Source organism: Actinomyces sp. 594 (genome assembly GCF_019325145.1).
Lineage (GTDB): Bacteria > Actinomycetota > Actinomycetes > Actinomycetales > Actinomycetaceae > Actinomyces.
In genome coordinates this window covers 37296-94966 of the sequence record NZ_PIZC01000009.1, presented here as the reverse complement: position 1 = coordinate 94966, position 57671 = coordinate 37296, and the positions used below count along the sequence as shown (strand labels likewise).

At 68.8% G+C, this 57671-nt stretch carries 44 protein-coding genes (1 of these 44 only partly in view); 31 read left to right on the top strand and 13 right to left on the bottom strand.

Going from position 1 to position 57671, the window contains the following annotated elements:
• From GZ998_RS00945 to GZ998_RS00935, 3 genes are all read right to left on the bottom strand, one after another.
• Nucleotides 1-191, bottom strand: partial view of a DUF4921 family protein gene (locus GZ998_RS00945; protein ID WP_161924946.1) — the beginning only. It extends 1150 nt beyond the left edge of the window; only the first 191 of its 1341 coding nucleotides appear in the window; it begins with the start codon at nucleotides 189-191; the stop codon falls past the left edge of the window.
• Nucleotides 192-306: 115 nt separating this feature from the next.
• A complete protein-coding gene (locus tag GZ998_RS00940; RefSeq protein ID WP_202616209.1) occupies nucleotides 307-867 on the bottom strand; it encodes a cyclophilin-like fold protein in 561 nt (186 codons plus the stop codon).
• Between the two features lie 9 nt (nucleotides 868-876).
• A complete protein-coding gene (locus GZ998_RS00935) occupies nucleotides 877-1014 on the bottom strand; it encodes an excalibur calcium-binding domain-containing protein (protein WP_161924945.1) in 138 nt (45 codons plus the stop codon).
• A 167-nt stretch (nucleotides 1015-1181) separates the two neighbouring features.
• Here GZ998_RS00935 and GZ998_RS00930 point away from each other — a divergent pair, with 167 nt between their 5' ends.
• The 4 genes from GZ998_RS00930 (at nucleotide 1182) to GZ998_RS00915 (ending at nucleotide 3394) form a co-directional block, all read left to right on the top strand.
• Nucleotides 1182-1424: a DUF4244 domain-containing protein gene (locus GZ998_RS00930; RefSeq protein ID WP_161924944.1), complete on the top strand. Its 243-nt coding sequence runs from the start codon at nucleotides 1182-1184 to the stop codon at nucleotides 1422-1424.
• A gap of 184 nt (nucleotides 1425-1608) precedes the next feature.
• Nucleotides 1609-1938 carry a TadE family type IV pilus minor pilin gene (locus GZ998_RS00925; RefSeq protein WP_219108417.1) on the top strand — a complete coding sequence of 110 codons (330 nt, stop codon included), beginning with the start codon at nucleotides 1609-1611 and terminating at the stop codon, nucleotides 1936-1938.
• An 8-nt stretch (nucleotides 1939-1946) separates the two neighbouring features.
• Nucleotides 1947-2366 carry an Rv3654c family TadE-like protein gene (locus GZ998_RS00920; protein WP_219108415.1) on the top strand — a complete coding sequence of 140 codons (420 nt, stop codon included), beginning with the start codon at nucleotides 1947-1949 and terminating at the stop codon, nucleotides 2364-2366.
• Between the two features lie 266 nt (nucleotides 2367-2632).
• On the top strand, nucleotides 2633-3394 hold the full coding sequence (locus GZ998_RS00915) for an A24 family peptidase (RefSeq protein WP_219108412.1): 762 nt from the start codon (nucleotides 2633-2635) through the stop codon (nucleotides 3392-3394).
• 170 nt (nucleotides 3395-3564) lie between these two features.
• On the opposite strand, the gene GZ998_RS00910 is transcribed toward GZ998_RS00915, so the two are convergent.
• On the bottom strand, nucleotides 3565-6213 hold the full coding sequence (locus GZ998_RS00910) for a DEAD/DEAH box helicase (RefSeq protein WP_219108411.1): 2649 nt from the start codon (nucleotides 6211-6213) through the stop codon (nucleotides 3565-3567).
• Between the two features lie 638 nt (nucleotides 6214-6851).
• On the opposite strand from GZ998_RS00910, the gene GZ998_RS00905 reads away from it, so the two are divergent.
• The 5 genes from GZ998_RS00905 (at nucleotide 6852) to GZ998_RS00885 (ending at nucleotide 9955) form a co-directional block, all read left to right on the top strand.
• Nucleotides 6852-7091 carry an Arc family DNA-binding protein gene (locus GZ998_RS00905; RefSeq protein WP_162678997.1) on the top strand — a complete coding sequence of 80 codons (240 nt, stop codon included), beginning with the start codon at nucleotides 6852-6854 and terminating at the stop codon, nucleotides 7089-7091.
• Nucleotides 7088-7507, top strand: coding sequence for a type II toxin-antitoxin system VapC family toxin (locus GZ998_RS00900; RefSeq protein ID WP_162678996.1), 420 nt, complete (start codon nucleotides 7088-7090; stop codon nucleotides 7505-7507). The genes GZ998_RS00905 and GZ998_RS00900 overlap by 4 nt, the downstream gene beginning before the upstream one ends.
• Nucleotides 7504-7905: a hypothetical protein gene (locus GZ998_RS00895; protein ID WP_162678995.1), complete on the top strand. Its 402-nt coding sequence runs from the start codon at nucleotides 7504-7506 to the stop codon at nucleotides 7903-7905. Before GZ998_RS00900 ends, GZ998_RS00895 begins: the two co-directional genes overlap by 4 nt.
• Nucleotides 7906-8062: 157 nt before the next feature.
• Entirely contained in the window at nucleotides 8063-8254 is a 192-nt protein-coding gene (locus tag GZ998_RS00890) for a hypothetical protein (protein ID WP_161924938.1), read from the top strand.
• An 855-nt stretch (nucleotides 8255-9109) separates the two neighbouring features.
• A complete protein-coding gene (locus GZ998_RS00885; protein ID WP_219108409.1) occupies nucleotides 9110-9955 on the top strand; it encodes an alpha/beta fold hydrolase in 846 nt (281 codons plus the stop codon).
• Between the two features lie 109 nt (nucleotides 9956-10064).
• Here the strand turns inward: GZ998_RS00885 and GZ998_RS00880 are convergent, their stop codons facing one another.
• From GZ998_RS00880 to GZ998_RS00870, 3 genes are all read right to left on the bottom strand, one after another.
• On the bottom strand, nucleotides 10065-10346 hold the full coding sequence (locus GZ998_RS00880; RefSeq protein WP_219108407.1) for an addiction module antidote protein: 282 nt from the start codon (nucleotides 10344-10346) through the stop codon (nucleotides 10065-10067).
• Between the two features lie 310 nt (nucleotides 10347-10656).
• Nucleotides 10657-13158: a UvrD-helicase domain-containing protein gene (locus GZ998_RS00875; protein ID WP_219108405.1), complete on the bottom strand. Its 2502-nt coding sequence runs from the start codon at nucleotides 13156-13158 to the stop codon at nucleotides 10657-10659.
• A 1-nt stretch (nucleotide 13159) separates the two neighbouring features.
• On the bottom strand, nucleotides 13160-19693 hold the full coding sequence (locus GZ998_RS00870) for a DEAD/DEAH box helicase (RefSeq protein ID WP_219108403.1): 6534 nt from the start codon (nucleotides 19691-19693) through the stop codon (nucleotides 13160-13162).
• A 233-nt stretch (nucleotides 19694-19926) separates the two neighbouring features.
• Between GZ998_RS00870 and GZ998_RS00865 the strand changes: the two genes are divergently transcribed.
• The 7 genes from GZ998_RS00865 (at nucleotide 19927) to GZ998_RS00835 (ending at nucleotide 25660) form a co-directional block, all read left to right on the top strand.
• Entirely contained in the window at nucleotides 19927-20160 is a 234-nt protein-coding gene (locus GZ998_RS00865) for a hypothetical protein (protein WP_219108401.1), read from the top strand.
• 3 nt (nucleotides 20161-20163) lie between these two features.
• Nucleotides 20164-20415: a hypothetical protein gene (locus tag GZ998_RS00860; protein WP_219108399.1), complete on the top strand. Its 252-nt coding sequence runs from the start codon at nucleotides 20164-20166 to the stop codon at nucleotides 20413-20415.
• Nucleotides 20416-20484: 69 nt separating this feature from the next.
• Entirely contained in the window at nucleotides 20485-20616 is a 132-nt protein-coding gene (locus tag GZ998_RS00855) for a type II toxin-antitoxin system RelE/ParE family toxin (protein ID WP_219108445.1), read from the top strand.
• Between the two features lie 462 nt (nucleotides 20617-21078).
• On the top strand, nucleotides 21079-22941 hold the full coding sequence (locus GZ998_RS00850; RefSeq protein WP_219108396.1) for an ATP-dependent endonuclease: 1863 nt from the start codon (nucleotides 21079-21081) through the stop codon (nucleotides 22939-22941).
• Nucleotides 22941-24644, top strand: coding sequence for a UvrD-helicase domain-containing protein (locus GZ998_RS00845; RefSeq protein ID WP_219108394.1), 1704 nt, complete (start codon nucleotides 22941-22943; stop codon nucleotides 24642-24644). The genes GZ998_RS00850 and GZ998_RS00845 overlap by 1 nt, the downstream gene beginning before the upstream one ends.
• Before the next feature lie 68 nt (nucleotides 24645-24712).
• Nucleotides 24713-25186 carry a hypothetical protein gene (locus tag GZ998_RS00840; RefSeq protein WP_219108393.1) on the top strand — a complete coding sequence of 158 codons (474 nt, stop codon included), beginning with the start codon at nucleotides 24713-24715 and terminating at the stop codon, nucleotides 25184-25186.
• Between the two features lie 21 nt (nucleotides 25187-25207).
• Nucleotides 25208-25660 carry a transposase gene (locus GZ998_RS00835; RefSeq protein WP_219108440.1) on the top strand — a complete coding sequence of 151 codons (453 nt, stop codon included), beginning with the start codon at nucleotides 25208-25210 and terminating at the stop codon, nucleotides 25658-25660.
• A 165-nt stretch (nucleotides 25661-25825) separates the two neighbouring features.
• Here the strand turns inward: GZ998_RS00835 and GZ998_RS00830 are convergent, their stop codons facing one another.
• Together GZ998_RS00830 and GZ998_RS00825 are read right to left on the bottom strand one after the other, a co-directional pair.
• A complete protein-coding gene (locus GZ998_RS00830; protein ID WP_219108391.1) occupies nucleotides 25826-30631 on the bottom strand; it encodes a class I SAM-dependent DNA methyltransferase in 4806 nt (1601 codons plus the stop codon).
• Nucleotides 30631-33873: a helicase-related protein gene (locus tag GZ998_RS00825; RefSeq protein ID WP_219108389.1), complete on the bottom strand. Its 3243-nt coding sequence runs from the start codon at nucleotides 33871-33873 to the stop codon at nucleotides 30631-30633. Before GZ998_RS00825 ends, GZ998_RS00830 begins: the two co-directional genes overlap by 1 nt.
• A 1277-nt stretch (nucleotides 33874-35150) precedes the next feature.
• On the opposite strand from GZ998_RS00825, the gene GZ998_RS00820 reads away from it, so the two are divergent.
• Complete coding sequence (locus tag GZ998_RS00820) at nucleotides 35151-37310, top strand: DUF262 domain-containing protein (RefSeq protein ID WP_219108387.1); 2160 nt, start codon at nucleotides 35151-35153, stop codon at nucleotides 37308-37310.
• 86 nt (nucleotides 37311-37396) lie between these two features.
• On the opposite strand, the gene GZ998_RS00815 is transcribed toward GZ998_RS00820, so the two are convergent.
• Entirely contained in the window at nucleotides 37397-37957 is a 561-nt protein-coding gene (locus tag GZ998_RS00815; protein WP_219108383.1) for a serine acetyltransferase, read from the bottom strand.
• A gap of 625 nt (nucleotides 37958-38582) precedes the next feature.
• Between GZ998_RS00815 and GZ998_RS00810 the strand changes: the two genes are divergently transcribed.
• The 7 genes from GZ998_RS00810 (at nucleotide 38583) to GZ998_RS00780 (ending at nucleotide 47187) form a co-directional block, all read left to right on the top strand.
• The gene (locus GZ998_RS00810) at nucleotides 38583-40532 is read left to right on the top strand and encodes a ribonucleoside triphosphate reductase (RefSeq protein ID WP_374939133.1); all 1950 of its coding nucleotides are present in this window, start codon (nucleotides 38583-38585) and stop codon (nucleotides 40530-40532) included.
• Nucleotides 40533-40564: 32 nt separating this feature from the next.
• Nucleotides 40565-40831 (top strand): type II toxin-antitoxin system RelE/ParE family toxin, encoded by a 267-nt coding sequence (locus GZ998_RS00805; protein WP_161924929.1) that lies wholly within the window; start codon nucleotides 40565-40567, stop codon nucleotides 40829-40831.
• 205 nt (nucleotides 40832-41036) lie between these two features.
• Nucleotides 41037-41273: a peptidylprolyl isomerase gene (locus GZ998_RS00800; RefSeq protein ID WP_162678980.1), complete on the top strand. Its 237-nt coding sequence runs from the start codon at nucleotides 41037-41039 to the stop codon at nucleotides 41271-41273.
• Nucleotides 41266-42027, top strand: coding sequence for an anaerobic ribonucleoside-triphosphate reductase activating protein (locus GZ998_RS00795; RefSeq protein ID WP_162678979.1), 762 nt, complete (start codon nucleotides 41266-41268; stop codon nucleotides 42025-42027). The genes GZ998_RS00800 and GZ998_RS00795 overlap by 8 nt, the downstream gene beginning before the upstream one ends.
• Before the next feature lie 806 nt (nucleotides 42028-42833).
• Nucleotides 42834-43535: a PadR family transcriptional regulator gene (locus GZ998_RS00790; RefSeq protein WP_219108381.1), complete on the top strand. Its 702-nt coding sequence runs from the start codon at nucleotides 42834-42836 to the stop codon at nucleotides 43533-43535.
• Entirely contained in the window at nucleotides 43535-44275 is a 741-nt protein-coding gene (locus GZ998_RS00785; RefSeq protein WP_219108379.1) for an ABC transporter ATP-binding protein, read from the top strand. The genes GZ998_RS00790 and GZ998_RS00785 overlap by 1 nt, the downstream gene beginning before the upstream one ends.
• Complete coding sequence (locus GZ998_RS00780) at nucleotides 44272-47187, top strand: FtsX-like permease family protein (protein WP_219108377.1); 2916 nt, start codon at nucleotides 44272-44274, stop codon at nucleotides 47185-47187. The genes GZ998_RS00785 and GZ998_RS00780 overlap by 4 nt, the downstream gene beginning before the upstream one ends.
• 197 nt (nucleotides 47188-47384) lie before the next feature.
• Here the strand turns inward: GZ998_RS00780 and GZ998_RS00775 are convergent, their stop codons facing one another.
• Complete coding sequence (locus GZ998_RS00775; RefSeq protein ID WP_219108375.1) at nucleotides 47385-48593, bottom strand: bifunctional glycosyltransferase family 2/GtrA family protein; 1209 nt, start codon at nucleotides 48591-48593, stop codon at nucleotides 47385-47387.
• 1 nt (nucleotide 48594) lies between these two features.
• On the bottom strand, nucleotides 48595-49710 hold the full coding sequence (locus GZ998_RS00770; RefSeq protein ID WP_219108373.1) for a phosphodiester glycosidase family protein: 1116 nt from the start codon (nucleotides 49708-49710) through the stop codon (nucleotides 48595-48597).
• A 242-nt stretch (nucleotides 49711-49952) separates the two neighbouring features.
• On the opposite strand from GZ998_RS00770, the gene GZ998_RS00765 reads away from it, so the two are divergent.
• Nucleotides 49953-51383 carry a multidrug effflux MFS transporter gene (locus tag GZ998_RS00765; RefSeq protein WP_219108371.1) on the top strand — a complete coding sequence of 477 codons (1431 nt, stop codon included), beginning with the start codon at nucleotides 49953-49955 and terminating at the stop codon, nucleotides 51381-51383.
• 36 nt (nucleotides 51384-51419) lie between these two features.
• Here GZ998_RS00765 and GZ998_RS00760 read toward each other — a convergent pair whose 3' ends face one another.
• Complete coding sequence (locus GZ998_RS00760) at nucleotides 51420-52088, bottom strand: response regulator transcription factor (RefSeq protein WP_219108370.1); 669 nt, start codon at nucleotides 52086-52088, stop codon at nucleotides 51420-51422.
• A gap of 131 nt (nucleotides 52089-52219) precedes the next feature.
• Between GZ998_RS00760 and GZ998_RS00755 the strand changes: the two genes are divergently transcribed.
• The 6 genes from GZ998_RS00755 to GZ998_RS00735 all read left to right on the top strand — a co-directional run.
• The gene (locus tag GZ998_RS00755; RefSeq protein ID WP_308807127.1) at nucleotides 52220-53092 is read left to right on the top strand and encodes a tellurium resistance protein TerC; all 873 of its coding nucleotides are present in this window, start codon (nucleotides 52220-52222) and stop codon (nucleotides 53090-53092) included.
• 46 nt (nucleotides 53093-53138) lie between these two features.
• On the top strand, nucleotides 53139-53963 hold the full coding sequence (locus GZ998_RS00750) for an FABP family protein (RefSeq protein WP_219108366.1): 825 nt from the start codon (nucleotides 53139-53141) through the stop codon (nucleotides 53961-53963).
• Nucleotides 53963-55363, top strand: a complete 1401-nt coding sequence (locus GZ998_RS00745; RefSeq protein WP_219108360.1) for a folate-binding protein YgfZ — start codon at nucleotides 53963-53965, stop codon at nucleotides 55361-55363. The genes GZ998_RS00750 and GZ998_RS00745 overlap by 1 nt, the downstream gene beginning before the upstream one ends.
• 875 nt (nucleotides 55364-56238) lie before the next feature.
• Entirely contained in the window at nucleotides 56239-56361 is a 123-nt protein-coding gene (locus GZ998_RS12915) for a hypothetical protein (protein ID WP_257504883.1), read from the top strand.
• A 299-nt stretch (nucleotides 56362-56660) separates the two neighbouring features.
• Complete coding sequence (locus GZ998_RS00740) at nucleotides 56661-57272, top strand: hypothetical protein (protein WP_219108358.1); 612 nt, start codon at nucleotides 56661-56663, stop codon at nucleotides 57270-57272.
• A 161-nt stretch (nucleotides 57273-57433) separates the two neighbouring features.
• On the top strand, nucleotides 57434-57671 hold a 238-nt coding region (locus GZ998_RS00735), incomplete at its 3' end, for a putative quinol monooxygenase (protein ID WP_219108356.1).

The window sequence follows — 57671 nt, the reverse complement described above, 5'->3', positions numbered from 1 at the left end:
CAGAAGGTGCAGGCGCGCGTGCGCTCGGCCTGCGTGAGCTCGTGCACCTCAGCCGCAGGGTGGGAGATGGGGCGGTTGCCACGCCCGGGCACGGTCCACACCTCGGTGCCGGTGAAGGGACTGATCTGCTTGACGGTCCCGTCCGCCATACGCGTCAGCGGCTCGGCGGAGGGGGAGTACGGCTGGAGCATGCCCCCAAGTATCGCGCCGCCGTCGCCCTACCGGGCCGATATCGGCCGCTCACTCCCGGCGGCCCACCCCGCAGTTTCGGTGCTCAGCCCAAGGCGGAGGCTGCTGCCCAGTGCGTTACTGCGCCCGGGTGATCGAAGCCGGCATGTCGGCCTGCCTGGCGAGGAGGACGACGTCGTAGTCGGTGTGCCCAATGACGTACAGGCCCGGCCAGGAGCCGACGGCCGCGTAGTACAGGACGAGCACCTTGCCGGGCTCGTACCAGCCGATATCACCTGGCTGTGGGGCGCCGGCGCTCATGCCCGTGGTGTCCAGGTCCTGCGGCAGGGAGGCGGTCAGCTCCTGGCCGCCGTAGTCGGAGAAGCTGACCTCCAGGGGCAGCTGGGCGAGCAGGGAGCGGGTGGCGGCATTGTCATCGAGAGTCGCCTCCATGACGGTGCCTTCGAAGGCATTGCCGAGGCTGATATGGATGGGGATGGGGGACATGGTGGCCTCCGAGGCGGCGGACGGGTTGCTGATGGAGGCGTCCGCGGGGGCCGACACCTCACGGCCGGTTGCCGACGACGCCGCCGCACCGCCGGTCCGTGGGGCGCAGGCCGCCAGTGCCGGGGCACTCAGGACAACGGGCAGGCCCTGCAGCAGACGACGGCGGGTCGGCATGTAAGCGAAGCGTGACACTACTCCAGTCTACTCGCAGGCAATTCCGTCATTGTCGCGGTCTAGCGCGCTGCGGTAGCCCGGTTCGCCGGAATGGATCGGAGCGGCACCCGCCTCCCTGGCCTCGCTGCAATTCTTGTAGTACACCGAGGTGTCCTGCTGTGGCATCAGAGGCACCGGCGTCCACAGGGGCGGTTCGCGCACCCCCAATCCACAGGGCTCGAAGGGCACAGATGCGCGGGCGGGGCGGTTACCCGACGCTGGATACGCGGGCAAGCCACCCGCGGGATACGGCCAACGCCGGCCACATCCCCCGACTCTTCAAGGAGGAGACCATGAAGCACACCCTGCTGACGCTGCACAACGCCTGGGCCCTCGCCCACGGTAACCCGCCCTTCCTGCGCGGGCCGGACGGAGCGCCCGACCCGGACGGCGAGGCCGGCATGGCCACCGCCGAGTACGCGATCGGCACCCTCGCGGCTGCGGCATTCGCCGGCCTGCTGCTGGCCATCATGCGGTCCGGGAGCCTGTCCGGCATCCTGCGGGGCGTCATCGAGTCCGCGCTCTCGGTGGGCTGAGGCGGACATGTGGACACCACCGAACCCGTGGTCGAACGCGCCCGCGAGCCGCCTAGTTCACAGCGCCGTCCCATCCTCCCCGGGCCGACCACCCAGCAGCCAGGGCGGCCGTTCTGACCCGGAGGCTGCGCATGGCCGTGGCGGGCGGCAGTCCCGCAGCCCGCACGGGCGGCACGAGGCGGGCATGGTGACGGCCGAACTCGCCGTCACCATGCCCGCGGTCGCACTGGTCCTGCTGCTGGTTCTGGCCACCATCAGTGCCGGCCTCACCCAGCTGCGGGTCACCGACGCCGCCCGCGTGGCCGCCCGTCAGGCCGCGATCGGTTCAGGCGACGTCGTCGGCGCCGCCCAGCGGGCGGGCGGCCCGGTAACGGTCAGCGTTGAAACCGGTGAACTCACCTGTGTGACAGCAAGCCGCCGGGTCCCAGGGCCACTGGGCGGACTGGGGCTCACCGCCCGCTCGCGCGCCTGCGCCTACACCGAGCCCGCCTCCGCGCAGGCAGGTGTGCCATGAGGCGGGCCATGCGTCCGTTCCTCACCCCGGGCAATGGCACACGGGCGTGCGGCACGGGCCGTGCCGGGGCGCCGGCGGGCCGCGAGCGGGGTTCCGGCACAGTCATGGTGCTGGGCATCATCGCCGTCGCCCTGTGCCTGGCCCTGGGCGCCGCCGGACTGATTCAGGCCCAGGCCGCCGCCGGGCGGGCCCGCTTGGCGGCCGACCTGGCGGCACTTGCCGGGGCGACGGCGCTGAGCTCGGTGCTCGCCCCCGCCGACCCCTGCGCCACCGCCCAACGGGTGGCCCAGGCCAACGGCGCAGAACTGGGCACATGCGAGATTGACGGCGAGGACGTCACGGTCATGGTCACTGTGCCCACCCGAGTACTCGGGAATCCGCGCCGTGCCGGTGCTGCCGCCCGGGCTGGACCGGTCAACCCGCTGTGAGTGACGCGGCGGAGACGCCGTCGGCGGGAACCCCGCCCGGCTGCCCCGGTCCGCCGTACCGGTGCAGCCGCGGCCCGATCAGCTGTACCGGGGCAGCCGCGGCCCGATCAGGAAGCCGCAGGGCACTACGTCGGTGTCGGCGTGACGCTGCTACCAACGCCACCCGGCCCCGTAAATTCCCTGCGACGTCGAGCACCGGGGTGGAACGGGCCGGCACCGGGTGCCGCGGTAGGAGGGATGGGCGGGAGAAGTGATGAGAGGATGACATGGTGAATGCTGCTGCCGTACTGCCAGTGGTTGCGGCCTGCCTGACCGCCGTGGCCTCCGTCGGTGTAGCCGCCTGTCCCGCCTCCGGTTTTGCGCGGGCCTACGTGGACGGCCTGGAGCGAGCCGTGGAGAACCAGGACCAGGAGGACTCCGCGGACGCCGCCACCGACACTGTGCGCATACGCTTCCAGCGACTGCTTGACCCACTTTCACAGGGGGCGCTCGCAACGCTCCTGTGCGCGGTGACCCTGGTTTGGGGACTTGGCCACGGGGCGGTGGTCGATACGGCTCTCGCCCTGCCGGTGGTGGCCCTGCTCGGCGTGGCCGGCAGTGTCGATGCCGTCTGCCACCGGCTGCCCAATCGCCTGCTCGTTACCGCCGCGCTCTGGCTACTGGCGGTCATGGCTATACGCGCCCTGGGAAACATGGTCTTGATCGCGCCGTCAGCTGCGGAGCCGTGGACGGTGGGGCGGGCGGTGCTGTGCGCACTGGGCGCCGGGGCGGCGATCCTGGCGATGTGGCTCATACCCGCCTCCGGCATGGGGCTCGGGGACGTGAAGCTGTGCGCCCTGCTGGGATTGTGGCTCGGTTACATCGCGGTGGAGTGGGTGGTCACGGGCCTGATACTGGGCTTCATACTCGCCGGGCTGATGGCCATCGGACTTCTGCTCACCCGCCGGGCGGGGCGCAAGGACAAGCTCGCCTTCGGCCCCTACCTGGCTGCGGGCGGCTGGCTCGCCTGGCTGCTGGCTGTGGCGTGACCATGGCCTAACGCCGCACCGGGCACGGGGCGCCGGTCGCGGCCGGGGCGCCGGTCGCGGTGGGCGGGCCAATGTCACCGGCGCTCTACGCCGCCGTCATGGCGGTGGTGTTTGCGGGCACACAACCCGGGGGCGGCATGACCGCCACCGTGCGAACAGCCCCGACGGAATTACGCGGCCGCGACGTCGTCGGGGATGGCATCCAGGAGCAGGCGCAGCAGCGCGATTGCGCCGGCCTTGTCCAGCGGCTCGTTGTTGTTGCCGCACTTGGGCGACTGCACACAGCTGGGGCAGCCGGCGGTGCACGCGCACTCGGAAACCACCGCAAGCGTCGCCTCCAGCCAGGCGCGCCCCGCCCTGAAACCCCGTTCGGCGAAGCCGGCGCCACCGGCCTGTGCATCGTGCACGAACACCGTGGGCGCGAGCGTCTGCGGGTGCAGCGCCGTCGACAGTCCGCCAATGTCCCAGCGGTCGCAGGTGGCCAGCAGTGGCAGCATGCCGATCATGGCGTGCTCGGCGGCGTGCAGGGCGCCCGGCAGCTCATCCGCCTTCAGGCCCGCGCGGGCGGTGAGCTCCACCGGCACCGTCCACCACGCCGACGCCGTCGGCAGCACATGCTCGGGCATGGACAGCGGATGCTGAGAGACCACCTCCATACCCGGCAGCGCGAGCTTGTTGTAACCGACCACCTGGCTGGTGACCTCCACCGAGCCGAAGGCCCACACCACGCCGTCGGCCCACTCCTGCCGCTCCCGCTCGGCGACGATGCGCACCGAGCTCTGCTCGCGCGCCCGGGTGCGGTAGCCGACCGCCGTCCGGCGGGTGACGACGGCCGCCTCCTCGGTCAGCTCCTCCACCAGGTAGGTGCGGCCCTGGTGGATGTAGACCGCCCCGGGGTGGACGGTGGAGTCCGCGGACGCCCCGGACACGGTGCCGACGACGGCGCCGGTCGCCTCCTCCACCACGGGCACGTCCGCCGGACCGTCCCCGCGCAAGGAGGTCAGGTCCTGTGCCCGGCCCGGCAGGCTCGTGTTCCAGAACCAGCCGGTTGGGCGGCGTCGCAGCGCCCCGCGGGCGGCGAGCTCCGTCAGTAGGGACTCGTCGGGCAGGCCGAACAGGGGCAGGTCGTCGGTGCGCAGCGGCGACTCCGAGGCCGCCGCGCATAGGTGTGGGGCCAGCACGTAGGGGTTGGCGGGGTCGAAGACAGTGGCCTCCGGGGCGGCGAACACGTCCTCCGGGTGGTGGACCAGGTAGGCGTCCAGCGGATTGTCGGAGGCGATCAGCACCGCCACCCCGCGGCTGCCGGCCCGCCCGGCCCGTCCCGCCTGCTGCCACAGGCTCACCCGGGTTCCCGGCCAGCCGGCGATGATCACGGCGTCCAGGCCGGTGACGTCGATGCCCAGCTCGAGGGCATTGGTGGTGGCCAGGGCCCGCAGGCGGCCGTGGCGCAGGTCCTGCTCCAGGGCGCGCCGCTCCTCGGGCAGGTAGCCGCCCCGGTAGGCGGCGACCGTGCCCGCCAGCTCCGGCTGGGACAGGCCGAGCGTGTGCCGAGCGCGCTCGGCCACGATCTCCGCGCTGCGGCGCGAGCGGACGAACACCAGCGCCCGGGCGCCCACGCTGAGCAGGTCCACCAGCAGCTCGGCCGCCTCTACGACGGCGCTGCGGCGGGCGGCCGGGTCCTCCGTCGGGTCGGCCGTGTCCGGGCCGACGGGCGTGGCGGGCCGGGAGGCGGGGGATGGCGCCGGTGGGTGCGGCGAGTCTGCCTGGCTGGTCGGCGTCTGCGCCGAGGAGGGGTCGTCTTCCACCGAAGATGCGGTCACATCGCCCGGGTGGTTCAGGCGAGGGTCGGCGGCGGGGAAGTCACTCGCCTGCGCCAGGGCCGCCACCGAGTTCTCCCAGGCCGCCCAGGGATCCAACAGGGCCGGCTGCCACAGGGCGAGGGTGTGCTCACCGGTGGGGGCGGCGTCGTCGGTGATGGCGGTGATGGCCTCGGGCTCCGCCCCGATCAGGCGGGCCGCCGTGACTGCCGGCTCGGCCGCCGTCGCCGACGCACACAGCACCACGGGCTCGGGGCCGTGCGGGCGCAGGCGGCGCACCAGCCGCAGCAGCCGACGCAGCACCAGGGCCACGTGGGCGCCGAGAATGCCGCGGTAGGCGTGGCACTCGTCGACCACCACGTAGCGCAGCGAGCGCAGCAGGCGGTTCCAGCGCTCGTGGCCGGGCAGGAGCGAGAAGTGCAGGAAGTCGGGGTTGGTGAGGACGACGTCGGCGTGGGCGCGGGCCCAGTCGCGTTCGGGCAGCGGAGTGTCGCCGTCGCAGGTGGCGGCGTGCACCGTGCGCAGTGAGCCGCCCGGCACGCCCGCCTCGCGCTGAACCGACTCCAACTCGGTGATCAGGCGGCCCAGGGCGGCGGCCTGGTCGGCAGCGAGTGCTTTGGTGGGGGACAGGTACAGGGCGGTGGGGCGGCGCCCGTAGGCGGAAATGTGGCTATCGGTGTCTGCGCGCTGGGCGGCCAGGACCTCCGAGAGTGCGGGCAGCCAGGCGGCCAGGGACTTGCCCGAACCGGTGCCGGTGGCGAGCACGGTGTGGTGGCCGCAGTGAATGGAGTCGGCGGCGGCAACCTGATGCGTCCAGGGGCGGTCCACGCCCAGGCGGGCGTAGGCGGCGATCAGGTCGGGGTCCGCCCAGGCGGGCCACTCGCCGTGGCGGCCGGGGCGGGCCGGGGTGCGCTGCAGGTGGATCAGCCGGCTGTCGCGCGCGCCGATGCCTTCGAGCAGGTCGGTGAGGTTGCGCGCGGGCGAGTGCGGCTGGGTGGTCATGGGGCAAGTGTGCCGCAGGGGCCTGACGGGAACCGATAGCCGGGTGGTCGGGCGGGGGTGAGGTGGAGAGAGCGGGGCGGTTCCGAGTGGAGCCGTTGGGGTTGTGTAGGTTCCGGGCGGGGCCGGCGCCGGGTGGGGCCCGTCCCGAGCGACGCAGGTTTCGTGCGGGGAAGGGCCGGCCCGGGTCGAGCCGGTGCGGCTGCACACTGGAACTGTCAGGACAAAGTCGGCCGATCGTGTCTTTTCGTTGAAATCACGCGGAAATGGCGATTGGGCTGGAGATTGGTGATGACGCTCCAGTGTGCAACGAGGGCCTCGTTGCACACTGGAGGTGTTCTGCCGCCGAGGCTGTTTCAGTGAAACCGCGGAATCGCACGGAATTGGGAGTCGGCGTCGGAACGGTTGCGTGCAAGTCGGAGCCTTATGGGCATATACGTGATCGGCGACCGCGAGGCATGGACGCGATGCCGCTGCTTCCGCGATCTCGGTGGTGCTCTTCCGAGTCGCAGCTGGGTGCCAAGCCTTACTCATGAGCAGATTGCGTCCCGCGCCATCCCGGGAGGACCTCGTAATCATGGGGTTGTCGCGAGTAGGAGCATCTTGCTAGCATTTTACGAAAGTGTTAGCAGGAGGCTGTCATGGCAGATGTTCTGGTTCGGAACCTGCCCGATGGGACCCACCGGGCATTGAAGGCGCTGGCGAAGTCGCATGGTCGCAGCATGGAGGCCGAGATACGGCAGATCCTGGGACGGGCTGTTGCCGCGAATGACCGGCCCGGCCTTGGTTCGCTGCTGACTTCGATACGCGACGAGGTCGGGCCTGTGGAACTCGACATGGATCGTGACGACGCTCCCTATGTCCCGGTGGACCTGTCGTGATCATTCTCGATACGAATGTCATCTCCGAGCCGTTGCGTAGTGCACCGGAGCCGGCGGTTGTTGAATGGCTCGATCGGCAGCCTCAGGAGTCGCTGTTCGTGACCGCCCTGACGCTTGCCGAGTTGCGGCGGGGTGTCTTGGCCCTGCCGGAAGGGCGACGACGAGACACGCTCCAGTACCGATTGGAGGAGACGCTGCTGCCGTTCTTCAGTGACAGGGTCCTTCCGTTCGATGATGCTGCCGCAAGCGCGTGGGCGCAGTTGCAGGCGCGGGCAGCCGCCAAAGGGCGCCCCCTGCCGGTGATGGACTCCCTTATCGGGGCAATCGCGTATGCCCACTCGATGACACTGGCCACGCGGAATGGGCGCGACTTCAAGCCAATGGGATTGAAACTCATCGATCCGTGGACGGCATGAGTACCGGTTCGGTTGGCGCCTCAGACGGCATCTGCCACGATTACCGTATGCGCATCGAATCGCTCGGCTCGCTTACCGAGGCGGCGCTTGCCACAGCCGCTGACGGGGCCGTCTACGGGCGCGGCCCAGGCCTGGTGGACGCGGTCGGCGAACTTCGAATCGCTGACGGCGCCCGGGCGGCGGCGCCCGCACGACTTCACAACACCACCCGCCTGCGCAAGCAGCTGGAGAGGAACATTGACGACTCCAGCGGCGTGGCAGTCGATGTCTGCCAGCGCGCCGTGAGGCTCTACGCCCGCGCCTGCTGCGCGAGCCCGCCCGCGCCTGCTGCGCGAGCCCGCCCGCGCCTGCTGCGCGAGCCCGCCCGCGCCGGGCAAGCTTGGGCGCTAGCTGGCTAAGTTCCGCCTGGAATCCTCCGGGTGGCCCTCGCTCACCCTGGCGGAGTTCCTGCCGGCGCTGGGGAACGAGGGCCTGAACGTCTGCCGGCGTGCGGCGGCCAAGGCGGAGGCGGCAGCCGAGACCGAGGGGAGGAGCCCGGACTTTGAGCTGAAGCAGATGCTGCTGGAGCTAGCCGATCACGACGGCGACGTCGACCGCGCCGTCCAGCTGCTGAGCCTGGGCGAGCACGCCGAGTACGGGGCGATCGTCGAGCGGCTGCTTGCTGCGGGTCGCCGTCGGGAGGCAATGGCCTACCTGGACCGGGCGGTCGACGAGGGGTGCGTGTCCATGAGCAACCTGGACTACTGACGCAGGCGAGGTGGCGGGTACTGGATTGATCTGCTGCGTGCGGCCGAGCTGTACCGCGAGGGCGGGCGCGACGAGGACGAGCTGGACATGGTTCGCGCCCTGTTCCGTCGTGCGCCCGCGCCGGAGATGCTCGACGTACTCACCACGGTCGGTGGCTGGACGGGCCGGGAGGATGCGGAGCGGGATGAGGTGCTGGCCGCGGCTGCCGACGGCGTGGCAGGCGGCGGGGCGACGGAGTCTAATGATGCGCTTCGGAGGGAAGCCGCGTGGCGGGGGCTGGTGTGCGGCCGGTGCCGGGGCGCCCGGCGCGGGCCGTTGGGTTGTGAGGCGGGGGTGACGGTCCTTGGTGCCCGGGGCCGTCTACTACGCCGGTTAGGGCTTTAGTACGCCGGTTAGGTGTCTGTTGAAGGGCTCCGGAGCCTTCAGCACAGGTCTAACAGGCGTAGTAAACGCCGAAGGGGCGTACCCAACACACTCTGCTGCCCCGCAGCCTCAGCACCGGCAGACCGTGGCGTCGCGGAGACCCGCACCGTCAATCGCCACACCCCCAAGCCGGAAGAACCTGGTTGGCCAGAGGGTCCGGTCAACACCGTCGTGCACCTGTTCTACGGCGTCGGTGGGGATCCCGGGCGGGTTGAGTCTTTCCGAACCGGATCGAGATCACCAGCCCGGGAAGGTTTCAGGGGCCGGTGAATCCCGCTGATCCGGCCTCGATCAGCCGGGATCCCCGGGCCACCCGGAGGGCGGTCAATAGCGGGGCGGGCCGCATATCAGGCAGCATGAGGCCTTCCGACGCCCTCCGGGCGCGCCTGCCCTGCTGGCGTCGGTGAGAGCCCAAACCCTGAGAGGAAGAACGTGCCACACATCGTCACGCAAGACGGAACCCGGCTCTACTACGAGGACTTGCCCGCCAAGGAATCGGGCGCGGCGGAGGAGACGCTCCTGGTGATCCACGGCCTGGGCTCCTCCCACTATGACCTGGCGGAGTTCATCAACGACCTGAATCAGGACTACCGGGTGGTCTTCTACGACCAGCGCGGGCACGCCGATTCCGACCGCGCCCGCATGCACCTGAACGTGCGCACCCTCGGGCAGGACCTGAACGACGTCGTCGAGCAGCTCGGGCTGGACGGCGTCACGGCCGTCGGCCACTCCATGGGGGCTGCCGCCATCTTCAGCTATGTGGGCCAGTATGGAACCGGGCGCCTGCGGCGCATCGTCGCGGCGGACATGTCGCCGTACCTGCGCAACGACGGCTGGAAGGGCGGCATCGGCAGAGGCGAGTGGACCGATGAGGACTTCCACCGCGATCTGGACCGCCTGTTCGACGACGGCGGCTACGGTTCTTGGTACATCGCCAAGACCCTCATGAACCCGAAGCTGCAGAACCTGCCGGCCGACCAGGAGGAAGAGGCCATTGAGGCGATGCGTGAGTCGGTCGACCCGCTGTCCTTCGCTGCTCTGTGGTACTCGCTGTTCCGCACCGACCAGCGCCCGGTGATGGACCGGATCGACGTGCCCTTCCTGTATCTGATGCCCGAGATCCCGCTGTACTCGACGGTGAACACCGATTACATACGCGCGCATGTCACCGGCGGCTTCACCCTGGCCGACGACTTCCCCGACACCACGCACCTGATGCTGTCGGAGGCGCCTCACGAGGCTGCCGCCCGCGTGCGGGCCTTCGTGGTGGGCGACTAGCAGGCGCTGCAGGGAAGGCTTCAGTCAGGCGTCTTGGAATGTCGCGCGCAGGTGGCCGCGCCGACGTCGCTTGGCCGAGGCGGACCGGTAGACGTTCGCCTTGCCGGGACTATTCCGCGGTGGTGATGGTGATGCGACCGCCCAGGGCGCGGACCACCCGGGCGACCGTTTGGAAGGACGGATTGCCAGTGTCGGATAGGGATTTGTACAGGGACTCGCGTCCGACGCCGACCTGCTCCGCTATCCCGCTCATGCCCTTGGCGCGGGCGATATCGCCGAGGGCTGCTTGAAGCAGCTTGGGATCGTCCTGCGCGGCGGCCTCGTTCAGGTAGGCGATGATCGCGTCGTCATCGTCCAGGTAGTCGGCCGCGTCCCAGCGTATGAGGCTCATGTCCAGTCTCCTGTTCTCCTGAGGTCCTCGAGTATCGTGCGTGCCTTGCTGATGTCGGCGCGTTGGCTTCCTTTGCTGTCCCCGAGGAGCAGATCGTATCCTCTGAGATACGGTCTGTCATGTCGTCGCCTCCCTTCGATTCGCATCGCGGCCACAGTAGGTCTCGTCTCTGACGTGAATTAGACCGGGATCGCTGTTGCACTCGTGCTGAGTCGCCCGAAGGGAGATCCGTCGGCGTGGCTCCGAGGAGCTGGAGATCTGGCTGGGGAACTATCGGCGAGCACGGTAGCGCCGCCCCGGTGCCTGGTACTCATTCGGCCCCGCGTACCCCTTCCAGCAGGGGACTGGCCTGGCCGGACCAGGAAATGGCCAGTTGGTCGCGGGCGCGCGTGGCGGCCACGTACAGCAGCGAGCACTCGCGCAGCAGCGCATCGTCGTGATCGGCCTCGGAGTACTCCTGCTCCCGCAGGGACCGGGGAATGGCCTCCACGGACACGTCGAAGAGCAGCACTTTGCGGAATTCCAGCCCCTTGGCGCGGTGCATGGTCATGACCACCGGCCGGCCTCGGCCGACGGCCTCGCGGTCCACGGGGCGCACCTCCACGCCTCGGTGCGCCAGGCCGGTGACGACGTTGTCCCGCTGGTAGCGGTCGCGCACCAGGATGGCGATGGACTCCGGGGCGCCCGCCCCCGAGTCGCGGTCCTCCTCGAGCCACAGGTTCAGCAGTGCCGCAGCATCATCGAGTTCGGCGGCATGGTCCTTGGCGTGTAGCAGCAGCGGGTCGGGCCCGGAGCGCGGGGACACATAGTGGTGCTGCTCCGCCTGGCCCTCCAGGTCTTCGAACGTGCCGCGTTCCAGGATCTCGAAGGCCAGATCCAGGTTCTGCCGGGTGGTGCGGTAGTTGCGCGTCAGCCGCCGCGACCTGCCCCGCACCTGAATGCCGTAGTGACTGAGCGTGATCTTCTTGCCGTAGATCCGCTGGTGTGAGTCCTCCGCCAGGAACAGGTCATCGGGCCCGGGCTCGACCAGCGCGCGCAGCAGCTGCAGGTGGGCCGGCGTGAGGTCCTGCGCCTCATCCACCAGTACGTGCCGGTACGGCCGGGGCACTCCGCGCTCCGCCTGCGCATCCAGCCAGGCGGCGGCAAGCGCCAACAGCTCGGCGAAGGAGGCGACGCCGAGCTCGGCACTGCGGTCCCGATACTTCTCGATCACGTTCCACACGGCTGCGCGCTTGTGCCGGTCCAACGCCACGCCTCGGCCCGGCCGCCGGATGCGCAGGTACTGCTGGAGCGTGGTCACTCGCTGCGGCAGCACTACCAGTTCGTACTCCGACTCCAAGAAGTCCTTGGAGCGCAGGTTCTCCGGCAGGTCATCGCCGGTCAGGGTCAGGGCGTCATCCCACAGGTTCTTCCGGGTCACGGCCAGCACGTTCGTGCGCCGCCTGCCGAGCACCTGCGAGGCGGTGTCGGCGATGGCGTCCCCGGCCCGCTGGAAGATCGCCCGGGCCACCTTGTCCAGTCCGCTGACCATTAGGCCGGGCTGTCCCACCTGCTCGGTGAAGTTGAGCGACGGCTCGAGCTCCGCCACCTGCCGACGCAGGTCGTCGGCCAGGTTGCGCGTGTAGGTGGTCAGCAGGATGTGCGGCTCCTGCCCGGCTGCGGCGTCACGCCTGGCCAACTCGACGGTACGGTGCACGGCGACGACGGTCTTACCCGTCCCGGCACCGCCGGAGATACGCATCGGTCCGTTCGGGCGACTTTCCACCAGTGCTCGCTGCTGGGGGTGGAGGAAAACCTGCCACTGGGCGAAGGTGAGTCCGTCGATGGCGCGGCGCAGGTCCTCATCGTTCTCGATCCAAGTGAAGGAGGAGCGGGCGGCGCGCGTGCGCAGTCCCTCGATCAGCTCCGAGTCGGAGGAGTCGGCGGCCACCTGCTCCGGGCGGCGCAACTGGAAGTCATCGCGGACGTCATCGATTGTGGAGCCCGTGGCCAGGGCAAGCAGCGCCTCCCCCTGCCAGGGCACCTCCGCGGTGGTGGCCAGGTCCAGCAGCTGGGATTCGCGGGTGGCTGCCAGCGCAGCGGCGGCGAGCGTGACGTCGATGCCGAGCTCGTCGCGCAGCACCTCGATGCTGAGGCCCTGCGGCCAGGTGGGGGCGGCATCGCGACTGGCGACGACGACGGCGTCCTCCAGGACCGTCGCCGCGGCATCCGGGGCAGACGCAGCGGCGGCCCCTGTTCCTGCGGCGGCCCCGGCTCCCGTTGCCTGACCGTCCTGCACCGCCCCCGAGGTCGGGTGCGCAGGCGATCCCGACGCCGCGGCGGAAGCAGCGTCCTGACGCGCCTGGGCGTTGGCGGCCTGGAGGCGGGCGGCCTCGCGCGCGATCTCCGCGGCCTCACGCTGGGCGGCATCCAGCTTGGCCTGCGCCTCTCGCCGGGCCTGCTCGACGGCGTCGGCCCCCTGTGCGATGGCGTCCTGAATCCGGGTCACCTCGGTGATGCCGTTGGCGGGGTTGATGCGTACGGTGACGGATTCGGCGATCTTGATCGCATCGTCGTGTGGCCAGATGCCGTGGAAGACATAGACGGGCTCGGCATCCGCGTTCAGCTCGAACAGCACCGCCCGGTAGAAGTCGGTCACCCGGGCCGTACGCACGCGCCGGTCCCGAGCATTCCGGATCGGCTCCACATGCAGACCGGCGCTGGTGGCGTCGCCGGCGAGCTTGTTCAGGAACGGGCCGATCTTGGCTTGCAGTGACGGATCCTTGGCGGTCGCGTCCTTGACCTTGCTGCTCGGCCAGACGATTGCGGGCATATCAGTGTTCCTTCAGGAGTGCGGAGACTTCTGCGGCGGTGGCTGCGGGGTCATCCCCGGCGACGACGGCCCGCCAACCGGCCGCCTGCAATACTGCCACGTCGCCTTCGAGCGGCTGGTAGACGACGGCGACCCGCTGCTCCTTCCACGACAGCTCGGTCATGACGCCGTCGGCGGCCTCCTGCCCCTCGCCGTCGCGGGCAATGCCGGCCCGGGCCAGGTGGGGCAACAGGGCCCGGACTTCCTCAGCCATGAGCGTGGTGTCAACGGCGTCCCAGCCGAGCTCATGCATGGTTTCGACGGGGACCCCGCTGCCGCTGACGGCGGCCTCGGCGGCGGCCCGTTCCTGCAACTCGGTCAGGGCAAGGGAGGTGGTGGTGATGGTGACGGGCGCCTGCGCCAGGGCGAGCACGTTGCTGAGTCGCAGCCAGGTGCGCCAGGACTCGGCGTGAACCGGAGAGGCCAGGGCCTCCTCGGAGTCGTCGAGCACGAGCGCCATGCCGGTGGTGGCGGTGCCGGTGAGCTGTATTGCCAGAGACAGGTGATCGGCCACGAACACCGAGCAGGAGGTCTGGGCGGAGGTCGTGGTCGGTTCGGGGAGACGGCTGCCGGGGCGCAGCGCCCGCAGCGCTTCCCACAGGGGGTCATTGTTAGGACTGGTGGCGGGCGCATACCGCATGGCGGCGCCCCCGGCCAGGGGCAGGTGACGGGTGGCGCCGAGGATGAGCGGGCTCCAGACGGAGTCGGCCAGGGCGCTGAGGGCCGTGCCGGTAGGGCCCTGACCGTCGGCGTCGTCCAGCAGCATGGTCACCAGCAGCTCCATGGGGCCGCCGCGCCAGGCGGTCAGGGCCTGCTCGGTGACGGCGCCCGCACGGGTGGGGCGCGGCATCCCGGTACGCAACTGGGTGACGGCGGGATCGTCGAGCCAGATGGGTTCCCATGCGTCCGTCAGGTCCTCAAAGCCCAGGGAGATGACCCGGTATCCGTGTGCGCGCAGACGGGCCCGCTTGGCGGCGTCGTCGGCGAGCCGGTTATGGGACAGGCTGGCGTGGTAGCCGCGGCCGTCGGTGTAGACCGCGATGGGAGAGCGCCCCAGTGGCCGCTGGCAGGTGAAGTCGGGGCGGGTGCCGTGAGCGTCGAGCTGCGGCCGGATGCGCCAGCGGCCACCGTCCAGGTCGAGCGCGGGCGCGCCGGAGGGGCTGGCCACGGTGGTCACGTTCATGGTCTTGCTCAGTCGCCGCGCCAGCACGGTGCGGAAGCTGGCCTCCAGGGGACTCTCGCCAACGCCGGCGTGTACCGGCTCATCGGTCACCGCCCAGGTGGGCACGTGCGGGTCGAGGTCGGTGAACAGTTCCTCCTCATCCATGCCCAGCAGTTGCCGCAATGCATGCAGCGCGGCAGCGCGGGTCACTCCGGCGGATACCGCATGGGGCTGCAGGCAGCGGTGGCACATGGCGGCGTCCTCACCGCGGCACGGACATTCCTCCAGGTGCCGGCCGGTGGTGACGATCAGCTCCCACAGTCGTTCGGGGCCGTCGAAGTCCGTCAGGTAGCCGGTGCCGCCGGGGACCGCGTCGTGCAGGAGCAGGGCGGGGCGGGTCTCCCCGGCCTCGCCGTCCGCCACCGGGTAGGGGACGGAAGTGATCGCCAGGTGGTCGGGGGCGCCGCCGGTCAGCAGCTCCAGGCCGAGCAGGATTGCGGAGGCCAGGGAGGTCAGGCCCTCCCGGTAGCCGACCAGCCCCACCGGGAGCACCAGGGCGATGGCCTCGGTGGTCAGCTCCCGCATCAGGTCCACCTGGATCACGTGCTCCTTGGGGTCGGTGCGGTGCTCGCACCAGGGCCGGTGTTCGGAGGGGCTGGAGACGCCGGTGTCCGTGTCGAGCTTGCCGCAGGCCTCGCACAGTCGGAAGTCGCGGGAGGAGACCGGCAGGGAGGCGACCTGGTCCACGGCCTGCCCCGCCAGGGCCCGCCCGGTGTTGAGCCAGCGCAGGGTCAGGCCCCGGTAGCGGACCAGTCCGAAGCCGGAGGCGCTAACGCTCCACTTGCGCTTGACCCGCTCCGGGTTGAAGTCGGCCAGGGGAAGCACCTCGAAACCGGTGCGGATGCGTTCCTCGCTGCCGTCCCCGATGCGGGCGTCATCCTTGGAGACGTCGGCGAAGACCCGGTTCAGGCGCAGCACCCTGCGGGCGCGCCCCACATCGGCGATGGCGGTGTCATGGCAGCGGGGGCACTGCGCGGGGGCGGCGGGCACCTCCTCCTGCGGGGGCCGGACGTCCACGTAACCGCAGGCCTGGCAGCACAGCCACCACTGCGCCTGCCCACTCAGCCCGGAGCCGTCAACGCCCTGGATACCCATCTCCATGCCGTGGGTGTAGAAGGTGGCGCCGGGCGCGAACTCGCTCAGGGCGTGGGCGGAGGGACGGTCGACGTCGTAGGGCTCGGAGTGGAACTCGTCGTTCTCCGGGTTGCGCCAGGACACCCGGGCGGACAGGCGCACCGTGTCATCGATCAGGGCGTAGTTGGGCAGCACCCCGTGCCGTTCCAGGGCGGAGATCCAGTGCTCCTGCTCCAGGTCCACCAGGCGGGCCTTGATGGCGGTTAGAGTGCCTTCGGCGGCGCGCAGGGCCCGCTGGTCCTCCTCGGTGGGATTAGGCCGCTGCGTGGCGGCCCGCAACTCGGACAGGGCGTCATCGACCTGCTTGCGCTGGCGGCGCAGCTGCTCGGCCTCGGCCCGGTGCTCGGCCACGGCCCGCTGCAGCATATCCCGGGGTCCAGCGCCGTCGTCGTGCCGGATCCAGGCCTCCAGGCGGGTCAGTGCCGGGGGGCGGTTGGTGAAGGTGGCGGCAAAGCTGCGCGCCAGGATCGCCCCGTCACGGGAGATCCGCTCGCATACGGCGCCTATGAAGGAGTCGTCGCCCCCGCTCAGGGCGGTGCGGGCGTCGCCGCTGCGCCCGCCGGAGGGCACAGCGGGGTGATTCTCCCGGGCGAGCACGTCGATCACGTAGGCGATGAACTGGGGGCGAAGGATCTCCTCCGCCCCCAGGTAAGTGGACGGCGGCCTGACCGATCCGTCCAGCAGGCTGGCGGGGTCCTTGAGCCGAGGCAGCTGCTCACGCCTGCCGGGCACATACGCCAGCGCCAGGGCGGAGCCGTTGCGCCTGCCCGCACGTCCGACCCGCTGCACGTAGGAGGCGACCGTGTCCGGCAGGGAGCCGAGCATGACGGTGGACAGGTCCCCGATGTCGATACCCATTTCCAGGGTGGGGGTGGCCACCAGCACGTTGGGGTCGCCGGGCCTCTGTACGGGGCGTTTGAAGCCGGCCTCCGCGGCGGCGCGCTCCTCGGAGTCCAGCAGTGAGGTGTGCTCGTGGGCGTCCACGCGCCGCACATGCGCCCCGGCGTACATGTCCCGGTAGAAGCTCTCCGCCTGGTGCGCTCGGGCCTCAAGGGTGCCGGGACAGTCGGCGGTCAGGCAGTGGGCGCCGTCGAGCTGGTCCACGGTGGCTGCGGCCGCCGGCAGCTGGCTGCGGCAGGTGTCGCACACCAGGAGCAGTTCCTCCCCGGTGGCGTCGTGAAGCGGGGAGACGATGACGCGTTCGGCGGGGATGCCGTAGACGGTGCCGCCGGTGTTGGTTGTGGTGGCGGAAACGATCTCCGCCTTGGCCAGGCCGGCCAGCAGGGCGCGGGCGAAGCGGGCGGCGTGCGTGGGGGTGACATGCAGGCATTTGCGGGTCCAGGTGGCGTACCAGGACTGCGGGGAGCCGACGGGCACGAAGGCGGAGCGGCGCGTGTCCAGACTGCCGCCGACCTGGGGGAAGGCAGGCGCGGTGCGGCCTGCGGGGAAGGCGGGCTGCCCCTGGCGCCGGTTGCGCTTGTACCAGATCCACAATCGCTTGCCGTCGTCGCGCTTGTAGCGGGTCAGCCATTCGTGGTCGATGGCGCCGTCGCGGCGCATGTGCTCCAGCGTGCCGCGCACCCAGGCGAGCAGGTCCCTGTCACCGACGCCGTCGAATCCGGGCAAGGTCTGCTGCTCGCCGCCGTCCTCACCGATGGCCGCGCGGGCCAGGCGGTTCAGGGCGCCGGCGCGTCCGGCGGACACGTGCACGGTGACGGAGCCGGTGGCCTCCAGGGTGCGCCCGTAGGTGGACTGGAGGCCGACTTCCAGGGAGATGTCGAACAGGAGCCGACGCCGCACGTAATCCCGGGCGGTGCGCCGCCTGCGGGCGGTGGCCTGCGGATCCCAGTAGGGCTTGAAGCGCTCATGCTCGGCCAGGGCGGAGGGCACCAGCCGGTAGCGGTCGAAGGCGCTGGCATCGGCGGCGTCGAGGGCGGCATCCGCCCAGGCATCGATCGGCATGTCCGCGGTGAGTGCGCCGCGCAGGGCGGAACGCAGGCTCATGGTGTGGGAGCGCTGGTCCACGAATCCGGCCCGGTGGGCGGCGTCCTGCACGGAGTCGGTGAAGATCAGGGCACGCTTCTCGGCGTCGTCGAGGGCGTCATCGCCGAACAGCGTGGTCAGGGAGACCGACAGGAGCGTGGCTACGGCGGAGCCGAGGAAGCGGATGGAGTCGGTGGCGCCGCAGGAGGGGCACTCGTCGTGGGTGGAGCCGTCGGCGACGGCACGCTCGTCCCCGGTGAGGGTGAGCACGGGCAGGAAGCGGCCCTCCCGGGTTTCCAGGTCGGCGTCCTGCGGCGGGCGGGTGAGTAGTTCGCGGCCGTCCACGGAGTACCAGCGCAGGCCGGGGTGGCGGGTTTCGGGGCTGAGGTCGCCGGCGTCGAGGCGGGCGCGGTAGTCGGCCTCCTCGCCGGGGGCGTGCAGTAGGGCGCGGAAGCGCGTGTCCCCCAGCAGGTGGTCGCGGCGGATGGTGGACTGGTCGTGCTTCTCGCCCTGCCCGGTGGGGGCCAGGACAATGCCCCAGCCGGAGCGGCCACAGGAGCGGCAGTATACGGCGGGGCGGGCCGGCACGTCATCCTCGGTGGGGGCGGGGGCGTCGTCGGACCAGCTGAAGGCGGCGCGGGTGTCCAGGGCCCGATCGACGCGGGTGACCTCCCTAATCCACATGGTGACCTCCACGCCGACGGCGCTACGGTCCGGGGTGCCGTTCAGGCCGGCGCGAATGGCGGATAGTGCCGCGAGGATGGTGGCCAGGGCCAGGCGGGCGGTCTCCGGATCGGGGGCGGGGCCGAACAGGCGGTAGGCGAGATCGCTCAGGGCGGTGGCGTGCTCGGCGGCGCGGATCAGTTCCACCACGTCCGGGTGGGAGTGCAGGGCGGCTGCGAGTACCGGGGCGTCGGGGAGCGCCTCGAACGGATCGGCCGGATCGGTCGGGTCAGCCAGGGGCGAGGCGAGGGCGGCGCCCGGGCTGTCGGAGTCTGGGGCGCTGGCGGCGTCGGGACGCCGGTACAGGGCGGTGACGGTGTCGGCGAGGAGCGCGGCGGGGTCGGTGGCGCCCGCACGAGCGAGGTCGGCGAGCGCCTGGAGGGCCGGCCCGGTGAGGTTGCGTAGGCGGACGGGCTCGCCGAGTGCGCCGGCGGGGATGGCGGCGCGGCGGGAGACGGACCACTGCTCCAGGTTGGCGCGGGACTCCAGGACGACGGCGTCGGCGGGCATGTCCACCCCGAACACGTCGCGGGCGAAGGCGAGCATGCGGGTGGGGTCGCCGCCGTCACCGAGGGTGGCGGAGGTGGCCACGGGGCAGACGGGCCCGAGCGGGGAGGCGTCGAAGGCCTGCCGGCGCGGGTCGTCGCCGGGCAGCAGGTCGCGCAGGGCCAGGCCGAGGCGGCGCAGCAGCATGGCCACGTCGGTGCCCTGGGCGCCGTCGTAGGTGTGGAACTCGTCCAGCACCAGGTAGGTGAGGGAGGCGGCGGAAGCCCGCCACAGTTCGCGATCCTCGGGGCGCAGCAGGAGCTGATCGAGCATCTTGTAGTTGGTCAGCAGGATATCCGGCGGGGACTGGCGCAACTGGCGCCGCTTGGTGATGAGGGAGTCGGCGGTGACGCGGCTGTGGTCCTGGGCGGTGTCGCCGGTGTAGAGGCCGGCGGTGACGCCGGCCAGGGCCGGGTCGGAGGCGAGCAGGCGGGCGAGGCGGGCGGCCTGGTCGGCGGCCAAGGCGTTCATCGGGTAGAGGATGAGCGCCTTGATACCGGTGATGCCCTGGGAGCGGGCGCGCAGCACGTGGTCGAGGACGGGGTGGAGGAAGGCCTCGGTCTTGCCGGAGCCGGTGCCGGTGGTGACGATGGTCGGCTCGGGGCGGTGACCGTCCTTGGTGGTCAGGCGCCGGTAGGCGTCTTCCTGGTGCCGGTAGGGGGCGAGCCCGGGGTCCCAGTCGAGGGCGTCGGAGCGGGCGCTCGCGGGCAGGTAGGGCAGGCGCAGCCGCACGTAGGGGCCGACGAAGATGCCCTGCTCGGGGTCCTGGAGGAAGTCGGCGAGGGCCCGCCGCGGCTCCGCGTCCGTGAGTGCGAAGTTGGTGGAGAGGTAGTCGACGATGGAGCGGCGTATGCGTTCGGCCTGGAGGCTGGGCAGCAGGAGGGACATGGGTCAGCCTCGCGGGCCGGAGGGGCGGGGGAGGGGGCTGAGCCCGGCTTTGGGGGTGAGGCGGCGCGCCCGGCACGGGGCGGTAGGACGCGGACGGCGGGCCCGGCGGGAGATGCGGCTCACAGGGGCGAGGGTACCGCAGGGGTTGGGGTGGTTCGAGGGAGTTGGCCTGCGATTACCGTGTTGGGCGTTTGCATCGTTATCATGGTAACTGTTGTTGACGCGTGCATCGCATGGAAACTACGCTTACCGCCGTGGGGTACTTGGAGAGCGCGTGGAGGCATGGCATCTCTCGTGAGGACATCAACCATGCGCTGAGTAACCCCGTGATCGTTCACTACTTAGACGGGTATGTGATCGTCGTCGGTCCGTCGAGGTCCGGCCAGCTTCTGGAAATCGGTGTAAATGACGACGATCTCGTCTTTCATGCGATGCATGCACGCGAGAAGTTCTTGAGGAGGAAGTGAGTCATGAGGACTGTTGAAGAGATGGTCGATGAGGTCGAGAACGCCAACGGGGGAGAGGGGCCTGATCCTGTAGTGACGGTCGATGACCCAGCCCTTGCAAGGATTGCCGTCGCGCAGATACGTGTGCGCGCCGCCGAGCGCGCACTCGATGAGGCCGTGATGGCGGCACGCGAATCTGGGCAGTCGTGGCAGGCGATCGGCGATGTGCTTGGCATGACCCGCCAAGGAGCGAACAAGCGCTTCCACGCTGCCTGACTTCCGCGTGCTTGCGGGCGGCGCTGGTTAGGAGCTGTGGGGTAGACCCGCCCCTCTGGCGCGAAGAAGCTGGTCGGAGGGCGGGGTGAGTGGCGCGTACGCAGCGGCGACTACCGCATCGTCTACGAGATCGACAACGGTGTGCTGCTGGTTCTGGTCCTCGCCGTCGGGCACCGCCGTGAGGTCTACCGGCGCAGGTAGCGAAGGAGGACCCGTACGTGTTCGTGCCTGGCGCCGACGTAGCAGACATTTAAGGAGATGTACCCAAGGGTCGACCGGCGTAGTAGACCCAGCGGCCGCAGGGACGAGGAACTGCCGCCCACACCGCCAACCACCACGCCCACCAAGACGAAGAGCCAAAAAAAATCCAGATGTCAGCGGCCGACGACGCCGATCCCTGGCTCGGTCACCTCGATCCGAGGACATACCAGGCATGAAGCGCTAAGCTCGTACTGGCACTGTGAGTCGCAACGCAGTGCTGCTATCAGCAATGCACTTAAGGGGACTAACCGGTGACTAGATCCAACTCGGGCGCTCGCATGAACTGCCGTGCTGCTGTTCGCAAGTTCGGAAAGCTGCTGACTTAGCGGTGGAACTGAAACTTAGCTGAGAGGTGCGATTAGTAACGTCAATAGTGAATGCTACCAATTCGAAGGTTATGACGTGAGAGTAAGACGGCTTGATATCAAGAACTTTAGGGGTATCTCTGAGGGCAGCGTGCTCTTCCAGAGGCACACCCTGCTGGTCGGAGGAAACAATATCGGTAAGTCAACGGTGTGTGAGGCGCTTGAGCTCGCTCTCGGTCCAGACCGCCTCTACCGGCGGCCTGTAATTGATGAGCATGATTTTTCGCGTGGGATGTACCGTGACGATGACGGAAATCCGCTAGACATTCAGATTGGTGTCGTGCTTACCGAACTATCTGATGAGCAGCGGCGCCACTTCCGCCGGCATCTAAGACGTTGGGACGAAAGCTCGCTTTCGTTTGTCGACGATAAGCCCGAGGGGTTAAGTAATGCTGACAACGACGGAACTGTTTGGGCGCTTCCTGTTGTGTTCATGGGACGCTATGACCGCGAAGAAGACGACTTCGTCGGTGGCACGTTCTTTGAACATCCTCTACCTGATATGGACCACCTTGATGAGGATCAGCGCGGTCTGCTAGGTGCGGGGCTGGTGCCATTCACCCGCGCGCATAAACGTATTTGTGGTTTTGTCTTTCTGCGCGCGCTACGCACGGGATCTCGCGCACTTAGTCTGCAACGAGGTTCGTTGCTCGATTCCATTCTTCGGCTTGGCGGCGAGGGCACGGCGGAGATGTGGCAGAACGCACTTAGCGAGCTACGAGACCTTGACCCAGCGATCGGGGAGATCGAGCAGCTTAAAGATGTACGAAATACTATCCGCAATCGGCTCGGTAGGTTCGTCAACCTGAGCCCAGGAGAGAACTCTACAGCGTTCTTCGCATCGGATCTCACGCGTGAGCATCTACGCGAGGTAATCCGACTCTTCATTGCGACGCAGCCGAGCAATTATCCCGTGCCGTTTTCCAGACAGGGAACCGGTTCGATCAACCTGCTGGTCTTTGCGTTGCTGACGATTATCGCGGACCTTAAGGAAGACCAGTCGGTCATCTTCGTGATGGAGGAGCCGGAGATAGCGCTTCCTCCGCATATCCAGAGGCGAGTGACCAAGTATGTCATACAGCAGATGGGGCAGTCTATCGTTACTTCCCATTCACCCTATGTCATCGAGCAGTTCGCCCCAGAAAATGTGGTAATTCTCTCTCGTAATGGCAATTCGTTCTCCGGCGCACCTATTGACATCTCACGGGTGAAGTCAAAGACCTACCGTGCAGAGCGCTGGCAGTTTGCCGAAGCAATTCTTAGCCGTGCCGTCTTCGTCCTCGAGGGACAGACAGAGATGGCCGCTGTACACGCGGTATCGTCGGCGCTCGAACATTTCCGGGACGACTACTCGCATGTTGATCTCGCGGGTGTCACCCTCTTCAACGCGAGTGGTGACCGCGCAGTCCCTCGGTATGGCCCGATCTTCAAGGCTCTAGGCAAGCGGGTCTATGGTATGCGGGACAAACTGAACGCCCCCGATGCGGCGGACGCGGCAGAGAACATCGCACGATTTGATGAGTTCTGGGAGTCGCCTGAGCCTGGCATTGAGAAGATCCTCGTGAAGCAGGTTCCGACGCGTGTGCTGCGGTCCTTCCTTGACGAAGTCGCGCAGCGCGATGACTATCCGACGAAATATCGCTATATTGCGAAGGAGGTTGAGGACGATAAATTGGCCTCGCTGGCGGCGAAGGTGTTGAAGGAACGTAAAGGTGATGCATTCGGATTCGGTTACACCAGTGCGCTCATCGCGCAGTGTCAGAGTGAAGGTGATCTTCCTGCCTTCATCCGCGATGCGCTTCTCACTATCAATGAAGATCTCCAGGACGATCCTGAACTGGTACTGGACGACGTAGCTGGACCAGCCGCCGGTTTTGAGGAGTCCGAGGAGTCATTGTAGTGGAGGTGCAGCTCTCCGAGACCGCTCAGGCAGTCCTGGATCACGACTATCCAATCTTGGTGCTCGGCGGTCCAGGCTCCGGCAAAACCACCCTGTCTCTCCTTAAAGCACGGGCGACGCTACCTGACCTGCAGCGAGGCCAGGAGGTCCTCTTCCTCAGCTTCTCCCGTGCGGCCGTTCGCCAGGTTGAAATCCGCTGCCACGGCATTTTGCTCGCGGACGAACGTCAACAGATTGCTGTGCGCACGTACCACGCATTCGCGATGGACATCCTGCGAGCGCATGGTCGCCTACTCACTGGACACGTGCCTCGGATTATCTATCCTGGCGAAGAGAGCATCGCAAAGGCCGCGTTCGACGGCGACTGGGACGTTGAGGTTGCGCGCCTCGCTCGTGAGGAAGGTCGCTTCGTGTTTGGTCAGTTTGCCGGTGCTGCTGCCAGTCTCGTTGCCGGCAGTACCTCGATTGCGTCTCTGCTCTCTGATAAGTACCCTGTGATAATCTTGGACGAGTTCCAGGATACCGACGATGCGCAATGGGCGCTAGTTAAGGCGCTTGCCGCGCGCTCGAAGACAATGTTCATGGCGGATCCGGATCAGCGGATCTTCGACTATGACCCGAGGGTGGATCCAGAGCGTCTCAATCACCTGCGCATACGCCTCGGGCCTGCTGAGTTCGATCTCGGCGGGGAGAACCACCGAAGCCGTAACACAGGCATCCTGCAGTACGCCGACGCCGTGCTTATGAATCTACCTCTGCCGGACAGCAAGAACGTGATCACGTCGTGGTACTGGCCGGGGGCATTCGAAAATACTGTCCACGCTCGCGTCGCTTGGATGCTCAGCACACTTCACAATGCTGGCATCGCTCATCCTTCGGTCGCGGTGCTTGCGAGAACGAACGCGCTAGTCGGTAAGCTATCAACGACCCTCGGACAGGAGCACGCGTTCAACGGTCAGACAATTGCGCCCGTGGAGCACGACGTGCTGTGGGATGCTGACCTCACCGCGGCTGCTGCTCTGGTCGTGGCGTCGATTCTGGAGTGGCCGACTCACTCAAAGGGCGAGGCGCTCGGTCGCACCTTCGATCGTATCGCTGACTACTTCGACATGAAGAGTGCCGTGCGCGAGAATAAGTCCGCTCGGAAGACCAGCGACAAGTTCCGTAAGGCCGCTGGCCAAGTGCGGAGAGGTGAGGCGCCGCGGTTGAAGAGCGCGAAGGCCTTTAACGTTTCGTACAGCAATGGTCTTGTGCTGCAGGGTGATCCGGCACGTGACTGGCTACGTGCGCGTGATCTGCTCGGCTTTGGCAAGGACTCGTCGGAGGTGTTGGCGAATGTCAAATTTGTCCGGCTCTTCGGTGCAACCGATGAGATCGGCACCCGGCTATCCGAGGCATGGGATCGTGATGGAACTTACGGGCGCGCCACCGATTTAGTTAGTCGCGCGCTCGAGGGAAGTAGGCTTCAGGGTGACCGCCGCGAGCCACGCGGCTGCGTGCTCATGACGATCCACAAAGCGAAGGGTAAAGAGTTTGACGGCGTCGTACTCGTTGAAGGGAAGTACTCGGGTCAGTTTTTCAGCGGCGCTGACAGCGCGGCCCCTCGCTCCGCGTCTCGACGTTTGCTACGAGTAGGCATCACTCGAGCACGCTACGGAGTGGTGATCGTTCGGCCTCATGATGCTCCTGCACTCGTGACCTAGATGATTGATTCCAAGGGGGTGGTGTCGGCGTGGGGGCTGGGATGCTGGGCGAGGGCCTCGCAGGATCGGTGCTGCAAGAACCGTTTCCCCACCAGCTGGAGGCTGAGAAGAAGTGGACACCGACCTGGAGACCCTCGCCTCCGCACGGGTGCGTCACCGCCGATGACTTGCTCAAAGCCCACCCCGAGGTGCTTCCTGTCCGACCCCAGGTGGGCATCGCTCCCAAGATCTCTGACGCCGAGATCCTCACCCTGGCAGTGATGGGTCCCCTGCTGGGCTTTGACGGCGAGCGCCGCTGGATCCGCCACGCCCGCAGCCACTGCCGGGGCATGTTCCCCCACATCCCCGGCCAGGCCGGCTACAACAAGCGACTGCGCGCCCTAACCAGTGCCATGTGCTGGCTCACCTGCGTGCTGGCATCCCGCTGCAGTGCGTTCACCGACGACCTGTGGCTGGTCGACTCCACACCGGTGGAGTGCGGCCGTTCCCGCGAGACCGCCAAGCGCTCCGACCTGGCCGGGTGGGCCGGCTACGGTGACTAGCGCCTCCCACTCCCGCTTCTTCTGGGGCCTACGACTGCACATGATCACCACCCCGACGGGCTACCAATAGCGTGGGCGCTTACCAACCCCGCCCAGGACGAGCGTGAGGTCCTGCGCGACATGCTCGCCCGGCTCGCGCCCACCAGCGACCAGACGCTTATGGCGGACAAGGGCTACCGCTCCAGACAGCTCGAGGCCGACCTGGAAGACGCCGGACTGACCCTGCTGCGCCCCGCGGCCCGCAACGAGCCCCCACGCCCCGCAGCCGCACTCCCGCGCCCCCTGCGCCAGCGCATCGAGTCCGTCTTCGATACCCTCAAGGACCAGCTCGGTCCTGAACGCCACGGCGCTCGCACCACCAGCGGCGTCACCGCGCGCGTCGCCCAACGCATCCTCGCTCTGACCACCACCATCTGGCACAACCAACTCATAGGCGCCCCCACACTACGAACCCTGACCCCCTACGACCACTAACCACCCCCTTGGAATCAATCATCTAGGGTGCGTATGGGTTGGGATGATGATGAGATGCCTATGCCGTTTATTCAGGTGGGCAGTCGAAGCGTGGATGAAGACTACTCGAGTTCTGCACTGCTGGAAGGTTGAGAGGGGGATGATGCGCGTTTGGGTCTTGCTTCGCTAGAGGGCTGCGTGGACTCGGCGGAAGTCGGATTCGCGGTCGCGGGTGCGGAAGGGGAGCTCGTAGACGTAGGTTATGCCGGAGCCGGGGTGGGTGTGTGCGCGTTCGTCCAGGGGCATGTCGGCGTCAGACTCGGGGCGCTTGCGCCTGTCCCAGGCCTGCCGCACCGGCGTGGGCACCTGACGCCCATTGGCGTCATAAACGTAGGCGCCCGTGCCCCGGCCATGGTCGTAGTCGTAGAGCACCGCGAACTGGGTGCGGTAGATCGTGCACAGGTCCTCAATCGGGACCCCAAGCATCACCGCCACCATCACATCGACCTCCGCCTGCGCGTTACGCCGGTCCTCCGCACGCCGCAACGGCGTGTCTGGAGTCCAGACCGGCCCGGTCGGGCGCTCGTCGTAGCGCTCCAAGATCGGCGAGTCGTCCAAGAAGGCGTCATGCCAACACTCGGCCCACAATTCCGCGTATGCGTCGGTAACGCAGTTCAGGCGGAGAGTTCGTAGTAGCAAGAGATTGAGCAAAGGATGTTGCATTGGAAGTGCGGGTAGTCCAGCGAGGGTTCCTTCCCTGATGGTACTCTTCGGGACGCTGCGAATTAGCATGTCGGCGAGCAGTGCAGAGGTTGACGCGTGGGTTATGACCAGGTTAGCTAGCGGTCCTTGAGGTGCAACTGTGTGGACTGCATCCACGTGCGCTGGTCCTGGGGGAATGAGCGCGGGTATTAGTGTCCTTTCCCCCGTATTCGCCGCCATGGTTCGCCAGGCGATGCGGTAGTGGTCGCGGGCGGAGGTGGTGCCCCAGTGGGTGTAGAGGCGATCGTAGGCGGCGCGGTCGCCAGCGGGCTTGTACTGGGTCACGGGCTGCGCGTCCGCGGGAAGAGCCTCGAAGTCGGTCGAGGTCCAGTCGCGCTGGTTGGCCATGGTCCGATTCGGCTGCTTGTACAGCGGAGTGGAGACATAGAGGTGTGATCCTTGCAGTATGGCGTCGTGCCATGCTGCTGTTCCCCACATCTTGGTGAATCGTCCCTTCTCAAAGTCGGTCGTCTCGTTCCAACCGGAGGAGAACTCAAGCCCGAGAGAGCCTATGCGTTGGTTGCGCGCGAGCGTTTCTAGAGTACGCGCGGCCGCCGAGTTTACCGTCGAGACCATGGGTGTTGAGCACCAGTCGTCCGCTTCAGACACCGCCTGCCAGGTCCGGAGCATGGATTCGTCGACCCGCTGGATGCGGGAGGCATGCGGGCGCAGATCCCACCCGCCCGTGTGTGGGTCTCTGAATCCTGGCTCTTCGCCCGAGCTGTCGTGCCTGAGGGAACGGGTGACCGTGTCGGGGTGGTAGAGCGCACTCGTATGAAGGAAGGAGGGGGATCGGTCGGATGCGTATATTGAGACGCCGAACCGCTTTTGGTTCTGAATTTCGAACAGTCGCAACTCGTTGATGAACTGCCAGTGCCTCCGCAGGTGCCGATACGTCGCTGCGCGCAGATTCGGGGTCTTGGCGTCAGTGAAGTGGGTCTCCATGTGGATGAGCCCCGAGGTGCCGCTGGGCTTCTGGTGCTCCCATACCTGGCACATGAAGGCGCGGTACAGGTCGGGCCGGCCCTCCATAACGGGGTACACGGTGGAATCGCTAATGAACTCGCCCAGGACTTCTGTTTCGGCGGCGCCATCGACCACCGTATTCAGCATGCCGGGGCGGCTGATCGTCGCGGGCATGCGGGCGGTCTTCTCCGCAACCGGGGGCTTGTTTGCGAGTACCCACCACGGATCGCCATCGGCCAGGAGCGTCTCCAACTTGACGTCGGGCCGCACCCACGGCGGGTTACCCACCTGCAGGTCGAAACCTCCGCGCGCGAACACGGTGGCGAAGTCCAGCTCCCAGTGGAAGAAGCCCTGCTCGTCCGCGACCTGCTTGGCCACGCACAGCCACGGCTGCTGCTCAAGCACCGACTCCACCTTCCGCGCACCGGCGAACTGAAGGTCCCAGGCCTCCGTGTCCTCTAGGCCCTCCCAGGTGGTGGCCTCGGCCAGCGGCACCGCGTTGGCGGGGGCGGCGTCGCCCGCGTAGCCGAGCGTGTGCTCCAGCGTCTCCAGCCACTCCTCCAGGCTCGGCGGCGTAACGTCTGTCGTCAGCGGCCAGTACCACAGCGCACACCACGCATCCATCACCAGCCGCAGGCGCCGGTAGGCCGAGTCCGGGCTGGCCAGGTAAGCCTCGATCTGCTCCCGCGTCACCGCTGAACCCGCACCCGCCTGGGGCTCACGGCCCCACAGGTCGATGCGGCGGGACGCCTCCGCCTCCGCCACCCGCAGGCGCCGCAGCGTCAGCTCCCACAGCACCTCCACGCGTCGGGCCAGCGCCGTCAGCCGCTTGACCTGCTTATTCGACTTGCCCTTCGGTGCCTTGGTGATCTCCTTACGCCACTCCTTCAGAGCCTTCAACCGTCCGGCGTCCACCAGGTCGCGCACCTGCTTGGGCACCTCCGTGGCCGAGCCCCAGCCGCGGGCGGGCAGCAGGAAGTGATGCACCCGGCCGGTCACATCCAAGGCCTGCCCCAGGCGGTGCCCGGAGGCGGGCGCGGCATGCTCGCCCACGCCCGCTGGCCGATCTCCCGGCCCGACCGGGCCTGCCAGACCATCTGGGGCGACGCCGTCGGCACCCGCCGAACCATCAATGGCCTCGGCCACCTGCCGCAGCGGCTCGGCCACCGGCGTGGTGGTCAACCACGTCTTCTTGCTATTCAGGGCGCTGACCGGATACAGGGCCCGCCTGGCCCCCACCAGTGAATTGCCGCGGCGCAGCCGCAGGCCGAACCACGGCGCCGCCAGACCCTCCACCATCGTGTCCAACCACAGGGAGATCTCCGCCAACTCCACCGCCGTGGCATTGAGGTCCACGCCATAGACCTGATGCAGCGCCAGGTAGGCCTTGACCTTGGCCAGCTCGCGTGGACGCTCCTCCGGGTCCACGCGCCGCTCCAGCTCCCGCTCCCGGCGGGAGAGATACTGCTCGGCCAACTGGCGCACCGCCTCAATCGCGAAGGCGCCCGAACCCAGCGCCGGCTCGCACACCGTCAGGTGCAGCACCTCCTCCGCCGTCGTCGTGCGCCCATCCTGATCTAGCAGCTCGGCCAGGGCCTGCTGCACCGTGAAACGCGTCAGCACCTCCGGGGTGTAGAAGGACGCCGACCGTTGCCGATCCCGGCCCGAGAGCCGGAACACGAACTCGCCCGGCTCATAGGTGACGTTGCGGCGCTCGCCCGTCACCTCGTCCTCCACCGTCACGAAGTCCCCCGGATCCAGGCCGTTCACGACATCCTCGGGCACCACCCACGAGCCCTTGGAGGCGTCCCCGCCCGGCGCCACCTCCCACAAGCGCTCGGTGGCGAAGGAACCCGTGTAACTCATCAGCCCCTCATAGACGGCGCCCAACTGGTTAATTCCCAACTCTACATAGGAGATGAAGCCCCGGCCCGTCCGGCCGTTCTCCTTGGTCAGCAGCAGGTGCCGCAGCACCTGCAGCAGGGCCGCATTGCCCAGACCCACCGCGTCAATCAGCGCCGTCGCCTCCGGGCGGAACAGGTCCGCCCGCATCGGCTGGAACACCAGGCCGTCGAAGGCCTCCTCCTGCTCCGGCGTCACCCGCGTGTTCAGCCCGGAATCCACCAGGCGGAACAGCAGCCCCAGGGACTGATAGATGTGCGTGCCCGCCTGCGCCGTCTCCTCGTGCAGCTCCCGCAGCGTGAGCTCCCGCAGCCGCTCCAGGCCGTAGCCGGCGTCGTACTCGGCCGCACCCACCGGCAGCACGCCCAGCTCCGGGCTCGCCTCCGCATACAGTAGGAAAATGATCCGGTAGATGTACCGCAGCGACTGCAAGGCCAGCGGCTGCGCCTGCTCCTGGCCGAGCGGTTCCAGGCCCTGGGCGGCCCGACGCCGCACCACCTCGTTCGCGATGATCTCAATGGAGGAGCGCACCCCCTCACGCAGATCCTTGGACACCCCCACCGTGTGGGCCGCCGAATCCGCGAGCGTGCCCGTCCACCAGGTCTCGCCCTCCGGGGTAGGCAGCAGGGAGCGGGCATCCAGGCAGGTCAGGGCGCGCTCCACCTCCCCGCCCCGCTTGGCGTCATTGCGTTCCACCACCAGCTGCACATTCACCGCCAGCCAGCGGCCCTCCGGCCACCGCTCCTTCTCCGCCACCAGCGCCCACCGGCCCGCCAACACCAGGGCGAAGGCCGGGCCGTGCTCGTCGGTCATCAGCGTGGACAGTGCCCGCGCCACCGACACCACCGGCTCGGCGCCCTCCAGGGCGGGGGCGGCCGGGTCCTCCAAATCCACGGGCTCCCACGGCTCGGCCAGCGTGGCCGCGTCCTTGAGCAGCAGGTCCTCCACCGTGACCGCGGGGCGGGCCCGCAGCAGCGCCAGCGGCGCCGGGCCCTCATCGCCGACCGGCCGCACCAGCGTCACCGGGCCGCGCTCAACCAGCCGGAACTCGGCGGCGGTGAACCCCAGAATCTCCCGCAGCGAGGCGTCCAGCTCCTCGGCGGCCCGCAGGACGGCGGCGGTGGGCGTGGCGGCGTCGTCGGGCAGGGCCGCCAGCAGCTCCTCCAGGTGCGGGCGCGCCGAACGGAAGCGGCTACGCGGCGTGGCCGCAGGGGCGGCGCCATCGGAGGGCCTCTCCAACTCCTCCCATTCCTTGCGCCGCTCCAACACGCGCGCCAGGAAGGACTCCTTCGTGGCGTCGGTGGTGAAGTAGTGCTCGCTGATCCAGTCCTCGCCCACCACGAGCGCATCCGACGCCGCCATCAGCGGTCCCCTTCCTTCCCAAAACCACCACTAAAACCATCACCGAGGCCAGTACTTGCACCACCGCCGAAACCATGCGGCACCACCACCAGCAGCGGCCGCACCAGCGTGTGCGCCGGAAGCTGCTGGCGCATCAGCTCCTGCTCGGCCGCCACCGTCTGCCGTTGAGACCGCAGCTGCCGGTTCTGGATGAGGCGGCCCGCGTCGTCGTCCCAGGAGTCCGCCCGCTGCGCCCAGGCCGCCACCCGGGCGTGCGCCTGCTCCCGGGCCGCCTGTACCGTCAGCGCCATCTGCTTCTCGGCCGTATCGACCGCCGGTGCGATCAGCGCCCCCAGCAGCGCCGTATCCGGGGTGCCGCCGGCATTGGTCAGCTCCCGCTCCACCCCCGCCGCGGCAAACATGGCTGCCGGGGAGTCGTGTACCTGACCGATCGGAACCGCCTCCAGACCCCGACCCTCTTGCAGCCGCGCGCGGGCGGCGCCCAAGTCCAGGAACGGGAAGGCGGCGCTGACACTCACCAGGGAGATCGTGCGGCCCGCCAGGTTCGTGAGCGTGCCCAGCAGCAGCACCGTGGGCGACTCCACCTCCCCATGCACCGCGAACACCGAGGAGCGACCCAAGCGGGCCAGCACCCGGTCGCCCGCCCAGTCCAGCACCGGGTGCAGCGGCCCCAGGTAGTGGGCCTCCGGCCAGGAGGAGTCGGAGGAATCCCGCAGCGCCTGCGCCAGCAGCGCCTTGCCCTTGCGCTGGCTGGTGGCCAGCAGCAGATGCTCCTGCACGTGCCGGTCCTTCAGATACGACTGCGGCAGCACCGCCAGGCGGGCGCGCAGGCCCGCGGGCGGCACCAGCTCCACCACATGGTCCTCATGCTCCCGCCAGGAGACGCCACCGCCGCCGGTCTGTCCATGCTCGGCCTCCTCCGGGCGCTCATACAGCTCAGTGAGGGCCTGGCGCAGGTAATCCACCTGGGAGTCATACAGGGTGGAGGTCGGCAGCGGGGCCGCGGCGCGGGCCGACGGCGACGTCCCGCCAGCCACGGCGGGCCGTGCGGCAGGCGGTGCGGGCGAGGGTGCGGGCGCGGCGTCGTCGTCGGGGGCGGGGAGCACGGGCGGGGCATCGGCGGCGGGTGGGTCGCCGGCGGCTCCCGAACGGGCCTGGTCGGTGCCCGTCAGGGAGGCGAACAGGGCCGCCATCGGGTCCAATTCCAGGGCCGCGTCCGCGTCCGGCACCACCTGCTCGATGTCGGCGCCCCGCTGGAGGGCTTCGCGGATCGCCTGCTCCTCCTTCTCCCCGGAGTACAAGCCCATCAGGGAGGCGGCATCGCCCAGCGCCCGGTGCGCCTGATCCTCCTTCTCCATCAGACGGGTCAGCACACGCACGTCACCGGAGAAGCGGGCGTCGGAGGGGTCCAGCAGCAGGGTGGTGATCTGCGGGCTGGTCTCCTGCCCGTAGCGGTCGATGCGGCCGTTGCGCTGCTCGATCCGGATCAGCGACCAGGGAATGTCATAGTGGATCAGCTCATGGCACTGGGCGTGCAGGTTCACGCCCTCCGAGGCGACGTCGCCGGTCACCAGCACGCGCAGTGGCGTGTGCGCCTGCCGGAACTCCTCGACGATCTCCTGCTGCTCCACATCCGACAGGCCGCCGTGCATCACGCGCACCGCCCCGTCGCGCAGACGCAGGTCGCGCCGGAGGTTCTCGGCCAGCCAGCTCAACGTGGCCACGCGCTCGGCGAAGACCACCGCCCGCGCCGTCGAGCGGGGGCCGACGCCGATGCGGCGCAGCTCCTTCAGCAGCGCCTGGTACTTGCCCGATTCGGTGGTGTTGGCCGCCTCGGCCAGCTCCCGCAGGTGGGTCAGGGCCCGGGACTGCTCGGATGAGAGCAGTGCCTCCTCGCTGGCGGCTCGGGCGCGACGCCGTGCCATGCGCTCGTCGATCGTCTGAATCAGCGCCGCCGGGGAGGAAAGGAAGGCCTTCGCCAACGTCCAGGAGAACAGGGCGTTGCCACCGTTGCCCGCGGTGCCCTGGCCGACGGCGCCCGGGGCGGAGGTGCCGTCGGGCCGGTGCAGCCAGGAGCGGGACAGCTCCCCGGCCACCGCATCCTCCGCCGGGGAGGGCGCCACCAGCCGGTTGACCGGGGTCAACCGCTCCTTCCAGCGGTCGCCCACTACGTCGCGCACCTCCTCGGAGTGGCGGTGACGGCGGATCACCAGCCGACGCACCGCCTCCTGATCCAGCGAGCCGTCCGCGTGGACCGCCGTCGGCTCCAGCAGGCGAATCAGCTCCGCGAAGGACTTCGGGTCCCCATTGTGAGGCGTGGCCGAGGCCAGGATCAGGGCGTCCGTCTGGCGGGCCAGGATGTCCGCCAGACGGTTATTGAGCGTGCCCCTGTTAGTGACATTGTGGGACTCGTCGATGACCACCGCATCCCAGCGCTGCTTGCGCAGGTGATTGAGGTAGCGGTCGGACTTGAGCGTGTCGATGGAGATGATCGCCCGGTGGTAGACGGAGAAGGGGTTGCGGGTGGCCGGGATGGTGCGCCGCACCCGCTGAATACCCACCGAATCCAGGCGCACGAAGGGCAGGGCGAAGCGCGACCACATCTCATGCTGCATCTGCTCCAGCACGTGCCGGGGCGTGACGATCAGAATCCGGTCTCCACGGCCCCGGCGCACCAGCTCCGCCAGGATCATGCCGATCTCCAGGGTCTTGCCCAGACCCACCGTGTCCGCCAGCAGGATGCGCGGGCGCAGGTTGGTCGGGTCTAGCGCCTGCCGGACGGCCGTGAGCTGGTAGGGGAGCGGGTCGGCCAGCATGTCGCCGACTACCGCCAACTCCGTGGAGCCGGCCGGCAGCGCCGTCTTGCGCAGCGTCGCCTCCAGCCACAGGCGCGAGAGCCGATGCCGGGTGGAGGTGTCCGCAACCACCTGGGTGCGGCGCGGGTCCACGGGCTCGATGTCGTCGATCCCGGCGGAGAACTGGGCGGTGACGTCCTGCACCAGCTCCGACAGCCCCTGCACCGTGACCAGGGTGCCGTCGGAGTTGGTGGAGATCTGGGTGACCAGCCAATCCTCGTCGCGCACCCGCACCACCGAGCCCGGGGCGACGTCGAGCGACGGCGGGGGAGTGGGGGCGGACGGTGCGCTGGTGGGGGAGGAGAGGGAAGGGGAGGGGCTCGTGGGAGCGGTGCCGAAGCGAGCGGCGCTCGCGGAGAAGGCGCTGGGAGGAACGGCCGTGGTCACGGGGATGATCCTAAAGACTGCGTCGGTATTCGGAGTGGCCGACGAGCGGGAGACATGATCTGCAACCTCGGGGAGGAGCGGTAGGCGCTTCTGGGAGTGCCAGTGCGAGCGGACGTGCGACCTGTGGGGGTGTGTTTGTGTCAGTGGCAAGTGAGAGGGTGTCGGCGTCAGAGGGAAGACAACAGACGGCCGCCGGCATCCGGCGGAGCAGTTAGTAGGAGGAATCACGATGTCTAGAAGAGAGTCCCTGATCCCTGAACACAATGCCGCATGCGAGCGTGCCGGGGGTCTGACATGTAAGTGTCCTTGTCGTTCTGCTGGGCACCAAGTCGATCTGGTCTCCCGTGCGATAACTTGCTCCGATAAGGAAGAGTTACAACTGCTTCGGGCTGATCTGGAGAAGGTCTATGGAGGCTACCGGTCCAAGATCCGTGACGGCAGCGTGCGGTCGCGACGCAAGGTTCCTGAAGACTTGAGCACTTGCAAGCCTGATGTTGGGAGAGGAGCGTCATGGGCGGAGCAGATTGGTTTAGACGAAGTGCTGCGTTCGGCGTACGAGGGAGTCTCTAAGAACAGCATTGGCATGACTAAGGTGCGGCGAGAGAGTCGTCGCGAACTTGTGCAGCAACTTGCTGAGTATGGAGCAAGGGCGGCGTCGACTGGTGCTTTGGTATCTCATGTCGATGCGCATGTATGGTGCAGCGTCCTCGCCTGCGTCAACGCGAAGAGGAGGTATCCAGGGTTGCCGTATGCGGTCGAACAGTTCGCGGAGATCTGCTATCCGCGGCGCAGTGCCCCTAAGATGCCCGGGGGTGCGTCGGCTGCGTGGGAAGACTATGTGGCGGAAGTCAACCGCTGGGTCGGAGCCTCCAGTTTGACAGGTGCAGATCTGGATGAAGCGCTGTGGCTGTACGGGGCGGCGTGCTGTCCTGACTTGTGGCAGCATCCAAGAGCTGTTCGTTTCTCTCTAAGTCCACTGGTGAGTAGCGGAGTGGTACTAAGCGGAACCGTATCGGCAGCAGTCGTCGAAGAGTACGAAAACGCTTGTTGGCGTTGGCAAAAACGCAAGAATTGGTGACGGTTGGCGCAAGTTGTGTGTGGGTGAACGCGGAGTGTCCTGTTCGTCGGCGCCCTCGACCAGGTTGCCGACGTCGTCGCCCCCTCTCCACAGATATTGGCAGCCTGCGTGTCGAGGCCTGGCGAAGAGGTGCGCCTCGGTAATCAGTACCGCCTAAAATCGCCCCATCCCACCACCTCCGGGTTGCCCAGGAACACACATGATCACCGAACTCGCGATCCCGCAAGACCTCTTCGCTCTTACCATGCGCTTGGATGCACCGCTCTTCCAGCGCCCATACGTGTGGAACGAGGAGGACCAGTGGGCGCCCCTGTGGGAGGACATTCGCGCCCTCGCCGAGGCCTGGCTCGACCCGCACTCGCCGGGCGCTCACCCCGGCCTACGCCCGGTCGAGCCGCACTTCCTCGGCGCCGTCGTCCTCCAGGACCGCCAGACCTCCTACCAGGAGATGCGGGCGGCCACCATCATCGACGGCCAGCAGCGTCTGACCACCCTGCAACTCCTGCTTCACGCCCTCGCCGGCGTACTGGACGCTTGCGGCCTGGACTCGCTCGCGGCCTCGGCTGCCCGCCTGACCAGAAACGATGACGCCACCTCCGCCCGCCCCGAGGACGCATTCAAGGTCTGGCCCACCAACCGCGACCGCGCGGCCTACACCGCCGTCATGCGCGCCGAGTCCCCGAGAGATATCCCGACGGATATCCGCAATACATGCTTTGCGCAGGCCGACGCCTATTTCCGACGTGTCATTGATGACTGGCTCACCGGAATCGGCGAGATCAATCCGCAGGATTCCGACGCGCTGGCGAATCGCGCTGCGGTCCTGCTCGGCGTCGTCACCCGCGGACTGCGCCTGGTCGTCATCCGTCTGGGCGCCGAGGACGACGCTCAGACCATCTTCGAGACCCTCAACGCCCGCGGCACGCCGCTGACAGCGATGGACCTGGTCAAGAACTTCCTGTTCCAGAACCTCGACCCGCACGCGCCCGCAACCCAGGACGTATACGACCACTACTGGAAGCGCTTCGAGACGCCGTTCTGGGAACAGACGATCAGCGCGGGGCGCGTCAAACAGGCACGCGCCGTCGCCTTCCTCGGCTGGTGGCTGGCCGCACGCACGCGCGCCGTCACTCCCGCAAGAGCCGCCTTCTCCACCTTCAAGCGCTTCGCGCTCGCAAGTGGCGACGATATGGGGATACTCGCGGACCTCTCCGCTGCGGCAAAGCGTTACGAGACCCTCGATGTCGCCTCCCACACCCAGCATGGCGAACTTGAACCAATCGCCATGTTCAACTATCGCGCAGACGTGCTCGGCCTGGACGTGCTCAAGCCGCTGATCGTCTGGCTGCAGGACCCCAACGGTGGCGGCGCGCCCACCGTGCCCGGCGCCCAGCGCCGTCGGCTGATCGCCGCCGTCGAGAGCTGGGTCGTGCGCCGCGCTCTGGTCAAGGAGACCTCCACGGGGCTCAACCGGTTCGTCGTCGAGCAACTCCTGCGGGAAGCGAGTGCCGAGCCTGAACGCATGGGCGAGCGGGTCGAGTGGCTGCTCGCGTCCCAGACCGCCTCCGTCTCCTACTGGCCCGACGATGAGGAAGTTCGCGCAGCGCTGGCCACTGAACGCATTTACCGGACCCTGGCGCAGGCCCGAGTGCGCATGGTCCTCGAAGCCATTGAGGACCGCCGCCGCGGATACCCCGACGGCCGCCGTCGCGCAGAGGCCCCCATCGTCCGCGGCAGCTGCACCATCGAGCACCTCATGCCACAGCAGTGGCGCCTGCACTGGGATGGCGGCGCCGACGAGGCCGCCGCCGAACGCGACCACCTGATCCACACCCTCGGCAACTTGACGCTCACCACCCAGGGCCTGAATTCCTCCCTTTCCAACGGCTCCTGGGAGGCAAAGCGCACAGCACTGGACGCCACGACGGGTCTGCTGACCACCCGCGACTTGCTACGCGACAATCCGGGCGCATGGACCGATGATGACATTCGTGAGCGCACCGCGGCGCTGACCGAGGAGATCATCGCCATCTGGCCGGCTCCCGACGGGCACGTCCACCGCGCCCCGCGGCGCAAACTCGGCATCAACAACGCGACTATGAAGGTCCTGCTGGATGCGGGCCTGCTGACGGTCGGGGACGAGGTGGTAGGCGTCGGCAATGACGGGCGGGCGATCCGCGCAGTGATGGATACTGCCGGAAGAATGGTGCTTGATAGTGAGACATACGCCTATCCGTCGGCGTCCGCGTACCGAGTGCGCGGTACCAGCACGAACGGCTGGACCTTCTGGCGCCTGGGGAGCCTCGACGGCCCCACCCTGGATGATCTGCGGGCCCGGCTGCTCAGCTCAGAGGCCTGAGGCCGCGGGGCCCGATGGCTGGAAGCCCCTCCCGCAGTCACTGCGGGGGCGGCGTCTGCCTCCGCTAGGTGGGCGCATGCCCTGCGTCATCCCATCCACAGGTTCTGCATGTACTCCGGCGGACAGGGCCGTCCCTCTTTGATGACGCCGGGATTGCCGATAACCGTTGCACCGGAGGGGACATCGATGTTGACCAGCGCTCCGGGCGCGATCAGTACATCGTCGCCGATGGTGATCCCGCCGACGATAACCGCATTCGTGCCGATCCACACCCGGTCTCCGATGGTGGGTGTGCCCGCGCGGCGGCCGGAGGGGATAGCTCCGATCGTGACACCCGTGGCGATGTTGCAGTTGCTGCCGATTACCGTGGCGGGGTTGATGATAATGCGCCCGCGATGCCCAATATAGAAGCCGGGCCCAATCTTGGTTGACCAGGGAATCTGGATGAAGGTCGTCGCCGACAGATGGCTTAATGCCGCCCGGTAGGCCTTCTGCAGCGGTGGTGAGCTGGTGCTCTGCGCGTGCCGGAAGGCCCACAGGTAGCTCAGCACCTTGCGCTCACCGAGGCGCGCAGTCAGCGGCGCGTCGGTGCGGCCGAAGTAGCGAAAAAGGTCTGAGCGGAAGAGCTGTTGCGCTGTGGCGGTCATGCGGGAACTCCTCAGGGATGGTTCAGGTACCGCAAAGACTACCGGCATCCGCTTGCGCGGCCTCGCGCATGTCGCGGGTGGCGGCGCCGTTCGCCGGTGCGCGTCGAAGGCACGAGGCTGCGAGTCATCGGCCAAAAGTGTCCATCTCTCGCCACTTTGGTGGATGGCAGCCTGCAGGGCCGCGGGCAAATAGCCCCTGAACTGGGTAAACAACGACGGTCTGGGTGGTGACCTGGCTCGTTCAGGGTGAAAGTGGCGAGAGTTGGACACTTTTCGGCCCGACCTGCGACCGCGCGGGCTGGTGTGGCTCGCCCGATGGGGCGACACGCGTGTACGCGCCCGTAAAAGTGTGAGCTGCGCCACCCACAAGAAGTGGAGGTGTGCGGCGCGGCAGTCGCGCCTGATGGTGCCGCCGGTGCGGATGTGGTGCGGGTTGTGACCACAACATGTTGTGGTTGCCAGGGGGTAACTCTCCCAGATGATGTGTTACATCGGTGTCGTTCCTGCTCGCATCCAGGGGTGTCTTGGAGTAGTGTCGAAGCTGTTGGCGGCGCCGAGACGGGTCCTTGAGACCCGGCCCGGCCTGCTGGTTTCAAAGAAGATCTACACCGCACTGGAGGCCCCCGTGTCCGACAGCACTCAGACCCCGTCCGCCGCTCACCTGGCCGCCGCGCACCCCGAGCTCGTGGCCCGGGGCTCTGCCGACTCCGCTGTCGCCCACGGCTCGCGCCCTCAGGTGGACGCCGTCTCCACCATCACCGAGTACCTGGACCGCTCCGACTGGCGCGTGAACGCCAACGCCAACCAGGGCTACTCCCTGGGTGGAATGATCCTGAACACCTCCGGCAAGGTCATCGCCAACTACTGGCTCAGCCAGATCTACCCGCAGGTCGCCGGCGACGCCCACCGGAGCGGCGACATCCACATCCACGACCTGGACATGTTCGCCGGCTACTGCGCCGGCTGGTCGCTGAAGAACCTCCTCCAGCAGGGCTTCAACGGCGTGCCCGGCAAGATCGCCTCCGGCCCCGCCAAGCACTTCTCCTCCGCCGTAGGCCAGATCGTCAACTTCCTGGGCACCCTGCAGAACGAGTGGGCCGGCGCGCAGGCCTTCTCCTCCTTCGACACCTACATGGCCCCCTTCGTCCGCCTGGACAACATGAGCTACGACGAGGTCCTCCAGTGCATGCAGGAGCTCATCTTCAACCTCAACGTCCCCTCCCGCTGGGGCACCCAGACGCCCTTCACCAACCTCACCTTCGACTGGACCTGCCCGGCGGACCTGGCTGACGAGCACCCGCTGATCGGCGACGAGCTGTGCGACTTCACCTACGGCGACCTCGCCGAGGAGATGGGCATGATCAACCGCGCCTTCATGGAGGTCATGACCACCGGCGACGCCGACGGCCGCGTCTTCACCTTCCCGATCCCCACCTACAACATCACCAAGGACTTCGACTGGGACAGCCCCAACGCCGACCGGCTGTTCACCATGACCGCGAAGTACGGCCTGCCCTACTTCCAGAACTTCATCAACTCCGAGCTCGACCCCGGCATGATCCGCTCCATGTGCTGCCGCCTCCAGCTCGACCTGCGCGAGCTGCTCAAGCGCGGCAACGGCCTGTTCGGCTCGGCCGAGCAGACCGGCTCCGTCGGCGTGGTCACCGTGAACATGGCCCGCCTGGGCTACCTGCACACCGGCGACGAGGAGGCCCTGGTGGCGGCCCTGGACCGCCTCATCGACATTGCCTCGCAGACCCTGGAGCTCAAGCGCACCGTGATCCAGCACCACATCGACACCGGCCTGTTCCCCTTCACCAAGCGCTGGCTCGGCACGCTGGACAACCACTTCTCCACCATCGGCGTCAACGGCATGAATGAGATGGTCCGTAACTTCACGCACGACGCCTACGACCTGACCGACCCCCGCGGTCACGCCATGTGCGTGCGCATCCTCGATCACGTCCGCGGACGCATGGTCGAGATCCAGGAGGCCACCGGCCACCTGTACAACTTGGAGGCCACCCCCGCCGAGGGCACCACCTACCGGTTTGCCAAGGAGGACCGCAAGCGCTACCCCGACATCCTCCAGGCCGGCACCGACTCCAACCCGTACTACACCAACTCCTCCCAGCTGCCCGTCGGCTACACCGACGACCCCTTCGAGGCGCAGGAGATGCAGGAGGAGCTGCAGACCAAGTACACCGGCGGCACGGTGCTGCACCTGTACATGAACGAGCACATCTCCTCGGCGCAGGCCTGCAAGGAGCTGGTGCGCCGCTCGCTGACTGCCTTCCGCACCCCTTACATCACCATCACCCCGACCTTCTCGATCTGCCCGACCCACGGCTACCTGGCCGGTGAGCACTTCACCTGCCCCAAGTGCGCCGAGCTGCACCCCGACGCCGAGCCGGTCGAGTGCGAGGTGTGGACCCGCGTCATGGGTTACTTCCGCCCCGTGAAGTCCTTCAACATCGGCAAGAAGGGCGAGTACATGGAGCGGCAGATGTTCACCGAGGCTGCCGCTGGCGCCCACGGCACCACCACCTCACGCCTGACCTCCATCAGCGCCTGAGGGCCGGGTCTCCAACGGAGCAGGAGGGGTAGGTGGCGGACTGGATCGTTGAGTTGACTCCTCGCGCCGAGAATTCGCTGCGCCGACTCGATCGCAGCGTTCAGGCGCGTGTGGTCGGCAAGCTGCGAGAGGTCCAGGAGGCTGACGAGCCGAGGAGCTTCCTGAAGCCGATGACCGGCCCGCTTAAGGGACAATTCCGGCTCCGGGTCGGGGATTACCGGGTGATCATCGACGTCCAGGATGAGCGTTGCGTGATCCTCGCGATCGATATCGGTCATCGCTCCACGGTCTATCGGTGAGATCGCCGGGACCGTTCGCGACTTGGCCGCAGAGGCGCCGGGGCGTCCGCCGTTTCGGCGGTGGGGCCCCGGCGCTCGGTCTAGGGAGCCCTGAGTTCCTCGCCATGTGGGCTGGGAGACGGCCGGTTCGTCATGTGAAGACGGTCGCTCCTCGCCATATGGGCTGGGCTTGTCGGAAGCGAAGGTCGGCTCCTATGCTGTAAACATGTCTACAGCAGTTCTGAGCGTGCGGCTGCCGGAGGAGCTCAAGCGTCGGCTCGATGACCTGGGGAGTCGGACCGGACGCCCGGCAACGTTCTATGTGCGTGAGGCCGTTGAGTCCTACATCGATGACTTGGAGTACGCGTACACGCTGAAGGCCGAGGCGGAGGCGGCCAGGCGCGGTGAGATCAGGACGCGCCGCCTCGATGAGATCGCAGCGAGCCTCGGACTCGATGACTGAGACTCTCAAGAAGGGCGTCGCGCACCGCCCCGCCGACGACCTGCAGATCGCCGGACTCGTGCCCATGTCCACCGTCGACTGGCCCGACCATCTGGTCGCGACCGTCTTCATGCAGGGGTGCCCCTGGAACTGCTTCTACTGCCATAACCAGGACCTCATACCCACGCGCACTCCCGGCGTGGTCGCCTGGGACGCGGTCCGTTCCCTGCTCGCCCGCCGGCGCGGCCTGCTCGACGGCGTCGTCCTCACCGGTGGGGAGGCGCTGCGCCAGGACGCCCTCGCCGACGCCGCCGCCGAGGTCAAGGAAATGGGCTTCCAGGTGGGCCTGCACACCGCCGGCCCCTATCCGGGCCGCCTGCGCGACATGGTGCGGCGCGGGCTGGCCGACTGGGTGGGCCTCGACATCAAGGCGCTGCCAGGGCACTACGACGCCGTGGTCGGCCGCCCCAACTCCGCCGCCAAGGCTTGGGAGAGCCTGCAGGTGCTGGTGGATGCGGCCGTCGGCGGCAAGGGGGTCGACTTCGAGGTGCGCACCACCGTTGTCCCCGGGGATGTCACCGCCGCCGACGCTGTTGAGGTTGCTCGCCGCGTGCATGACGCCGGCGCCCGCGTCTACGCCCTCCAGCAGGCCCGCGGTGAGGGCACGACCGGCGACTTCGCCGTGTCCGCGCCCGGCTGGGACGCCGAGTGCGAGCGCATGGCCGCCCAGATCGAGGCCCTCGGCTGGGACCGCTTCACCTACCGCCCCGCCTGACGCCCAGCCGCCCCTCGCTTCCTCTCCCGCCGAGACCGGCATTTGTAACACGCCGAGACCGGTAGCAATTACGTGCCGAGGTCGGTCAGCCTGGTGGCCTACAGTCGGCTCCCGCCGAGATCGGCACGGGTGACGTGCCAGTACTGGGCGGCGCGAGCTGTGCTGGCGGGCCGGTCCCCGATCCACGTTCCACGACCCTGGGGGTATTGCACGACCTTGGGGTGTGTTGCACGACCTTCCTGGGGTCGTGCAACGCGCACGGGGGTCGTGGAGTGCGGCCCGAGGTCGTGGAAGTCGTCCGGCGGAGTACCAGGGTGAGCCTGTTTGGCGAGGGCGTGTCCGACCCGGAGCGGCAATGCGTGCCTCGGACGCGCAACAACCCGCGTTCTCGCGCAAAAGCTGGCATTGACGGAGGGGCGTCCGGTCTCGGCGCAACTGGTGATCGCCGCCTACGAGGCCGGGCTGGTGAGGCCCGCACGGCAGGGGGCGTGGGGGCGTAGCTGTCCGTAGCTGTCACTAATTGCACCACTTTCTCGCGTCGGCCGCAGTCGGCGAAGCGCCGAACAGCATGATCTCGCGCCTGGTGCGTCTGAGGCGGGTCGGCGGAGCAGGGAAAGTGGTGCATCCAGTGACAGAGTCCCTCCGCCTGTCCCTCTGTCTTCCTCTGCGAGTGGTCGTCCACTGGCCACTCGGGCGTTGCCTCACCGTGTGCTTGAGCGCGATGCGTCGAGAAGATAGCCTTACCGAGTAAGCATTACTCGGTAACTACCGCTGGTTGCCGTCCCCCCACGGCTCAGGAGACCGGAATGGCCGTAAAACACGCCCTGCTCGCCCTACTCGCCCGCGGCCCTGCAGGCACCTACCAGCTGCGCAAGGACTTCGAGTCCGCTACAGGCACTACCTGGCCCCTCAACATTGGCCAGGTCGCCACCACGTTGGCGCGCCTCGAACGCGACGGCCTGGTGACCCGCCTCGACCCAGGTCGGCCCGCGAGTGGCTCCGGCGCGCCGGGCTCCGCAACCGCTTCCGCCGCGTCCACGTCCGCCCCGGCGGCAACGGCGCACTCCACGTCACACAACCCCAGTGCCGAGCCCGTCGCCGCAGCCGCGGCCCCCGCAACCGCCTCATCCAAAACGCAGACGCTGCCCACCGCCAGCCGGGACGTGGCTGCCTGGACCCTGACCGACGTCGGCCGAGAGGAACTCGCCCGCTGGTGGGCCAGCCCGGTGGCCCGCCGCGCCCCCGAACGCGACGAGCTCGTCATCAAGCTCGCGCTCGCCACCGCCTCCCCGGACGTCGACGTGGCCGCACTGATCCAGCAGCAGCGCCAGGCCACGCAAACCGTCCTCCACGAGATCAACCGCGCCCGCCGCGCCGCCGGGGACGAGGACCTGGCCACCGCCCTGGTCCTGGACCATCACGTGTTCACCGTCGAGGCAGAGCTGCGCTGGCTCGACGACGCCGAGGGTCGGCTCGCCCGCGCCGCCGCCGAGGGGCGGCGGTCGTGATGCGCGAAGACGCCCTGTCGCCCGTACTTGAGCTCCGCGGTGTCGGCCGGATCCACGGCACCGGCGCCCGTGCCGTCACCGCCCTCGAGGCCGTTGACCTCACGGTCGCGCCCGGCGAATTCGTCGCCGTCATGGGGCCATCCGGTTCCGGCAAATCGACCCTCCTGAATCTTGCCGGCGCCCTGGACAGCCCCACCAGCGGGCGGGTGATCATCGCGGGCCGGGACCTGGCGGGCCTGGACCGCGCCGCCCTGGCCGAGGTGCGCCGCCGCGCCATTGGCTTCGTCTTTCAGGACTTCAACCTCCTGCCCTCCCTGACGGCCGCCGAGAACGTCGCCTTCCCCCTGGAGCTCGACGGCTGGCCCACCCGCCGCGCCCTGGCGGCCGCACTGACCGCGCTGGAACAGGTCGGCCTGTCCGACCTGGCCGACCGCCTGCCCGACGACATGTCCGGCGGCCAGGCCCAGCGCGCCGCCATTGCCCGCGCCATCGTCGGACCGCGGCGCCTGCTGCTCGCCGACGAACCCACGGGCGCACTCGACTCCGCTACCGGCACCGCCGTCATCGGTGTCCTGCGGGAACGCGCCGACGACGGCGTCGCTGTCCTCATGGTCACTCACGAGCCCCGCTTCGCCGCCTGGGCCGACCGCACGGTCTTCCTGCGCGACGGCCGCCTGGTGGGCGCATCCGACCCCGCCGACGTCGACGAGCTTCTGTCCGCACCGGGGGAGGGGCGGTGAACGCCGCCCGACTGCGCGCCCTGCGCCCCGTGGTCCGCCTGGCCGTGCGCGATGCGCTGTCCCACAAGGCCCGCAGCCTGCTGGCGATTCTGCTGGTGGCCGCGCCGCTGGTACTGATTGTCGGTTTTCTGGGGACGCGGCTGTCCACGCCGCCCACCCAGCAGGCCGCCCTGGCCTCCATCCCCGACGGCGCCCAGGCCGTCGTCACCGGCACCGCCGTCGACCCGGCCGAGGCCCCGTTCCAGCAGGTGCCCGAGGGCGCCCCCGGACCGTGGATGGACTCGCCGGAGACCGTGCCCCTGACCGCGGACGAACTGGCCGCCTACCTACCCGAGCGCGACCGGGTCCTGCAGTTCTGGGACTCGGAGAACCTGCTCGCCCTGGCCGACCCCGACGCTGAGCCGGGCTCGACCACGCCGGCCACGGCGGGGGACCTGCGGGGCGCGGACTTCGGCGCAATCGGCACCTTCACCCTGCGCGAGGCCGACGCCGAGGGCCTGGATGTCCTGCTGCCTCCGCTGACCGCCGGCACCGCCCCGACTGACACCGCCGACGTCGTCATCACCACCGCCCTGGCCGACCGCACCGGTGTGCAGGTCGGCGAGACGATCGCCCTGATCGCCCCGCCATTCGACGGCTGGTACTCCACCAACGGACGCATTGCTGAGGTCCAGCAGGACTCCCTGCGCACCTACCGGGTCAGCGGCCTGGTCGATGACGATGCCGCCCGCGCCTGGGCGCTTCCGGCCTGGCTGGCGCCGGCGGTGCAGGACGACCCGGCCGGCGTCGACACCCACTTCCTGGTCATCGGCCCGGACCCGGTCACCTGGGAGACCACCAAGCAGCTCAACGGCGAGATGGCGTTCGCCGTATCCCGCCACGTGCTCACCAACTACCCGGACGCCTCCGAGCTGTATCCGGTCGCACTCAGCGACGACTACCTGGCCACCGCCCTGGTGATGACCGTGATCGCCTGCACCGCCGCCGCGGGCCTGCTACTGGGGCTGGTCACCCCCGCCTTCGTGGTCGCCGCCGAGCAGCAGCGCCGCACCCTGGCCCTCGCCTCGGCCACCGGCGCCGCACCGCGACAGCTGGCCCGCACGATCACGCTGCAGGGGGCCGCCATCGGCTGCCTGGGCGGAGCGCTCGGCGCCGGTGGCGGACTCGTCGCCGCCTGGGCGGCCTACCGCATCTTCGAACCCGAGGTGCAGGCGCTCGCGGGGCTGCCGGGGTGGTTGCCGGTGCTTGCCGTCGGGGGCGCCGCCTTGGCCGGCTGGCTGGCCACACTTGCCCCCGCCCGACGGGTGGCGCGCATGGAACCGGTCGAGGCGCTTAAGCACTCCCGCCCGCCCGCGGTTGCGGAAAGGCGTCGGCCGCGTCGCAGCCGCAGGTGGCGTCTGCTTGGCGGCGCGATTTTGCTGGCGGCGGCGATCGGCTGCGGCCTCGCCTCGCTGCGCGCGCCCCTGCCCGTTGCCGTTCCCGAGGAGGTGCCGCCGGCAACCGGCATGTTGCCGGGAGGTGCGGCCGTACCCCTGCTGGTGGCGGCCCTGCTACTGGGGGCGGTGGGGCTGATCGTGTTGGCCCCGGTTGCGCTCGACGCCGCAATCGCGGTGCTGGCCAAGGGGCCGCTGGCGCTGCGCCTGGCCGCCCGAGACGCCGCCGCTCACCGGGGGCGTGCCCTGCCGGTGGTAGGGGCGATCGGCGTCGTGGTCGCGCTGGCCTGCGGACAGACGGTGTATGTCGCCTCGTCCGCCGCCAACTACAACGACACCTCCGCGGTTCTGGTTGCGCCCGGGCGCCTCGCGCTGGGGCCGCGCGTACCGGTGTCGGAGGACTTCGACGCCGCCGTCCTGGCCGACGCCGTAAGCGTGCTGCAGGACGCAGGCCTGCCCGTCACCGGATCCGTGCCGGTTCGCGCGATGGACTTTCGTACGGAGGTCGTGTCGCACACCCTCAGAGTCGAACCGCCGGCCGGCGCCCGCTGCCCCGAGTTCACCGAGCCGGACGTGGCCGCATCCCTGGGACTGGCGGATACGGTGACTTGTGTGCCTGAGGGCCAGGGCTACAACCCGGGTATCACGGCCCCCTGGATGATAGGAGACGATGTCTTCGTAATGGAAGGGCAGGCGCTGCGCGCCACTGGTCTGGACGGGGCGCGGGATGCCGCGCAGGTCCTGGAGGCGGGCGGGGTGGTGGTCAACAACGCCACCTGGATTGATGACGACGGTACGGTGCGTGTAGGCCTCATGGACTACAGCGCAGGTTCTATCACCATCAAGCACACGCAGACCCGGCACGCCTACTTCCTGCCGCGGATGACCTCCTCCATCACGGTCTCGCCCGCAACCGCCGCCGAACTGGGGCTGACCGGCACCGATGCGCCGATATACGTGGGCGAGATGGTGCAGCTGTCGCGGCCGCTGACCGCGGCGGAGGCCGCCACTGCCAGGCGGGTAGTTGAAGAACACACCGACCTGGTGACCGTAGGGACCGACCCGGATCTGCCGCCTTGGGGCGGCATGGCAGACTTCGCCGTCCTGGCCGTACTGGTGGCGTTGGCCCTGTTCTCACTGGTGGTGAGTCTGCTGCTCGCCCGCACCCAGCTGCGCGGTGACCTGGTCACCATGCACGCGGTGGGGGCCTCGCCGCGGTTCCTGCGGCGGCTCACCGCAGCGCATGCCGCCGTCGTACTGGCGCTCGGTGTGCCCGCCGGGGCGGTGTGCGGCTGGGTGGGGGCCGCGTACCTGGTGGTCTGGAACCGGCACGTGGCCATCGATGGACCCTGGCTGCACCTGGAGGGCGTATGGGGCTGGCAGCTGGCGGGCCTGGCCGGGTTCGTCGCGGTGGGTGTGGGTGTCGCCTGGCTAATGGGCCGCCCGCCCCGTCGCTTGGAGCGCTCCCGCGACGAATAGCTCGTCTCGTTCCACGACCTTGGGGACATTGCACGACCTTGGGGTGTGTTCCACGACCACCCGGGGGTCGTGGAACGTGCACCAGGGTCGTGGAACGTGGCCCGGGGTCGTGCAACGTCGTGGCGTGGCGACCATCTGGGGGCTGGCGTCGGTGCGTCTGGGCGCGCGTGCGCATCGCGGCGACCGCCACACCGCTTCTACCGGAACACTGCCCGCCGCTGGATCACGTAGCTTGCGGCGTACAGCGCCCCGTCGCCGAGCAGCTTGGCCAGACCCAGCGGCACCCCGATCCCGGTCAGCACCCGCAGCAGCATGTAGCTGGCGGCGAGTAGCACCAGCGCGAGCGCCACGTACCGCACCGCCGTACGGCAAACGGTGCCGGGCGCCGCGTGGAATACCCGCCGATTCATCACGAAGTTCACGGTCCCGGACACCAGCCGCGCCCCTACCACGCTCGCCAGCAGGTTGCCGGTCATTGCGTGCAGCGCCACCACCCCGACCCAGTCGATGCCGAAGCACACCAGGCTCGCCCCGAGGAAACCCAGCATTGGCGCATAGACACGCGCCGAGTCCCGTAGCGGCCGGAAGTGGCTGGACGCGTTGCCCGGCTCGTACACCGTCGCGATCTCCACCTCCTCCACCTCCAGCCCGAGCTCGTGGGCCCGCAGTAGCACGCTGAGCTCGTACTCGTACCGGTCCCCGGGCACCTCCGCCAGCCAGGCGGTCTGCCCGGCCGGGTAGCCGCGCAGGCCCGTCTGGGTGTCGCCCAGGCGCCAGCCCGTGCTCAGTCGAAAGGCCAGCGAGGTTACGGCATTGCCGATCCGGCTGCGCAGGGGCACCGGCCCGGTCAGGCGCCGCACCCCCAGCGTCATATGCCCGGTGGCGCGCACCCGGCGTGCCACTGCCGCGATGTCGGCGGGCCGGTGCTGCCCGTCGGCGTCCGCGCACACCACGTCCGCCCCCGGCCACAGCTCGGCCAGCTGAGTCAGCCCCGTGCGCAGCGCCGCACCCTTGCCCCGGTTGGACTCATACCCGACGACCTCGGCCCCGCGCGCACTCGCCTCCCGGAACACCTGCGCGTACTGAGGCCCGGAGCCGTCGTCGACGACGAGCACCCGGCACCCGGGCAGCTCCCGCACCAGCTCGCTCACCAACTCCACCAGCCGACCGTCGGGCTGGTAGGCGGGCATGAGGATGACCAGCCCCACGCGGGCGGGGCGGCCCGACGTCGACGCCCACCGCACCCCCGGGCCGGACGCAGGCCCGCTGCGGCGGCCGGCCTCATCCGCCCCGGCCGATCCTGCCGTGCGGTCCGGCGCGCGGGTAGTCACTGGCTGGGCCGCGGCCTCGGGCCGCAGTCGGCGCTGCGGGAAGGAACCAGTGCTGGGTCGTGTCTGCGTGCTCATCTCAAGCCCCCTGTGCGATGTAGAGGATGTCGGAGGTCTCCCGCTCCCCGCCGTTGGACGGCCGGTTGACCACCTGGCCGTTGAACCACAGCGTCGAGGAGCCGCCGCCGTCGAGGTTGTACGCGCAATCGCAGCCCAGGCCCGCCATGATCTGCGCCAGCTCGGTCATCGTGACCCCGCGCGAGTAGCCCTGGTCGCGCCCGTCGACGACGACGACCACGTAGTGCCCGTCCGCGACGGCGCCCAGCGCCGTACGCGGCTGGGTGCCCTGGATGGAGTGGTTGCCGACGTTGGTGTCCACCTCCACGGCGTCGATGCCGGCCAGCACGGCGCCGCCCTGCACCAGGGCCGGCCCGAAGGACAGGGTGTTCCACACGCCCGCCGCCAGGAGCGCACCGGCGTCGGTGCTGGTCTCGTCGTAGACCTCGACGCGGCCGTCGGTGTAGAAGGCCATGCCGTCGCGCACACCCTCGTCCCGGTAGACGACGCCGTTGCGGATCAAGATGCCGTCGGAGCGGAAGCCGTAGTAGTCGCCGTTGATCGCCAGCACGGCGCCGTGCTCGGTGGCCATGGTGGAGGGCACGGCGGTGATATTGGTGCCGTAGGCGTTGTTGGCGAAGGCGCTGCGCAGGGCGGTGGCGTCGGACACCCTGACGTCGGCGACGTAGTAGGTGACCGTGTCGTCTCCGGAGCCGGTGGTGACCTGCTCAATGCCGATTGAGGTCAGCGAGGAGGTGTAGGAGTTGTCGGTGACGGCGACGTCGGTGGCCGCTGTGGCGGAGGACGTCGAGGAGACGGAGGAGTTGGCGGCCTCGTAGGCGGCCACATCGTCGACCTCCACATGGTCAATGACGAACCGGTTCAGCGCCCACAGCGCCGTGCTGACCGCTCCCGCGCCCAGCAGGGTGCCACTGCCCAGGAGGACGCGCCGTCGGGAGTGACGGCGGGGCGCCGCGGGCTCGAAGGCGGGTTGTGCCGTGGGTCCACAGGCCGGCGTCCCGGGACGCGAAGCCCGGGGTGCGGGCAGCCGATCTGGTGACGCGACGCCCAGACTGCCGCCCGGCGCCCGGGTGTCGTCTTGTGCGGTACCGGATTCAGGGAGCGAAGCATTGGACATGCCCACAACCCTCGCGGGCCTGGGTGTGCGCCGCCCGGAACCCGGGTATGGGGCCCCTGTGAATCCGGTGGCCGCGCGCGTCGGAGTCCCTGGTTGGCTGAGCGGAGACCGGATGCGCACGCGGGTGCCCCCGGCCGCTTCTCCACTGAGCCTCGCGCTGAGCCCCACAGGTGCAGCGGGTGCAAGATCTCACGCACCCGGCATGCGTGACTTCACGACTCACGGTTTCATAATCTCGGTCCATGACCACCTCCCCTTCGACCGGACCCGCCTCTGCCTTGCAGGGGAAGGGGGGCACTCCAGAACCCGAAGCCGGCCTGCGCACCTCCTTCGCCCCCAGCCTGCTGGTGGCGCTGGCGGCGCTCGCGGCCGTCGCCCCGCTGGCCATGGACGCCTACCTGCCGGCCTTCAACCAGATGGCTGCCGACCTGGGCGTGTCCGCCTCCACCACGCAGCTGACGCTGACCGCCTTCCTGGTTGGGGTGGCGCTGGGCCAGCTGAGCATCGGTGTGCTCTCCGACCGTTTCGGGCGCCGCCCCCTGCTGCTGTGGGGCAGCGCGCTGGCCTTCGTCGCCGGCGTCGGCACCGCGCTCGCGCCCAGCGCCGCCTTCCTGCTGATTGCGCGCTTCCTGCAGGGGCTCGGCGGTGCCGCCGGCATGGTGCTGGGCCGCGCCGTCATCTCCGACCGCTCCCGCGGCATCACCGCCGCGCAGGCGCTGAGCCTGGTGATGTCGATCCAGGGCGTTGCGCCCGTCATCGCCCCGATCCTGGGTGGCGCCCTGGTCGGTCCGGTCGGCTGGCGCGGCATCCTCGGCGTGGTGGCCGCCTTCCAGGGCATCCTGGTGCTGCTGGTGGCCGCCTGGGTGCCCGAGACCCTGCCCGCGCAGCAGCGCCACGACGGCGGCTTCGGTGTGCTCGTGGACGGCACCCGTGCGCTCGCCAAGGATCACGTGTTCATCCGCCTGATCGGTATCAACGCGCTCGTCTACGCGCTGCTGACCTCCTACCTGTCCGCCGCCCCATTCATGCTGCAGGGCGTGCTCGGCATGAGTACGGCCGCATACACCGCCGTCTTTGCCGCCTGCGGCCTGACGGTGACGCTCACCGTGGCCGCCTGCGGCTCGCTCGCCAGGCGGGTCTCGCCGGAGCGGCAGATCCGCCTGGGGCTGATCGGCATCCTCGTGGTGGACCTCGTCTTCGCCGCGGTCTGCCTGACGCGCCTGACCGGGCCCGTGTCCTCCACTGCGCTCACGGTCGCCACCGTCGCCCTGTTCATCATCCACGTGATGGCGCTGGGCACCTGCATGGGCAACCTGCCGGCGGTGGCGCTTGGACGCACCGGCCGCTGGGCCGGCACCGGCTCGGCGCTGCTGGGCTTCGTGCAGTTCGTCTTCGGCGGCATCGCCAGCCCACTGGTGGGGCTGACCGGCCAGGCCTCCGGGGTCGCCTTCGGGGTGACGATCGTGGCCGTGGCCCTGGCGGCAAACGTGCTCGGCGCCTTCGGGGTGCGTGACCGCGGCGAGAAGGAGCGCCTGCGCGCAGAGGCCGCGGCTAGGCGGGCCGCCAGGCTCGGCCGCGACCAGCTTCCGCAGGCCGACCGGGACGCCGACGACGCCGTGCCCGCCTCCGCGGGCGCCGTCGCCGAGCCCGCTACGCGGGCAGCTGAGGCCTGACGGCCTTCCGGCGAGCGCACGTCGGCGTCGTCCCTGCTACTCCTCGGAGGTGTCCAGGCGGTAGCCGACGTTGCGGACGGTGCCGATCAGGTGGTCGTACTCGGTGCCGAGCTTGGCCCGTAGCCGACGCACGTGCACGTCCACGGTGCGTGAGCCGCCGATGTAGTCCTCGCCCCACACCTCGTCCAGCAGCGCCTGGCGGGTCAGCACCCGCCCCTGATTGAGGGCGAGCGCCTTGAGCAGCTCGAACTCCTTGTAGGTCAGGTCCAGCAGCGTGCCGCGGATGCGGGCGGTGTAGGCGGTGGTGTCGATGACCAGGTCGCCGGCCTCGATCCGGTCATCGGCGATCGGCTCGGGCCCGGACTCGCGCACGCGCACCAGCCGCAGCCTGGCGCCCAGCTCGGCGGGTGAGGCCTGCGCCATGACGAAGTCGGAGGCCCCCCAGTCCGGCTGGACGGCGGCGGCGCCGCCCTCCTCCAGCACCAGAATGATCGGTCCGCAGTCCATCGGGCCGGACAGCAGCTGGCACAGGGCACGGGCCCGCATCAGGTCCTCACGCGCGTCGACCATGACCACGTCGGCCGCGCCCACGGCGGCGTAGGAGGACGGCACCGGCTCCAAGCACTCGACCTGGTGCTCCAAGAAGGAGACTGCGGGGAGGACGGCGGTGGCATCGTCCTCACGGGTGAACATGATGATGCGCACGGCTGCCGCCTCCTTCCGGTCCGGTGGACCCTGGGGCCGAGTCAACCACACTCGCATTTGCGAACGGATTACACGAGCGGATTATGTTGCCCGACTACGTGTGCCGGTCACAGGTGTGGGACGATGCGACCGTGAACACGCAGGATGTGCCCGGCATGGTGGACCCCGGCAGCTTCGGGACCCGTCGCGGCGGCAACCGCCCCATCGAGGTGGGGCTGGTGGACCCGGCCTGGACGCGGCTGGCGGTGGCCTCCGTGGTCCCCGTGCTCCTGGCCATCTCCGCGGCCCTGCCCGCGTGGGTGCGGCTGATCGTGGTAGTCCTGCTGGTGCCACTGACCGGCCAGGGGTGGCCGGCGCTGGTGCGTACCCGGCACGATCAGGATGCCACCGCCGTGATCACGCTGACCGGCCTGTGTGCGGCGGTGCTGGTGGCCATCACCAACGATTTCGGCATGGCCGGCGTGGTTATGGCCTTCAGCGTGCCGGCGGCCTTTCTTGCGCAGATGGCGCGCAGGGACGGCCGTCCGCACCTGGTGGAGGACCTCTCCTCCACGGTCACTGGCAACCTGGTCATGATCTCCGGTGCCGGCTGGTGCGCCCTGCGCAGTGGGATCGCCGACCCCGCCGTCATCGTGCCCTGCACGCTCGCCCTGTTCACCGGCGCCCTGCTGACCACCCTGAATGTCCGCGCCACCGTGCTGGAGGTACTCACCTTCACCCTGCCCGCCCTGGTTGCGGGTGCCTCCGGCGGAGCACTGGCCATGGTCGGCTTCTTTGGTGCCAGTCACGTGGGGGCGGAGCCGGCGCTGCAGTCGGCCGCAGCCTGCCTGGTGGCGGGATTCGTAGCCGGAGTACTCATGGCGGTATCCAACCGGGTGCTGTGGACTCATCGCTGGGTTCCCGGCGGTCGGGCCGCAGTGGCTAGCGCGATTGTTCCGATCCTGTCCCTGGGGGCTCCCGTGTACGCCATCGCGCGGATCATGGGCGGTTTCATCGCGGGCTGACCGCGGCGCCGTAGCGGCCCCGGCGCCCGGGCCGTACCCTGCACCCATGGCGTTCACGATTCCCGACGACCTTTCTCCCGAGCTGTACCCGCTGGCGTGGCTGGTGGGTACCTGGCGTGGCTACGGCATCCTCACCTACGGGGAGACCGTCCCCGAGCAGGCCGTCTACCAGGAGATGACCTTCGACCACGACGGTGGCCCCTACCTGCGGCAGACCACCACCATCTGGACCGTGGACGCCACCCGTAGCCAGGACCTCGACTTCGAGATGCCCGGGCTGGAGGGAGCCTCACGCCTGACCCCCGCGCAGGTCTGGTCCACCGAGACCACGTTCTGGCGGCCGGTCGGCCAGGAGATGCCGGAGGCGGCCGATGACGGCGGAGAGGCCGGCGGCGGAGAGGCCGGCAGTGGCGGTGGGGCGTCCAGCCCCGCCTCGAAGACCCCGATCACCTCCCTGGAGCTGGTCTCCGCCGATCCGGCCGGACACGTCGGCGTGTGGGAGGGCTGGATTCAGGGGCCGCGCGCCCAGGTGGGCACCCAGGCGGTGGGCCGCACTCGCACCGCTGCCTCCGTGACGGAAATGAGTCGCATGTTCGGCCTGGTGGGCGGGGAGCTCCTGTGGACCCAGGACATGGCTGCATTTGGCCAGGAGGAGGCGCAGTCCTACGCCTCCGGTCGCCTGGGCCGGGTGGAGGAGGCGGGGGAGACCGACCCCGGTGCTGCCCTGCGCGAGGCCATCGCCGCCGACGAGGCTACGCGCGCCGCCGAGGCGGTCGCAGCCGGGGCGGTCGCAGCCGGGGGCTCTTCCGCGGTGCAGGACGCACCACCGCCGACCGACACTCAGTCGCCGACCACGGGGGCCTCCGTCTGATGCGCCGCAGTCCTCTGCTGTCCCGCACCGACGCCGTCGCCAGCCCCGCGACCGACCTGGATGCTGCGGTACCGGCCCGGTACGAAGACCCCCTGCGGGAGCAGAACGCGCTGCTTGCCGGCCGCGCCGCCACCGCCCTGGCCCGGGACGTCGTTGCCGTGTCCGGTCCCGACCGCCTGAGCTGGTTGAGCACTTTGTCCAGCCAGGAGCTGAGCCGACTGACGCCCGGAGATGGTGGGGCGGAGGCGCTGCTGCTGGACGCCCAGGGGCATATCACTCATGCCCTGGCCTGTGTAGACGACGGCAAGCTGCTGCTGCTGGTCACCGAGGCCGGCCGTGGGCGGGCGCTAGTGGATTTCCTGGAGTCCATGCGTTTCATGCTGCGCGTTGAGGTGGCCTTGCGGGAGGATGTGGCCGTGCTGGCTGCGCTCGGCACGGGCGGCGCGGCCCTGGAGGAGGCCGCCCGGGCCGCGGGTGCACACGTGGCGACCTGGCGCGATCCCTGGCCGGGCGTGGTCGAGGGCGGCACCAGCTATGACGTCGGCGTGGAGGGCACGCACCCCGGCGCGGGCTACCGGGCCACCTGGGTGCTGGTGCAGGCCGACGCGGTCGGAGCCGTTGCGGATGCGTTCGTTAGTGGCGAGGCTGCCGCTGCCAGTGGTGGCGCCGACACTACTGGTGACGCCGACGGGAGTGGCCGCGGGCCGGGTTTAGCCGGGCGGCGTCTGGCCGGCTCGCTGGCCTGGGAGGCGCTGCGCGTGGAGGCCGGACGGCCGCGGTGGGGACGCGAGGTGGATGCGCGCACGATCCCGCACGAGCTGGACTGGCTGCGCACCGCTGTGCACTTGAATAAGGGCTGCTACCCGGGACAGGAGACCGTCGCCCGCACCCTCAACCTGGGCCGTCCGCCGCGCCGCCTGACGGTCCTGCAATTGGACGGCTTCACCGGGCAACTGCCGGCACCGGGCGCGAACGTACGCCTGGGTGAGCGGGTCGTCGGCGCCGTGACCTCCGTGGCCAGGCATGTCGACTTCGGCCCCGTGGCGCTGGCGCTGCTGCGCCGGGGCGTACCCGCGGACGCGCCGCTGACCGTGGAGATCACCGACGCCGATGACCCCGACGCGAATGCGGAGGAGGTCGCGACTGCGGCGGCCGGGGCCGCGGGAGCCGCAGGTGTGGCAGCAGTGTCCGGCGGCCCCGGCGCGGGGGAACTGGCGGACGCTCCGGCGGCGACACACTCCGGGGCTTCTGCGGGGAGGGCTGAACCCGTGGTTGTCGCGCGGGTGGACGCCGCTCAGGAGCCCCTGGTCTCCCCCGAGGGGCGGGCCCAGGCGAGCCCCGCCGAGCGCCCCGGCGCCGACCTGCGCGGCACCTCCCTCTCCCCTCGCCGAGTTCGGTAGCTATAACCGCCGAGATCGGTAGAAGTGGCGGCGGGGCTTGCTGCGCCGACTGTCTCGTGCTTGTGGCCGCGGTCGAGTAACAGGGGCGCGAGTGGGCACGCTCGTCGTCCTTCGAGGCGGAACCCGCGCGATAGGTGCCGCACGCTTACGCTGGTGGCGGGAATTCCGCCGATCAGGGATTTTCGTTGAGATGATGCGGAATTACGGGATTCATCTGGGCGCGCCAGGCTCCGCTCGAATTGCTCCTGCGTGCGCCGGAGGTCTCGCCGCACGCAGGAGCTCTCCGGGTGGCCTGCGACTAGTGTGTGAATCCGCAGAATCATGCGGTTTGTGGTCGGCGGTAGATTTGTTAAGCGTGCGCCGGGTCCGATGACGTGCGACTGCCGTACGACGCGGGCCGATGCTCAACCTGGCGACTGCGCGCTCAGCCCGTTTTGCAAGCGGGGGTGGCGTATTTCGGCTCGTCCTCGCAGTCCTGATTCATAGGAGACTCGCTGCCCTGACTGCCATGCCGCGCCGGGTTTTCGCACCGGGAATCATGGGGCTGTCGCTGCCCTTGCGCTTTCCGCATGCGGCTCCTCAGGCTCCGCGGACTCCTCAAGCACTGCCGGTGGAGGCTCAACGAGTGTGACGGAAGCGTCGGTTACCTCCGAGGAGGCCACTGAGGAGTCCGATGTTGCCGCTGGATACGACGCGGGTAGGCACATGATCGTTTTGAGGTCACCAGCGACACAGCAACCCTCGCAGGCATCACGCTGACCGCTCTGGACGCCAACGGCAACATCAGCCAGGAGCAACTTGGTGATGAGGCACTCCCGTTCAGCAAGACGGCCGAGATTGACGGTGCCAGCGTCTTTGGCACCTCAAACGCCAATGTGCTGGCTCAGGCCAAGGACGGAACGGACATCACCGAGTCCATCACCATTGACGACAATGAGCCCGTCAGCTCGTCGGGATCCGGCGAGTTTGCTACCGCGATGGCCCAGGCCACCAACTGAGGATCGCCGCCTGAGAGCTGAGAATCGGCCGTCCGAGCCGACGGAGCTGTTTAGAGCGGTTTGCGTGGCGCCTGGCGCCCCGCCTACTGCGAGCTTTTGTACCCTGGTGTACGCCAATTTGCTGCACACCAGGGCGCAAAAGCTCGTACCAGAGGGCAAAAGCTTGCACCAGGGTGCGAAGGGTCTCCGGGCCTGCAGCCGCCAGCCGAGCACGGCCGCGGAGTTCGAGTGTGCGGTGCCCGCCATGACTTGGCGTTGTGGTCCTTGTGGGAATGTTGTCCCTGTGGGAGGGTGAACCCATGAGCGAGCGCAGCCGCTGGATTGTGTCCATCGCCCTAGGGGCAGCTGGTGTCGCCTATGTGAACGGACGCCTGCACCCGCGCGGCGATGCTGCCGAGCCCCTGCCCGGGGACGAGCTCCTGCCCGACGCCGAGATCGTTGAGACGCATGAGACGGTGCTACAGGCGCCCGTGGCTGACGTATGGCCCTGGCTGGTCCAGATGGGCTACGGGCGTGGCGGTTTCTACTCCTTCGATGCGCTGTGTCAGCTCGTCGGTGTGGGCATCTCCAGTACTGATGCGATCAACCCGGCGTGGCAGAACCTGACAGTGGGTGACTCGGTGGACCTGGCGGAGAACATCTCCCTCGTTGTTGCCCGCCTGGAGCCGGAGCGCTGCCTCATCCTGTCCAGTGAGGGTGGAAGCGCCCCCGTGGGCAATGAGATGGAATTCGACTTCACGTGGGCGTTCGTCCTCACCTCGACGGGACTGCATTCCTGCCGCCTTACGGTGCGCGAGCGGTACGTGCCCCAAACGCCGGCCGCCCGACGAATGCTGCGGACTATACGTCCGGTCGCGCGGTTCATGACGCACGGCATGCTTCACGGCCTGCGACGTCGTACCCGAGGCTGAGGGCGGACGACGATCTCCGGTGCGCGACTCAGATGGCAGTATGACGCACCCCGGTGCGCAATACGCGTTTGCATGCCTGCGCATCTCCGTCGGCCCTACCGTGAACGTGATGCGCACCATAGAATCGGCGCAACGCATCCCATGCGCCCTGAGGAGGAGCCATGAAGATTCTGCACTCACAGTTCACCGCCAAACCCGGTTACGAGGACGAGGTCGCCCAGATGATCTGCGACTTCGCCGAGAAGGTCCGCAGCGAGCCCGGCAACCGCGTCTTCGACGTCTACCGCCACAGCGACGACCCCGCGAAGTTCTTCGTCATGGAGGCCTACGTCGACGAGGACGCCTTCCAGACTCACTTGGGTATGCCCTACGGCGGCCCCTTCAATGCGCGCCTTGAGG

What these genes read in the sequence shown, in the direction of transcription:
- GZ998_RS00895 (WP_162678995.1), top strand. Translation starts at nt 7,504, where the DNA reads ATGAGTACCGGTTCGGTTGGCGCCTCAGACGGCATCTGCCACGATTAC.
- GZ998_RS00905 (WP_162678997.1), top strand. Translation starts at nt 6,852, where the DNA reads ATGGCAGATGTTCTGGTTCGGAACCTGCCCGATGGGACCCACCGGGCA.
- GZ998_RS00910 (WP_219108411.1), bottom strand. Translation starts at nt 6,213, where the DNA reads ATGACCACCCAGCCGCACTCGCCCGCGCGCAACCTCACCGACCTGCTC.
- GZ998_RS00765 (WP_219108371.1), top strand. Translation starts at nt 49,953, where the DNA reads ATGACCACCTCCCCTTCGACCGGACCCGCCTCTGCCTTGCAGGGGAAG.
- GZ998_RS00775 (WP_219108375.1), bottom strand. Translation starts at nt 48,593, where the DNA reads ATGAGCACGCAGACACGACCCAGCACTGGTTCCTTCCCGCAGCGCCGA.
- GZ998_RS00880 (WP_219108407.1), bottom strand. Translation starts at nt 10,346, where the DNA reads ATGAGCCTCATACGCTGGGACGCGGCCGACTACCTGGACGATGACGAC.
- GZ998_RS00915 (WP_219108412.1), top strand. Translation starts at nt 2,633, where the DNA reads ATGGTGAATGCTGCTGCCGTACTGCCAGTGGTTGCGGCCTGCCTGACC.
- GZ998_RS00820 (WP_219108387.1), top strand. Translation starts at nt 35,151, where the DNA reads ATGATCACCGAACTCGCGATCCCGCAAGACCTCTTCGCTCTTACCATG.
- GZ998_RS00770 (WP_219108373.1), bottom strand. Translation starts at nt 49,710, where the DNA reads ATGTCCAATGCTTCGCTCCCTGAATCCGGTACCGCACAAGACGACACC.
- GZ998_RS00920 (WP_219108415.1), top strand. Translation starts at nt 1,947, where the DNA reads ATGCGTCCGTTCCTCACCCCGGGCAATGGCACACGGGCGTGCGGCACG.
- GZ998_RS00935 (WP_161924945.1), bottom strand. Translation starts at nt 1,014, where the DNA reads ATGCCACAGCAGGACACCTCGGTGTACTACAAGAATTGCAGCGAGGCC.
- GZ998_RS00745 (WP_219108360.1), top strand. Translation starts at nt 53,963, where the DNA reads ATGCGCCGCAGTCCTCTGCTGTCCCGCACCGACGCCGTCGCCAGCCCC.
- GZ998_RS00750 (WP_219108366.1), top strand. Translation starts at nt 53,139, where the DNA reads ATGGCGTTCACGATTCCCGACGACCTTTCTCCCGAGCTGTACCCGCTG.
- GZ998_RS00830 (WP_219108391.1), bottom strand. Translation starts at nt 30,631, where the DNA reads ATGGCGGCGTCGGATGCGCTCGTGGTGGGCGAGGACTGGATCAGCGAG.
- GZ998_RS00865 (WP_219108401.1), top strand. Translation starts at nt 19,927, where the DNA reads ATGGAAACTACGCTTACCGCCGTGGGGTACTTGGAGAGCGCGTGGAGG.
- GZ998_RS00795 (WP_162678979.1), top strand. Translation starts at nt 41,266, where the DNA reads ATGACTGAGACTCTCAAGAAGGGCGTCGCGCACCGCCCCGCCGACGAC.
- GZ998_RS00925 (WP_219108417.1), top strand. Translation starts at nt 1,609, where the DNA reads ATGGTGACGGCCGAACTCGCCGTCACCATGCCCGCGGTCGCACTGGTC.
- GZ998_RS00860 (WP_219108399.1), top strand. Translation starts at nt 20,164, where the DNA reads ATGAGGACTGTTGAAGAGATGGTCGATGAGGTCGAGAACGCCAACGGG.
- GZ998_RS00815 (WP_219108383.1), bottom strand. Translation starts at nt 37,957, where the DNA reads ATGACCGCCACAGCGCAACAGCTCTTCCGCTCAGACCTTTTTCGCTAC.
- GZ998_RS00785 (WP_219108379.1), top strand. Translation starts at nt 43,535, where the DNA reads ATGCGCGAAGACGCCCTGTCGCCCGTACTTGAGCTCCGCGGTGTCGGC.
- GZ998_RS00875 (WP_219108405.1), bottom strand. Translation starts at nt 13,158, where the DNA reads ATGCCCGCAATCGTCTGGCCGAGCAGCAAGGTCAAGGACGCGACCGCC.
- GZ998_RS00790 (WP_219108381.1), top strand. Translation starts at nt 42,834, where the DNA reads ATGGCCGTAAAACACGCCCTGCTCGCCCTACTCGCCCGCGGCCCTGCA.
- GZ998_RS00870 (WP_219108403.1), bottom strand. Translation starts at nt 19,693, where the DNA reads ATGTCCCTCCTGCTGCCCAGCCTCCAGGCCGAACGCATACGCCGCTCC.
- GZ998_RS00800 (WP_162678980.1), top strand. Translation starts at nt 41,037, where the DNA reads ATGTCTACAGCAGTTCTGAGCGTGCGGCTGCCGGAGGAGCTCAAGCGT.
- GZ998_RS00740 (WP_219108358.1), top strand. Translation starts at nt 56,661, where the DNA reads ATGAGCGAGCGCAGCCGCTGGATTGTGTCCATCGCCCTAGGGGCAGCT.
- GZ998_RS00890 (WP_161924938.1), top strand. Translation starts at nt 8,063, where the DNA reads ATGCTGCTGGAGCTAGCCGATCACGACGGCGACGTCGACCGCGCCGTC.
- GZ998_RS00930 (WP_161924944.1), top strand. Translation starts at nt 1,182, where the DNA reads ATGAAGCACACCCTGCTGACGCTGCACAACGCCTGGGCCCTCGCCCAC.